General features: G+C 75.0%; 48 protein-coding genes (1 of these 48 running past the window's edge). 30 read left to right on the forward strand and 18 right to left on the reverse strand.

What is annotated here, in order from left to right; translation table 11 throughout:
- Window positions 1-50: 50 nt before the first annotated feature.
- On the reverse strand, window positions 51-896 hold the full coding sequence (locus tag ABZ497_RS13095) for a hypothetical protein (RefSeq protein ID WP_329491436.1): 846 nt from the start codon (window positions 894-896) through the stop codon (window positions 51-53).
- A 341-nt stretch (window positions 897-1,237) separates the two neighbouring features.
- On the opposite strand from ABZ497_RS13095, the gene ABZ497_RS13100 reads away from it, so the two are divergent.
- Window positions 1,238-2,890, forward strand: a complete 1,653-nt coding sequence (locus tag ABZ497_RS13100; protein ID WP_359804765.1) for a phospholipase — start codon at window positions 1,238-1,240, stop codon at window positions 2,888-2,890.
- A gap of 85 nt (window positions 2,891-2,975) precedes the next feature.
- On the opposite strand, the gene ABZ497_RS13105 is transcribed toward ABZ497_RS13100, so the two are convergent.
- Together ABZ497_RS13105 and ABZ497_RS13110 are read right to left on the reverse strand one after the other, a co-directional pair.
- Window positions 2,976-3,272, reverse strand: coding sequence for a hypothetical protein (locus ABZ497_RS13105; RefSeq protein WP_359804767.1), 297 nt, complete (start codon window positions 3,270-3,272; stop codon window positions 2,976-2,978).
- 209 nt (window positions 3,273-3,481) lie between these two features.
- Entirely contained in the window at window positions 3,482-4,384 is a 903-nt protein-coding gene (locus ABZ497_RS13110; protein WP_359804769.1) for a LysR substrate-binding domain-containing protein, read from the reverse strand.
- 115 nt (window positions 4,385-4,499) lie between these two features.
- On the opposite strand from ABZ497_RS13110, the gene ABZ497_RS13115 reads away from it, so the two are divergent.
- The 5 genes from ABZ497_RS13115 (at window position 4,500) to ABZ497_RS13135 (ending at window position 9,633) form a co-directional block, all read left to right on the forward strand.
- Window positions 4,500-5,426 (forward strand): pseudouridine-5'-phosphate glycosidase, encoded by a 927-nt coding sequence (locus ABZ497_RS13115; protein WP_359804771.1) that lies wholly within the window; start codon window positions 4,500-4,502, stop codon window positions 5,424-5,426.
- A gap of 5 nt (window positions 5,427-5,431) precedes the next feature.
- Window positions 5,432-6,319 carry a PfkB family carbohydrate kinase gene (locus tag ABZ497_RS13120; RefSeq protein ID WP_359804773.1) on the forward strand — a complete coding sequence of 296 codons (888 nt, stop codon included), beginning with the start codon at window positions 5,432-5,434 and terminating at the stop codon, window positions 6,317-6,319.
- A gap of 47 nt (window positions 6,320-6,366) precedes the next feature.
- Complete coding sequence (locus ABZ497_RS13125; protein ID WP_329491442.1) at window positions 6,367-6,669, forward strand: hypothetical protein; 303 nt, start codon at window positions 6,367-6,369, stop codon at window positions 6,667-6,669.
- A 150-nt stretch (window positions 6,670-6,819) separates the two neighbouring features.
- On the forward strand, window positions 6,820-7,056 hold the full coding sequence (locus tag ABZ497_RS13130; RefSeq protein WP_359804775.1) for a hypothetical protein: 237 nt from the start codon (window positions 6,820-6,822) through the stop codon (window positions 7,054-7,056).
- 156 nt (window positions 7,057-7,212) lie between these two features.
- Complete coding sequence (locus ABZ497_RS13135; RefSeq protein WP_359804777.1) at window positions 7,213-9,633, forward strand: PKD domain-containing protein; 2,421 nt, start codon at window positions 7,213-7,215, stop codon at window positions 9,631-9,633.
- Window positions 9,634-9,711: 78 nt separating this feature from the next.
- On the opposite strand, the gene ABZ497_RS13140 is transcribed toward ABZ497_RS13135, so the two are convergent.
- Window positions 9,712-10,638 (reverse strand): aldo/keto reductase, encoded by a 927-nt coding sequence (locus ABZ497_RS13140; RefSeq protein ID WP_359804779.1) that lies wholly within the window; start codon window positions 10,636-10,638, stop codon window positions 9,712-9,714.
- A 1-nt stretch (window position 10,639) separates the two neighbouring features.
- Entirely contained in the window at window positions 10,640-11,587 is a 948-nt protein-coding gene (locus tag ABZ497_RS13145) for an NAD-dependent epimerase/dehydratase family protein (RefSeq protein ID WP_359804781.1), read from the reverse strand.
- Window positions 11,588-11,674: 87 nt separating this feature from the next.
- Here ABZ497_RS13145 and ABZ497_RS13150 point away from each other — a divergent pair, with 87 nt between their 5' ends.
- Complete coding sequence (locus ABZ497_RS13150) at window positions 11,675-12,595, forward strand: LysR family transcriptional regulator (RefSeq protein WP_359804783.1); 921 nt, start codon at window positions 11,675-11,677, stop codon at window positions 12,593-12,595.
- A gap of 236 nt (window positions 12,596-12,831) precedes the next feature.
- Window positions 12,832-13,224, forward strand: coding sequence for a ribonuclease (locus tag ABZ497_RS13155; protein WP_329491448.1), 393 nt, complete (start codon window positions 12,832-12,834; stop codon window positions 13,222-13,224).
- A 356-nt stretch (window positions 13,225-13,580) separates the two neighbouring features.
- Here the strand turns inward: ABZ497_RS13155 and ABZ497_RS13160 are convergent, their stop codons facing one another.
- Genes ABZ497_RS13160 through ABZ497_RS13170 form a run of 3 tightly spaced genes read right to left on the reverse strand, consistent with a single transcriptional unit; the run spans window position 13,581 to window position 18,287 of the window.
- Window positions 13,581-15,650, reverse strand: coding sequence for a prolyl oligopeptidase family serine peptidase (locus tag ABZ497_RS13160; RefSeq protein WP_359804785.1), 2,070 nt, complete (start codon window positions 15,648-15,650; stop codon window positions 13,581-13,583).
- The gene (locus tag ABZ497_RS13165; protein WP_359804787.1) at window positions 15,643-17,085 is read right to left on the reverse strand and encodes an MFS transporter; all 1,443 of its coding nucleotides are present in this window, start codon (window positions 17,083-17,085) and stop codon (window positions 15,643-15,645) included. Before ABZ497_RS13165 ends, ABZ497_RS13160 begins: the two co-directional genes overlap by 8 nt.
- A 17-nt stretch (window positions 17,086-17,102) precedes the next feature.
- The gene (locus tag ABZ497_RS13170; RefSeq protein ID WP_359804789.1) at window positions 17,103-18,287 is read right to left on the reverse strand and encodes a radical SAM protein; all 1,185 of its coding nucleotides are present in this window, start codon (window positions 18,285-18,287) and stop codon (window positions 17,103-17,105) included.
- 274 nt (window positions 18,288-18,561) lie between these two features.
- On the opposite strand from ABZ497_RS13170, the gene ABZ497_RS13175 reads away from it, so the two are divergent.
- From ABZ497_RS13175 to ABZ497_RS13190, 4 genes are read left to right on the forward strand one after another with little or no spacing between them, the layout of a single operon-like run.
- On the forward strand, window positions 18,562-18,750 hold the full coding sequence (locus ABZ497_RS13175) for a hypothetical protein (protein WP_359804791.1): 189 nt from the start codon (window positions 18,562-18,564) through the stop codon (window positions 18,748-18,750).
- 16 nt (window positions 18,751-18,766) lie between these two features.
- On the forward strand, window positions 18,767-21,931 hold the full coding sequence (locus ABZ497_RS13180; protein ID WP_359804793.1) for an adenylate/guanylate cyclase domain-containing protein: 3,165 nt from the start codon (window positions 18,767-18,769) through the stop codon (window positions 21,929-21,931).
- Window positions 21,928-22,854 (forward strand): S8 family serine peptidase, encoded by a 927-nt coding sequence (locus tag ABZ497_RS13185; protein WP_359804795.1) that lies wholly within the window; start codon window positions 21,928-21,930, stop codon window positions 22,852-22,854. The genes ABZ497_RS13180 and ABZ497_RS13185 overlap by 4 nt, the downstream gene beginning before the upstream one ends.
- Window positions 22,855-22,886: 32 nt before the next feature.
- Window positions 22,887-23,522 (forward strand): GAF domain-containing protein, encoded by a 636-nt coding sequence (locus ABZ497_RS13190; RefSeq protein WP_329492380.1) that lies wholly within the window; start codon window positions 22,887-22,889, stop codon window positions 23,520-23,522.
- Between the two features lie 100 nt (window positions 23,523-23,622).
- Here the strand turns inward: ABZ497_RS13190 and ABZ497_RS13195 are convergent, their stop codons facing one another.
- Window positions 23,623-25,440, reverse strand: a complete 1,818-nt coding sequence (locus tag ABZ497_RS13195) for a BTAD domain-containing putative transcriptional regulator (protein WP_359804797.1) — start codon at window positions 25,438-25,440, stop codon at window positions 23,623-23,625.
- A 275-nt stretch (window positions 25,441-25,715) separates the two neighbouring features.
- Between ABZ497_RS13195 and ABZ497_RS13200 the strand changes: the two genes are divergently transcribed.
- Together ABZ497_RS13200 and ABZ497_RS13205 are read left to right on the forward strand one after the other, a co-directional pair.
- Window positions 25,716-25,907 (forward strand): hypothetical protein, encoded by a 192-nt coding sequence (locus ABZ497_RS13200; protein ID WP_329491456.1) that lies wholly within the window; start codon window positions 25,716-25,718, stop codon window positions 25,905-25,907.
- Between the two features lie 140 nt (window positions 25,908-26,047).
- Window positions 26,048-27,007, forward strand: a complete 960-nt coding sequence (locus tag ABZ497_RS13205) for a cupin domain-containing protein (RefSeq protein WP_359804799.1) — start codon at window positions 26,048-26,050, stop codon at window positions 27,005-27,007.
- Between the two features lie 141 nt (window positions 27,008-27,148).
- Here ABZ497_RS13205 and ABZ497_RS13210 read toward each other — a convergent pair whose 3' ends face one another.
- On the reverse strand, window positions 27,149-27,703 hold the full coding sequence (locus tag ABZ497_RS13210; protein ID WP_329491459.1) for a TetR/AcrR family transcriptional regulator: 555 nt from the start codon (window positions 27,701-27,703) through the stop codon (window positions 27,149-27,151).
- The gene (locus ABZ497_RS13215) at window positions 27,700-28,062 is read right to left on the reverse strand and encodes a DUF1304 domain-containing protein (protein WP_359804801.1); all 363 of its coding nucleotides are present in this window, start codon (window positions 28,060-28,062) and stop codon (window positions 27,700-27,702) included. Before ABZ497_RS13215 ends, ABZ497_RS13210 begins: the two co-directional genes overlap by 4 nt.
- A gap of 220 nt (window positions 28,063-28,282) precedes the next feature.
- Here ABZ497_RS13215 and ABZ497_RS13220 point away from each other — a divergent pair, with 220 nt between their 5' ends.
- The 8 genes from ABZ497_RS13220 to ABZ497_RS13255 all read left to right on the forward strand — a co-directional run bounded on the left by ABZ497_RS13220 (window position 28,283) and on the right by ABZ497_RS13255 (window position 38,622).
- Window positions 28,283-29,821 (forward strand): glycoside hydrolase family 64 protein, encoded by a 1,539-nt coding sequence (locus ABZ497_RS13220; protein WP_359804803.1) that lies wholly within the window; start codon window positions 28,283-28,285, stop codon window positions 29,819-29,821.
- A gap of 92 nt (window positions 29,822-29,913) precedes the next feature.
- A complete protein-coding gene (locus ABZ497_RS13225; RefSeq protein WP_359804805.1) occupies window positions 29,914-31,356 on the forward strand; it encodes a glycoside hydrolase family 16 protein in 1,443 nt (480 codons plus the stop codon).
- A gap of 145 nt (window positions 31,357-31,501) precedes the next feature.
- Window positions 31,502-32,596 (forward strand): LacI family DNA-binding transcriptional regulator, encoded by a 1,095-nt coding sequence (locus ABZ497_RS13230; RefSeq protein ID WP_359804807.1) that lies wholly within the window; start codon window positions 31,502-31,504, stop codon window positions 32,594-32,596.
- A 344-nt stretch (window positions 32,597-32,940) separates the two neighbouring features.
- Entirely contained in the window at window positions 32,941-34,227 is a 1,287-nt protein-coding gene (locus ABZ497_RS13235) for an extracellular solute-binding protein (RefSeq protein WP_359804809.1), read from the forward strand.
- 23 nt (window positions 34,228-34,250) lie between these two features.
- Window positions 34,251-35,192 carry a sugar ABC transporter permease gene (locus tag ABZ497_RS13240; RefSeq protein ID WP_359804811.1) on the forward strand — a complete coding sequence of 314 codons (942 nt, stop codon included), beginning with the start codon at window positions 34,251-34,253 and terminating at the stop codon, window positions 35,190-35,192.
- Between the two features lie 5 nt (window positions 35,193-35,197).
- Window positions 35,198-36,034, forward strand: coding sequence for a carbohydrate ABC transporter permease (locus tag ABZ497_RS13245; protein WP_359804813.1), 837 nt, complete (start codon window positions 35,198-35,200; stop codon window positions 36,032-36,034).
- A 27-nt stretch (window positions 36,035-36,061) separates the two neighbouring features.
- Window positions 36,062-37,513: a GH1 family beta-glucosidase gene (locus tag ABZ497_RS13250; RefSeq protein WP_359804815.1), complete on the forward strand. Its 1,452-nt coding sequence runs from the start codon at window positions 36,062-36,064 to the stop codon at window positions 37,511-37,513.
- 101 nt (window positions 37,514-37,614) lie between these two features.
- Window positions 37,615-38,622: an LLM class flavin-dependent oxidoreductase gene (locus ABZ497_RS13255; protein ID WP_329491468.1), complete on the forward strand. Its 1,008-nt coding sequence runs from the start codon at window positions 37,615-37,617 to the stop codon at window positions 38,620-38,622.
- A 39-nt stretch (window positions 38,623-38,661) separates the two neighbouring features.
- Here the strand turns inward: ABZ497_RS13255 and ABZ497_RS13260 are convergent, their stop codons facing one another.
- Entirely contained in the window at window positions 38,662-39,498 is an 837-nt protein-coding gene (locus ABZ497_RS13260) for a DUF1963 domain-containing protein (RefSeq protein ID WP_359804817.1), read from the reverse strand.
- Window positions 39,499-39,609: 111 nt separating this feature from the next.
- On the opposite strand from ABZ497_RS13260, the gene ABZ497_RS13265 reads away from it, so the two are divergent.
- Together ABZ497_RS13265 and ABZ497_RS13270 are read left to right on the forward strand one after the other, a co-directional pair.
- Window positions 39,610-40,521 (forward strand): glutaminase, encoded by a 912-nt coding sequence (locus ABZ497_RS13265; protein ID WP_359804889.1) that lies wholly within the window; start codon window positions 39,610-39,612, stop codon window positions 40,519-40,521.
- Window positions 40,522-40,714: 193 nt separating this feature from the next.
- Entirely contained in the window at window positions 40,715-42,112 is a 1,398-nt protein-coding gene (locus ABZ497_RS13270; protein WP_359804819.1) for a M20/M25/M40 family metallo-hydrolase, read from the forward strand.
- Between the two features lie 22 nt (window positions 42,113-42,134).
- Here the strand turns inward: ABZ497_RS13270 and ABZ497_RS13275 are convergent, their stop codons facing one another.
- Together ABZ497_RS13275 and ABZ497_RS13280 are read right to left on the reverse strand one after the other, a co-directional pair.
- Window positions 42,135-43,022 carry an NAD-dependent protein deacetylase gene (locus ABZ497_RS13275; RefSeq protein WP_359804821.1) on the reverse strand — a complete coding sequence of 296 codons (888 nt, stop codon included), beginning with the start codon at window positions 43,020-43,022 and terminating at the stop codon, window positions 42,135-42,137.
- A 68-nt stretch (window positions 43,023-43,090) separates the two neighbouring features.
- A complete protein-coding gene (locus ABZ497_RS13280) occupies window positions 43,091-44,254 on the reverse strand; it encodes an N-acetylmuramoyl-L-alanine amidase (RefSeq protein WP_359804823.1) in 1,164 nt (387 codons plus the stop codon).
- A 405-nt stretch (window positions 44,255-44,659) separates the two neighbouring features.
- Here ABZ497_RS13280 and ABZ497_RS13285 point away from each other — a divergent pair, with 405 nt between their 5' ends.
- The 3 genes from ABZ497_RS13285 to ABZ497_RS13295 all read left to right on the forward strand — a co-directional run bounded on the left by ABZ497_RS13285 (window position 44,660) and on the right by ABZ497_RS13295 (window position 47,214).
- Window positions 44,660-46,312, forward strand: coding sequence for an AMP-binding protein (locus tag ABZ497_RS13285; protein WP_359804825.1), 1,653 nt, complete (start codon window positions 44,660-44,662; stop codon window positions 46,310-46,312).
- A gap of 127 nt (window positions 46,313-46,439) precedes the next feature.
- Window positions 46,440-46,811: a PRC-barrel domain containing protein gene (locus ABZ497_RS13290; protein ID WP_329491474.1), complete on the forward strand. Its 372-nt coding sequence runs from the start codon at window positions 46,440-46,442 to the stop codon at window positions 46,809-46,811.
- 112 nt (window positions 46,812-46,923) lie between these two features.
- Window positions 46,924-47,214 carry a WhiB family transcriptional regulator gene (locus tag ABZ497_RS13295; RefSeq protein ID WP_359804827.1) on the forward strand — a complete coding sequence of 97 codons (291 nt, stop codon included), beginning with the start codon at window positions 46,924-46,926 and terminating at the stop codon, window positions 47,212-47,214.
- Here ABZ497_RS13295 and ABZ497_RS13300 read toward each other — a convergent pair.
- On the reverse strand, window positions 47,190-48,146 hold the full coding sequence (locus ABZ497_RS13300; protein ID WP_329491476.1) for a helix-turn-helix domain-containing protein: 957 nt from the start codon (window positions 48,144-48,146) through the stop codon (window positions 47,190-47,192). The two genes, ABZ497_RS13295 and ABZ497_RS13300, sit on opposite strands and share 25 nt — an antisense overlap.
- An 80-nt stretch (window positions 48,147-48,226) precedes the next feature.
- Between ABZ497_RS13300 and ABZ497_RS13305 the strand changes: the two genes are divergently transcribed.
- Together ABZ497_RS13305 and ABZ497_RS13310 are read left to right on the forward strand one after the other, a co-directional pair.
- Window positions 48,227-49,162, forward strand: a complete 936-nt coding sequence (locus ABZ497_RS13305; protein WP_359804891.1) for an NADP-dependent oxidoreductase — start codon at window positions 48,227-48,229, stop codon at window positions 49,160-49,162.
- 129 nt (window positions 49,163-49,291) lie between these two features.
- Window positions 49,292-50,275, forward strand: a complete 984-nt coding sequence (locus tag ABZ497_RS13310) for an aldo/keto reductase (RefSeq protein ID WP_359804829.1) — start codon at window positions 49,292-49,294, stop codon at window positions 50,273-50,275.
- Window positions 50,276-50,335: 60 nt separating this feature from the next.
- On the opposite strand, the gene ABZ497_RS13315 is transcribed toward ABZ497_RS13310, so the two are convergent.
- Window positions 50,336-52,702 carry an ATP-binding domain-containing protein gene (locus ABZ497_RS13315; RefSeq protein ID WP_359804831.1) on the reverse strand — a complete coding sequence of 789 codons (2,367 nt, stop codon included), beginning with the start codon at window positions 52,700-52,702 and terminating at the stop codon, window positions 50,336-50,338.
- Window positions 52,703-53,400: 698 nt separating this feature from the next.
- Here ABZ497_RS13315 and ABZ497_RS13320 point away from each other — a divergent pair.
- A complete protein-coding gene (locus tag ABZ497_RS13320) occupies window positions 53,401-54,765 on the forward strand; it encodes an FAD-dependent oxidoreductase (protein ID WP_359804833.1) in 1,365 nt (454 codons plus the stop codon).
- A 157-nt stretch (window positions 54,766-54,922) separates the two neighbouring features.
- Here ABZ497_RS13320 and ABZ497_RS13325 read toward each other — a convergent pair whose 3' ends face one another.
- A complete protein-coding gene (locus ABZ497_RS13325; RefSeq protein ID WP_359804835.1) occupies window positions 54,923-55,852 on the reverse strand; it encodes a hypothetical protein in 930 nt (309 codons plus the stop codon).
- Window positions 55,853-55,965: 113 nt separating this feature from the next.
- A protein-coding gene (locus ABZ497_RS13330) for a hypothetical protein (protein WP_359804837.1) crosses the window boundary here: on the reverse strand, window positions 55,966-56,140 show its 3' portion. Its footprint extends 2 nt past the window's final position; 175 of the gene's 177 nt are visible here — the last part of the coding sequence; the start codon is cut by the window's right edge — 1 of its three bases falls inside, at window position 56,140; the stop codon is at window positions 55,966-55,968.

Here is a 56,140-nt window from a genome sequence, read left to right on the forward strand (position 1 = left end):
GGCGCCGGGCCCCGGCCCGGCGCCGCGGGGAGCCGGCGGCCGTCCGGGGCTCAGGGCCCGGCGGTGGCGGGTTGCTCGGCGTCACCGAAGCGCGCCAGGGTCAGCGCGCCCAGGACCGCGGCGGCGAACCCGGCGACGGCGAGCGGCGTGGCGTCGTGACGGGTGTGGTCGCCGAGCAGCAGCACCCCGACGATCGCGGGGCCCAGGGTCTCGCCGAGCACCATCGCCGCCGTCGCGGCGGTGACCGACCCGCTCTGCATGGCCCAGGTGAGCGCGGTGAAGCCGCCCAGCCCGGCGACGGCGATCGCGTACGCCGAGGGTTCGCCGAACAGCTCCGGCAGCCGTGCCCCCGGCAGGACCCGGACCGCGACGCCCACCACCCCGAACTGCAGGCCGGCCACCAGGCCGAGCAGCGGGGCGCGCCGCGCCCCGGCCAGGTGGACCACCGCCCACCCCACGGCCGTCAGGGCGACCGAGACGAGCAGCACGCCCAGGCGCAGCGGCTGGTCGCCGGATCCGCGGCCGTCGTGTCCGGCGGTGAGCGCGAGGACGCAGAGCCCGGCGCAGACCGAGGCCACCCCGATCCACTCGCTGCGCCGCAGCCGGATCCGCAGCACCCGGGACGCCCCCACGGCGGTGACGGCGAGGGCGGAGGCCAGGGCGGCCTCGACCTCGTAGAGCGGCAGCCGCTCCAGCGCGACCAGCTCGGCGGCGAATCCGAGCATGTCCATTCCGACACCCACCAGGAACGGCCACTGGCGGAACGCCCCGGCGAGCGCGGCGGCCTCGCCCGCGTGGTGGCCCACCGCGGCGCGGCGCGCGCCCACCGCCTGGAGGACGGTGGCCGAGCCGGTGAGGAGGGCGGCCAGGAGCGCCGCCAGCAGGCCGAGGAGCATGGGCCGACGCTACGGATCCGGGGCCGGGCGGGCGCCCGGCTCGCCGGTCGCGGGGGCCGGATCGCCGCCGCCGTCACCCGCCCGGACGTGCCCCGGTGTGACCGGGACGGACGGTCGGCCCGCCGCGTCCCGCGAGCGCGTCCCGCCGCGTGACACCGCTGATCGACGTACCGTCACACCGGCGCCTGACGATGTGTCGGCCGATCGGCGGGGGTCGACCGGCGGGTCTGTTTCCGGCCCGGTGACTGGTTGTCATGCGCAGATTCGACAGCAAGTTACTTTTCGGTAATCTCAGGGTGTCCCACGGGTGAACCACCCGCCGCTCCCTGAAGGAACCTCACGTGCGCCTCCCCTGGTCCCGCCGGTCCGGCCGCCTCGTCCGCTCGGCCCTGGCCGTCGCCGCAGCCACCACCCTGTTCGCCGCCGTCCCGCCCCCGTCGGCCCTCGCGGCCCCCGCCGAGGGTGCCGCCGCCGACGGGGGGACGGCCCACCTCGACGCCGTCGAGCGCGCGCTGCGCGAGGTGTCGCCCGGTCTGGAGGGCTCGGTCTGGGAGCGCACCGAGGGCAACGCGCTGGCCGGCACCGCCGACGATCCGGCCGGCTGGCTGCTCCAGACGCCCGGCTGCTGGGGTGACGCCGGCTGCGCCGACCGCCGGGGCACCCGTGCGCTGCTGGCCAGGATGCAGGCGGACGTCGCCTCGGCCACCCGGACGGTCGACGTCTCCACCCTCGCGCCGTTCCCCAACGGCGGCTTCCAGGACGCGCTGGTGGCGGGGCTCAAGGCCTCGGTCGCGGCCGGCCACCGCCCCCAGGTGCGGATCCTGGTGGGCGCGGCACCGCTCTACAACGCCAACGTCCTCCCCTCCCGCTACCGCGACGAGCTGCTGGCCAGGCTCGGCCCCGCGGCCGGCTCGGTGACGCTGAACGTCGCCTCGATGACCACCTCCCGCACGGCGTTCTCCTGGAACCACTCCAAGCTGCTGGTGGTCGACGGCCGGAGCGTGATCGCCGGTGGCATCAACGGGTGGAAGGACGACTACCTGGACACCGCGCACCCCGTCTCGGACGTCGACCTCGCCCTGACCGGCCCGGCCGCCACCTCGGCCGCGCGCTACCTGGACACCCTGTGGGCGTGGACCTGCGGCCGCACCGGCCTGTTCGACAACGCGTGGTTCGCCTCCTCCGACGGCGGTGCCTGCCGGCCCTCGATGGAGCGGGACACCAACCCCGCCGCGCCCGCCACCGGCAGCGTTCCGGTGATCGCCGTCGGCGGCCTGGGTGTCGGCGTCAAGGCCGCGGACCCCGCCTCGGCCTACCGGCCCGCCCCGGTCGCCGGGGTCTCCGAGACCCAGTGCGGTCCGCTGGCCCTGCACGACAACACCAACGCCGATCGCGACTACGAGACGGTCAATCCCGAGGAGAACGCCCTGCGCGCGCTCGTCGGCAGTGCGAGCAGCCACATCGAGATCTCCCAGCAGGACATGAACGGCACCTGCCCGCCGCTGCCGCGCTACGACGCCCGGCTCTACGACCTGCTGGCCGCCAAGCTGGTGGCCGGGGTCAAGGTGCGGATCGTGGTCAGCGACCCGGCGAACCGGGGCACGGTCGGCAGCGGGGGCTACTCGCAGATCAAGTCGCTCTCCGAGGTCTCCGACGTGCTGCGGGCCCGGCTGACCCGGCTGACCGGCGACCCGGCGAAGGCGGGCGCCGCGCTCTGCGGCAACCTCCAGCTCGCGTCCTTCCGCGCCGCGCCGACCGCCACCTGGGCGGACGGGCACCCGTACGCGCTGCACCACAAGCTGGTCGCGGTCGACGGCTCGGCCTTCTACACCGGGTCGAAGAACCTCTACCCGGCCTGGCTGCAGGACTTCGGCTACGTGGTCGAGGACAAGGTCGCGGCGGCCCAGCTGGACCGCGACCTGCTGGCGCCGGAGTGGACGTACTCGCAGGCCGCCGCGACCGTCGACTGGACGACCGGGCTCTGCCGGGCTTGATCCTCGGGCCCCGGGACCACACCTGACGGTCGGTTCGCGCCCGCCCGCCCCCGCCCCGCCGGCGGGTGGCCCCGGCCCCGGGCGGTCAGCCGGCGTCCCGGTGCCCGGGCGCGCCCTCGGTCCACCGGTCCTGGACGGGCTCCCGGCCGCGGCAGGGGAGGTGCCGGTTCAGCGCGTCGCCGCAGTTGGCGGCCACCGCGCGGCGCAGTAGGGCGGTCAGCCGGGCGGTGACCGGGCGGACCAGCCCGAGCAGCAGGGCGATGGCCCGGCGGTCGAGGCGTTCGACGGCCGCGGCCAGGGCTCGGCCCCCGTGTACCAGAGCGGTACAGGTCAGGGCGGTGCGGTGGGCGGCATGGTGCGAGAGTCTGCGGAACCGGTTCACGTGGATGCAACATTCCGGCCACCCGGCCGGTTCTGGCCGGTTTCCCCTCCCTGGTGGCGAACGATTCGGCACGCGCCTCCCCCGTACCCGGCCCGCCGTGGCGCACGCGGTGGCGCGCGCGCTGGCGCGACGGTGGCGCGAGCGGCGGCCGGCGGCTCGCATCCGCCGTCCTGGAGGTCAACCGCCCTGGAGCTCAGCCGTCCTGGAGATCAGTCGCCCTGGAGCGTGCCCGCCTCCTGGCGGATCAGCTCGCGCAGCGCCGCCAGCCGGGGCCGGCCGTCGTCGAGCCGCCACTGCATCTCCAGCGGCAGGGTGGCCCGGCCGGCGAGCGGGACGGTGACCACCTCCTCGGTGAGGTGACCGGTCATCGAGCGGGGGACGAGCGAGAACGCCCGGTTCTGGGAGAGCAGGTAGAGCCGTGAGCCGACGATGCGCGGCGGGCTCACCAGGACCGGCGGCTCCACGCCGTGCTCGGAGCAGAGTCCGAGGACGTGGTCGTAGTAGCGCGGGTGCTGCTCGCGGGGCCAGAGCAGCAGCGGGAGGTCCCGCAGCTCGGACAGCCGGACGGCGTCGCGCCCGGCCAGCGGGTGGTCGCGGCCCAGCGCGACCCGGACGGGCTCGTCGGCGAGGGTCTCCCGCCGGTAGCCGGGCACCTCGTCGAGGAAGCGGCCCAGGCCGATGTCGGCCAGCTCGGCGGCCAGCGTCGAGGAGACGCGGCCGGTGTCGACGGCGAGCTCCGCGGTGTCCAGCGCGGGCAGTTCGCGCTCGGCCCGGCTGACCACGGCGGGCAGCAGCCGGTTCATCACGCTGGGGGAGGCGACGATCCGGGCGGTGCCCGTCCGCGCCTCCTCGTGCAGCCGGACCCGGGCGAGCAGGGCGGCGGCCTGGCCGAGGAGCCGGGCGCTCTCGTCGGCCATCACCTCGCCCGCCGGGGTGAGGACGACGGCCCGGCGGCTGCGGTCGAAGAGCTCGACGCCGACCGCCCGCTCCAGCCGGGCGACCTCCTGACTGACCGTCGGCTGCGAGATGTGCAGGCGCTCGGCGGCGCGGCCGAAGTGCAGACCGTCGGCGACCGCGAGGAAGACTTCGAGCTGACGCAAGGTGAATCCCATAGTCGAAACCCTATGGGAAGGCCCGGTACTCCTTCTGGATCCCGATGCGAACCGTCCCTAGGCTGACCGGAACTGCCACAGCGTGGTGGCACCCCAGAGAGAGTTCGTGCCTCCCATGAGCGGACTGCCCATCCGGATCTCCGACGACGTCGCCCGGGCCGTCGCCGACGGCGCGCCCGTCGTCGCCCTGGAGTCGACCATCTTCACGCACGGCCTTCCGCGGCCCCGCAACCTGGAGGTCGCGCTGGAGGCGGAGGAGCGGTTGCGAGCCGCCGGGGTCGTCCCGGCGACGATCGGCGTCTTCGCCGGGGTGCCCACCGTGGGACTCGGCCCGGACCAGATCAAGGAACTGTCCGAGTCGGACGACCTGGACAAGGCGAGCCTGCGCGACCTGCCGGTGGTCGCCGCGCTGGGCCGGCACGGCGGGACGACCGTCGCGGCCACCGCCTTCCTCGCCCACCGGGCGGGGATCCGGGTCTTCTCCACCGGCGGGCTGGGTGGCGTGCACTTCGGCGCGGCCGAGAGCTTCGACGAGTCCGCCGACCTCACCACGCTGGCCGCCACGCCCGTCACCGTGATCAGCGCGGGCGTGAAGTCGATCCTGGACATCCGGGCCACCCTGGAGCGCTTCGAGACGCTCAACATCCCCGTCATCGGCTACCGGACGCGCCGGTACCCCGGCTTCTACGTCACCGACTCCGGGCACGAGATCGCCTACCGGGTGGACTCCCCGGAGGAGGCCGCGCGGATCATCGCGGCCCGGGACGGCCTGGAGCTGCCCCAGGCCGTGCTGATCGCCAACCCGGTGGACCCGGCCGAGCAGTTGCCGCCCCAGGAGCTCGACGCGCTGCTGACCAGGGCCTGGGCCGAGGCCGAGCGCCGGGGCATCACCGGCAACGCCTCGACGCCGTTCCTGCTCGACTTCATCCAGCGCGACACGCAGGGCCGCAGCCTGGACGTCAACGTCGCGGTCTACCGGGGCAACGTCCGCCTCGGCGGCCGGATCGCCACCGCGCTGGCGGCGCTGCGGGGCGGGGAGTAGCGCCGGTGATCGAGGTACTCGGGGTACTCGGCGACCTCGTCGAGGACGTCGTCGTCTGGGTCGACGGGCCGCTGCGGCACGGCACCGACTCCACGGCCAGGGTCTTCCGGCGGCGCGGCGGCAGCGCGGCGAACGTCGCGGGATTCGCCGCCGGGCAGTGGCCCGCACGGTTCCTCGGCTGCGTCGGCGACGACCCGGCGGGGGACGCTCTGGTCGCCGAACTGACGGGCCACGGCGTCGACGTACGGGTCGTCAGGCGGGGGCAGACGGGCAGCATCGTCGTCCTCGTCGACGACGCCGGGGAGCGGACGATGCTCCCCGACCGGGGCGCGGCCACCCTGCTGGACACCGTGCCGGACGAGTGGCTCGCCGGTCTGACCCACCTGCACGTGCCCGCCTACTCCTTCGACGGGGAGCCGGTCGGGAGCGCGGCGGCCGACGCCCTGCGGCGGGTGCGCCGGGCGGGCGGCACCACCTCGATCGACGCCTCCTCGACCGGCATGCTCGCCGGCTTCGGCCGAGAGCGCTTCCTCGCCCTGGCCGCCGGGTTGACGCCCACCCTGCTGTTCGCCAACCAGGAGGAGGCCGCCTTCCTCGGGCTTCTGGTGGAGGGCCGGCCCGGCCCGGAGCGGGCCCGGCTGGCGGGCACCACGGTGGTCACCAAGGCCGGCGCGGCGGCGACCACCGTGGACGCGCCCGGACGGGCCCCCTTCGCGGTGCCCGTCCCGCCGGTCGGCGAGGTCCGCGACCTCACCGGCGCCGGCGACGCGTTCGCCGCGGGCTTCCTGGCCGGCTTCCTGGCCGAGGTCGGCCTGCGCGAGGCCACCGCGCGCGGCCACCGCTGCGCCGCCAGGGTGCTGGCCTCGCCCGGGGCGTCCTTCGGCCCCCGCTGACCCGCCCGCCGCCGGTCGGCGGGGGCGGCCCGGATACCATTCCCCCCGTGTCGGTCAACATAGAACTCGCCCTCTTCGTCGACGGTCTCACCGGCCGGGAGCAGGCGTGGGAGGTGGTGCACGCACTCGCCGCCGTGCTGCGGGACGAGCGGATCGACGACGAGGTGCGGATCGGCGTGGGCGAGCTGGACGGGGAGTTCATCGTCTCGGGCGAGAGCGAGTACCCGCTGGTCATCACCCGCTTCTACGCCTGGCGGCCGGCGTTCGAGCGCGCCGTCACCGAGGCCGTCGGGAAGGTCGCGCCGCACGCCCGCCCGGCCGTCGAGTGGGGCTACCCGGACGAGCGCTGAGCGGACGGGCACGGGCTGACACGCCCACGGACGGCGCAGAGTCCGGCGCCGCGCACGGCCGGTCCGATAGGGATGGCTCGTCCATCGCCGATCCGCGATGGCTCGTCCCCCGCCGATCCGAAAGGCCGACCCATGCTCCCGCTCAGCCCGATGCCGAAGCCGCTCCGCCACGCCGTCCGCGCGGCCGGTGCCGTCCTGCTGCTCGCCGCTCCGCTGCTGGCCGCCCACCCGGCGGCCGCCGAAGGCCCGAAGACGCCCCAGGAGGCCGCCGTCTGCCGCGGCGTGGTGGGCACCCTGGTCGGCGGATCCCTGCTGTTCGGCCCGGGCGGCGTCAACGCGGTCTGCGCCGTCCAGCCCGAGAAGACCCCGGCCGACGACCTGTCCTGACCCCCGGCCCGGGGCCCGCCGCCGCAGCTCCGATACCGGGGTGCGGAGCTGCGGCGACGTCGTGGATACTGATCGCCGCGCAGGAGGGACGCCCTGGGTCTCTCGGCGTCCCCTGGACCGGCGCGCCACCAGAACGTCACCCCAGGGGGATCAACTTTGTCGTTCCACCGTCGCGTTGGCATAGCCATCGCCGTCGCCTGCTCGGCCGGCGCGGGAACCGCGCTGCCTTCGGTCGCGCAGGCCGAGACCGCCGTGCTCTACGTGGACAACAGCACCACCGCGCACTGCTCGGACGCCGGGGCCGGCACCCAGGCCCAGCCGTACTGCGGGATCCAGGCCGCCGCGGACGCGGCCCAGCCGGGGCAGACCGTCCAGATCGCCCCGAACCGCACCTACCAGGGCATGATCACGGTCAGGCGCTCGGGCCTGCCCGGCAAGCCGATCGTCTTCAAGGCCGACATCCCCTACCAGGTCCCGGCGACGAGCGTCGAGGTCGGTCAGCAGGACGGGCCGGGCGTCCCCGGCTACGGCTTCCTGATCTCGGGCGTGCACGACGTCACCGTGACGGGCCTGCAGATCATGGCCCCGCAGGAGGGCGTGCTCGTCAAGGACTCCGAGCGGATCGTCCTGGACCGCACCATCGTGGGCGGGGGCAGCGGCGGCGCGGCCCAGCCGGGTCCGGCCGTCCGGATCACCGGCCACAGCGCCGGCGTCACGGTGAGCCGCAGCCAGATCGCCTCGGCCGGCCCGATCGGCGTGGCGGTCGAGGCCGGGGTGACGGGCACCGTCCTCACCACCAACCTGGTGACCGAGACCGAGGGGCGGGGCGTGCTGGTCACCGACGCCCCCGGCACCGTCGTGGTCGGCAACACCTTCGGGCGGAACTGCCTGAGCGACATCGAGTTCGCGGGCGGCTCCTCCGGCGCGACCGTCGAGAACAACGTGCTGGCGAAGCGTCCGGCGGACCGGTGCGGCGGAGTACCGGTCTCCTCGCCCGCGCTGACGGTGTCGGCAGGCTCGACCCAGGGCACCAAAATCGATTACAACAGCGTCCAGCCCGCGCCGGGCGCGGCCGCCTACGCGTGGGGCGGCACCTCCTACGCGACGCCGGAGGCCTTCCGCGCCACCGGCCAGGGCGCCCACGACAACGGGGCCGATCCGGCCTTCTCCCCGTGGGCCACGGACTACCGGCCGGTCGCGGTCGAGGGCCTGACGGACGCCGCCGACGCCTCGGCGCCCGGCACCCTGGACACCGACCTCTACGGAGACCCGCGCGCCGACCACCCGAAGATCGCCAACACCGGTACCGGCAACGGCTACCAGGACCGCGGCGCCGTGGAGCTGCAGGACACCATGTTCGTCATGGTGTCGGCGCTGCCCTACTCGACCACCGGGCACCCGCTGAACGCCCGGGCCACGGTCTGGTACACCCCCGGCTGGGCACCGGTCGGCGCCACCCTGGACTTCGGTGACGGCACCGCGCCGGTCCCGGTGACCTCAAGCAACATCACCGTCGACCACGACTACCCGGAGGGCGGCAGTTACACGCTGACGCTCACCGCGACCAGCGAGACCGGCCTGGTCCGCACCTCCACCGGGACGGTGAAGCTGGCCCCGGTGGGCGAGCTCCGCCCGTCCTTCGGGGTGTACCAGCCCGATCGCACCGTCGCCCGGGTCACCGTCACGGACCGGACCGTCAGCCCCTGGCCGGTGGCCCGCTACGTCATCGACTTCGGTGACGGCACGGCCCCGGCCGTCAGCGAGGGACCGACCCCGCCGAGCGGTGTCACCCACGACTACGGCGTGGCCGGCACGTACACCGTCACCGAGACCGTCGTCGACGACCACGGCCGGACCGCGAGCACCGGGACCCAGCAGAACGTCGCCGGTCCGCAGGCCGGCGTGCCGTTCGCCGGCTACTTCGGCGGCCCCACCAGCCACGTCGGGCTCTTCGACAAGGGCCGTTGGGCGCTCTCCTACCAGAAGGCCTCCGGCCAGGCGAACCTGGTCTGGAGCCTCGGGGACCCGGGTGACCTTCCGGTGGTCGGCGCCTGGGACAACACCTGCCGGTGCCAGTCCGGCATCTACCGTCCGAGCACCGGCACCTTCGCCCTGCAGCACTCCGACAAGTCCGTCTCCACGGTCCAGTTCGGGGAGCCGGGCGACCTCCCGGTCGTCGGTGCCTGGGACCGCGACAACCACGACCAGCTGGCCATCTTCCGTCCGAGCACCAGCACCCTCGCGGTGCGGCACGACAACGGCAGCGTCTCCACCATGGGCTTCGGCGACCAGGGCGACCTTCCGGTGGTGGGTGACTGGGACGGCGTGCACCACGCCCAGTTCGGCGTCTTCCGCCCCGGGCGGAACGAGGGCGACCCGAACCTGTTCATCCTGCGGCACGACGACGGCAGCGTCTCCACCGCCGCCTACGGCGTCAAGGGTGACCTTCCGGTGGTCGGCGACTGGCTGGGCCGGGGCCGGACGACCTTCGGGATCTTCCGTCCGAGCAGCCACGTCTTCGCCCTGAGCAACGCCTACGGCGGGCAGGGCGACTCGGTGTTCACGATCTACGGCTGATCCGGGCAGTGCCGGCGGAGGGCCGGGGCGCGCAGCGACTGCGTGCCCCGGCCCTCCGCCGTTTCGACGGCCGGCGCCTCACCCGGTGGGCCCGGGCTGCGCCGGGCCGAACGGTGTGGCGAGTGAGCTGAGTTCGGAGAGCTCGGTGAGTTCGGCCGGAGTGAGGGTGAGGTCGGCGGCCGCGGCGGAGTCGCGGATGCTGGCGGACCGGCGGGCGCCCGGGATCGGGACGACGGCGGGGGACAGTGCGAGCAGCCAGGCCAGGCCGATCCGCTGGGGCGAGACGCCCCGCTCGGCGGCGATCCGGTGGAACGCGCCGGACGTGACGGCGACGTCGTCGGGGCCGTCGAGGACACTGCGCGACAGCCCGCCGAGCGGACTCCACGGTAGGAAGGCCAGCCCCAGGCGCTCGCAGAGCCGCAGCTCCGGCTCGGCGGAGCGGACGGCGGGGGAGAAGCGGTTCTGCACCGAGACCAGGCCGGCGCCCAGGATGTCCCGCGCGACCAGGATCTGCCCCTCGTCGACGTTGGAGATCCCCGCGGCCCGGATCTTCCCGGCATCCAGCAGCTCGCGCAGGGCGCCCACCGACTCGGCCCACGGCACCCGGGGGTCGGGCTTGTGCAGCTGGTAGAGGTCGATCGCCGCCACGCCCAGGCGCCGCAGCGAGCCCTCGCAGGCCTGCCGCAGCCGGCCCGGGCGGCCGTCGACCGTCCAGGAGCCGTCACCGGGCCGGCCGCGCCCGCCCTTGGTGGCGACCAGCACGGCGGCGCGGTCGGCGGCGGTCCGGCTCGCCAGCGCGCGGGCCACCAGCCGTTCGTTGTGGCCGAGTTCGCCGGCGTGCCAGTGGTAGGAGTCGGCGGTGTCGATCAGGGTGACCCCGGCGTCGAGCGCGCTGTGCAGGGTGGCCAGGGCGGAGGCCTCGTCCGGGCGGCCCTCGACGGAGAGCGGCATCGCGCCCAGCCCGATCGCGCCGACGGCCGCGGCGCCGATGGTGCGCTGTCGCACGTCACACCTCCCGCGGGGAGAGGGCGGCGGCCTCCGCCACGGCGCCCGGCAGCCAGTCGGCCAGCGGGGAGAACCGCAGGCCGAGCGCGACGGCGCGCCGGTCGTCCATCGGGTACCAGCGGTCGAAGGAGAACGGCGAGGCGTCCTCGCCGGCCGTCACCCGGTAGCGGGCGGTGGTCCCCAGCCGGTCGGCGACCAGCTCGCAGAGCCGGACCACGTCGAGCGCGTCCGGCGAGCACGCGTTCACCGGACCGGCGTCGTCGGAGGCCGCCGACCGCACCAGCGCGGCGGCGATCTCCTCGTGGTGGACGAAGGACGTGGGCCGCGGCCTCGCGTGCACCGCGACCGGCCGCCCGGCCGCGATCAGCTCCGTGTAGTGCGCCAGCCGGCCGGTGAAGTCCCGCGCCCCGCCGCCCAGGACGTGGGCGCTGCGCACGCTCGCCCAGGAGAACGGCGGATCCTGCGCGAGCACCGCCTCGGCCTGCCGCTTCCCCTCGGCGTACCCGGTCGCCTCGTCGGTGCGCCGGGCGAGCGCCGCCGGATCGTGCCACGGCAGCTCCGGCGGGACGGCCCGGAGCGGGTCGACGGCGGACTCGGGCACCGGAACACCCTCGGTGGTGCGCACCAGCGGCGAGGTGGCCGGGTCGTACACCTCCATCGTCGAGGTCATCACGTACCGGCCGGTGCGGCCGGCGAACACCCGGCGGGCGACGGCCGCCTGGACGGGGGTGTAGAGCACCTGGTCGATCACCGCGTCGAAGTCGCGGCCGCCGAGCGCGGCGGCCAGCCCGGTCTCGTCGGACCGGTCGGCGCGGACGTGGTCGACCCCGGGCGGCGGCGGGGTCGAGCCGCGGTTGACGAGGGTGACGCGGGTACCGGAGTCCCGCAGCAGGGTGACCAGGTGCAGGCCGAAGTACCGGCTTCCGCCGATGACGCAGACGTTTCGCATGCCCCCACTCTGCTGCCGTACCGTCATCAGCGGAACTACCGACCTGCTGAACGAGTCATCAGCAGAACTGTCGACCGAGGGAGCGCGATGATCGACGTACGGAGGCTCGGCGTACTGCGGGCGGTCGCCGAGCACGGGAGCTTCAACCGGGCGGCCACCGCCCTGCGGCTCACGCCGTCCGCGGTGTCCCAGCAGGTCGCCGCGCTGGAGCGGGGCCTGGGCACGGCGGTCGTGGAGCGTTCCACCCGGGGTGTGCGGCTCACCGAGGCCGGACAGCTGCTGGTGGAGGCGGCCACCGCGGTCGCCGCCGAACTGCGCCACGCGCAGGAGCAGATCGGCCGGCTGGGCGCGGCCCGGCCCCGGCTCACCCTCGCCACCTTCACCAGCGGCGGGCGGCACCTCCTGCCGGCGGCGCTGACCCGGTTCACCGCCGACCACCCGGAGGTCGAACTGCGCATCCTGGAACGGGAGCCCGAGGACAGCCTGCCGATGGTGCGCGAGGGGGTGGCCGACCTCGCGCTCGCCTACCACTTCGACGGCCCCCTGCCGGTGCTCCCCGGAGACCGCTCCGGCCTCGACTGGACCCCGCTGATGGACGATCCGCTCTCGGTGGTGCTGCCCGACGGGCACCGGCTGGCCGGTCGCGAGGCCCTGGACCTCGCCGAACTCGCCGAGGAACGCTGGGTGCTGGGCTGCCTGAAGACCGAGACCTTCCTGCGCCGGTACGCGGCCGTGGCCGGCTTCGAACTGTGCGTGGCGGGTTCCACGACCGACTACTTCTTCGCCCGCACCCTGGTCGCGGCCGGGGTCGGCGTCTCGCTGGTCCCGTCCGTCGCGCTCGACCCGGTGCTGCCCGGCACCCGGGTGGTGCCGGTGGTGGCGCCCCGCCCCGCCCGGCACTTCGGGATCGCCGTCGCCCGGGGCCGGCGCCCGTCGCCGTACGCCGAGTCACTGGCCGCGCTGCTCCGGGAGGGGGCCGCGGCGGGCGGGCGCGGGGCCCGGGGCTGACCGACCGGATGGGGCTGACAGGGCTGGCCGGGGCTGGGCGGGGCCGACCGGGCCGACCGGGCCGTTCGGAGCTGTCCGGACGGCCCGGGCGCACGTTCGGCGCGCGGGCGTTCGTGCGCCGGGTTTCCGGCCGCCCGAGTACGGTTCAAGTCGCGCGTCCGTCCGGCGACTTACCCGCAGGTGAAGAGTTGGATCAGGCCTTCCGGTGCCGCTCCGCGCCTGGTCACACTGTTGTCATGACCCGCACTCTACGCGCGTGGAAGACGCGCGCCGCCGCCGTCACCGTCGTCGCCCTGCTGACCCTCGCCCCCGCCGTGACCGCCACCGAGGCCCACGCCACCGTGAGCGGCTCGGTGTGCCTCTCCGCGCTGCCGGCCGAGGCCGACCACACCCTCGACCTCATCGCGAGCAACGGCCCGTTCCCGTACTCCCAGGACGGCGTCGTCTTCCAGAACCGCGAGCGCGTCCTGCCGAGCAGGTCCACCGGCTACTACCACGAGTACACCGTGGTGACCCCCGGCTCGCCCACCCGCGGCGCCCGGCGCATCGTCACCGGCCAGGCGTACCGGGAGGACTACTACACCGGCGACCACTACGCGACCTTCCGGCTGATCAAGTTCACCTGCTGACCTGCTCACCCTGCTGACCGGCCCCCGACCCCGCTCCGCCCGCCCTGCCCGGCCCCCGACGGACCGTCGGGGGCCGGCCGGGTAACTGCGCCCGGCCACCCGCCGCGCTCCCGCACACGCCGGCCGCCGGCCCGGTTGTCGGCGATGATCCGCCGGAACACCGCCCCGAGGGCGGGCTCGTCGAACTCCTCGCCCTCGCGGACGGCGACCGTACGCGCGGTCGTGTCGTCGTGGCCGCCGGTGGTGGTCCCGCGCGGATCGGTCCCGTAGCCGGCCGTGGCGAAGCTCCTGCTGCCGCGGACGGGCCCGTCGTCGCGGGAGTGACGCCCGGGGTGAGCCGCGCTGCGGCCCCCGGGTCAGAAGCCCGCCGGAAGGCCGAGGCGGTCGGCGAAGAAGGCGAGGAGGTCGGCGAAGAGCGCGGTGCGGCGGGAGGCGGCGCGGGCGCCGTGGCCCGCGCCGCGTTCCAGACGGAACAGGACCGGCTGCCCGCTGCCGGTCGCGGCCTGGAGGGCGGCCGTCATCTTGCGGGCGTGCAGCGGGTCCACCCGGCTGTCGCCGTCGAAGACGGCGAACAGGACGGCGGGGTAGCGGGTGCCGGCGCGGACGTGGTGGTACGGGGAGTAGGAGAGCAGCCGGGCGAGCTGCGCCGGATCGGCGGCCGTGCCGTACTCGCCCGTCCAGCTCGGCCCGAGTCCGGAGAGTTCGTAGCGCGCCATGTCGAGCAGGGGGGCCATGCAGACCACCGCCCCGAAGCTCGCGGGCCGCTGGGTCAGGGCGGCGCCCACCAGCAGGCCGCCGTTGGAGGCGCCCCAGATGCCGAGCTGTCCGGGGGTGGTCCAGCCGGCTGTCACCAGGTGGTCGGCGGCGGCGTGGAAGTCGTCGAAGGTGTTCTGCTTCCGGTCGAGCATCCCGTCGCGGTGCCACCGCTCGCCCTCCTCGCCGCCGCCGCGCACGTTGGCGACGGCGTAGACCCCGCCGGCCCGGACCCAGGCGAGGGCCTCCGGCGCGTACCCGGGCGTCAGCGACTGGCCGAAGCCGCCGTAGCCGGTGAGGATCGCCGGCCGGGGGCGGTCCGGGCCGCCGCGCCGGGCGAGCAGGAACATCCGGACGGTGGTGCCGTCCCGGGAGGTGAAGGCGAGTCGGCGGGTTTCGAGGCCGTCGGCCGGGTCGACGGCGGGCTCGGCCACGGCGGCCCCGGGGACGGGCCAGGGCGTCACCGCACCGGTGCGGGTGTCGTAGCAGAGCACGGCCGGGGGAGTGGCGAAGTCGGTGTGGACGAACCAGGCCCGGTGGGCGTCGGTGGCGGCGACCCGGACCTTGCCGACGGTGCCCAGCGGGGGGACGGGCACCGGGCCGAGCGGCCGGCCGTCGGCCAGGTCGTGCAGGGTGACCTCGCCGACGGCGTGCCGGGTGCGGACCACCAGGGCGAGCGGGCGGTCCGGATCGGGACCGTCGAGGATCGCGAAGTCCTCCAGGACGGCCTGCGGGTCCTCCGGGATCAGTTCGGTCCAGGTGTCCGGCGTGGGGGCGCCCGGGGTGGTGACCACGACCCGGCCCCGGGGCGCGTGCAGGTCGGTGGTGAGCCAGCAGCGGCCGTCCGGCGCGGTGCCGGGGCGCAGGTGCGGCTGGGACCGCGCGTCGAGGCCCTCCTGGAGCGGGCGCAGCCGGGGCCGGTCCGGCCGGTCCTCGGTCAGGTCGGCGATCCAGAGGTCCCGGCGGGGCACCGCGCCGGCGGCGGCGCCGACGACCAGCCAGCGGCCGTCCGCACTGATCCGCACGGTGTAGTGCTGGGTCTTCGCCCGGCCGGTGCCGAAGACCACCGCGTCCTGTTCGGGGTCGGCGCCGATCAGGTGCAGCTGGACCCGGCGGTGGTACTGGCCCTCGCCCGGGTGGAGCGCGGGGTGCAGCCGGCGGACGTAGTAGAAGCCGTCGGCGTCGGGCAGCCAGGCGACGGTGCTGCGGCGGACCCGGTCGATCGGGCCGTCCAGGACGCGGCCGGTGTCGACGTCCAGGACGAAGAGGGCGGCGTTCTCGGTGCCGCCGGACGCCACCTGGTAGGCGAGCCGGCGGCCGTCCCAGGACGGCTCCCACTCCTCCAGGGTGGTGCCTCCGGTCGGGTCGAGCAGCGCCGGATCCACCAGGACCCGGACGGCGCCGGAGGGTTCGACGACGACCAGCTCGGGGTGTTCGGCGCCGGGGAGCGAGCGGATGAGGAACAGCCGCGCGCCGGCCGGGCGGGGGGCGGAGCGGGCACCGAGGCGTTCGGACAGCTCGGTGAGCCGGGCCTCGGCACTCGCGCGCGCCCGCCAGCCGTCGGCGGCGGCGCGGTAGCGGGCGTCCTGCTTCTCCGTCCACTCCTGGACGGCCGGGTCGTCGGCGTCCTCCAGCCAGCGGTACGGGTCGGGCGGCGGCGGGCCGTCAGTCATCCGAGCTCCTCCCGGGGTCGGTGCCGGCCGGGGCGGCGGTGGGTCCGGTGCCGGGCGCGGGGGCGCGGCCGGGGACGGGCGGGGCGGCGTGCGCGACGACGGCGGGTTCCGCCGGCTGCTCCGGGTCCGCCTCCGGGGCCGGAGCCGTCCGGGTGCCCGGGGCCGGTCCGGCCTGCGCGTCCAGGTCCGGGGTGGCCGGTGGCCCGGCCGCCGGCTGCGCGTCCCCGTCGGCCGCCGGCCCGGCGGCGAGCCGTTGGGTGGTCCGCAGCGGAATCCAGCCGCCCGCGGTGACCGCGGCCGTCAGCACCGCCATCACCGCCCAGGTGCCCGCCCCGCCGAGGCCCTGCAGCAGCGCGCCGGCCGCGACCGGGCCCAGCGCGGCCAGCCCGCTGAGCAGCAGGCCGGTGGCGGCGCTGACCCGGCCGATCAGGTGCCGGGGGGTCTGCCCGAACAGGGCGTGCCCGACCACCACGCCGGCGGCCGGCGAGAGCATCATCAGCAGCGTCAGCAGGGCGGCGACCACCCCGGGCGCGAAGGTCAGCGTGAACACCGCCAGCACCGCCGTCCAGCCCGCCCCGATGCCGAGCAGGATGGTCGGCACGCTCAGCCGCTTGACGAACCACGGCGCCAGCAGGGAGCCGACGATCCCGCCGACGCCCGCGCAGGACAGCACGGGCCCGATCACCCAGCCGGAGGCCCCGTTCGCCCGCAACTCCAGGATGACGATCACATCGATGGCGGCCGCGACCAGGTTGATGACGGCCGCGTAGACCAGGATGACGAACAGCTCGCGCCGGCGGACCAGCCAGCGGATGCCCGCCGTCAGCCCGCGGTCCTCGGCCCGTGGCTCCGCGGCCGTGGGGCGGACGGTGATCCGCCAGATCAGGGCGGCCGACACGGCGTAGGAGAGCGCGTCCACGGCGAACGGCAGCATCCGGTCGGCGGCGTAGAGGACGCCGCCCAGCGCCGGACCGGCCAGGCTGACGGCGGCTTGGAGGGCCTGGCCCATGCCCAGCGCGTCGGCGAGGTCCTCCTTGGCGACGACGTCCCGGGTGAGCACGGTGTTGGCGGGCCCGAACATCGCGGTGGCGATGCCCTCCACCGCGGCCACCAGCAGCAGTTGGGCGTAGGACGGGGAGCCCCAGAGGGCGACCAGCGGGATGGTGGCCACCGCCACCAGACGCACCAGGTCGGTCGTCAGCATGACCCGGCGCCGGTTCCACCGGTCCACCAGGCCGCCCGCCGGGAGGCGGAAGCCGAGCCTGGTCACCAGGGCGACGGTGGCGACCGCCCCGGCCTGCGCCGCGTTGCCGCCCAGGCTCAGCACCAGCAGCGGGTAGGCGATCGTCGACATCGCCGAGCCCAGGTTCGACGTGAGGTCGGCGAGGAAGGACCGCCGGAAGTCGCGGTTGGTGCGCAGCACGCCAGCCAGCATGGCCGCCCCCTCCCCGGCTACAGCCGGCCGGTGGCGTGCAGGTGGTCGAGGATCCGCGCGTCGACGTTGTCCTGGAAGCGCGTCATGACCTTGGTGTCGGCCTGCTCGTACTCGTAGCCGCAGGTCACCCAGCGGTCGGCCACCGCGCCGGTCTCCAGGTAGCCGTGGTCGACGTGTCCGACCTCGAAGCCCGGCTTGCCGGCCGACTGCCAGCTGCTGAACAGCGTGCCGTCCGCGTTGATCACGGCGCCCTCGCGGCCGCCGGGCTCGGAGCAGATCTGGCAGGTGGTCCGCATGCTCGGCTTGGCGAAGCGGTAGCCGCGTTCGAGCGCCTCGACCGCCCACTCGACGAAGCGGTCCTCCACCTGCCGGGCCCGCGCGAGGTCGTTGCGGTACCCGATCCCGGAGTCGCCGACCCAGGCGTAGGTGAACGTGCACCGGCTCGGGTCGACCTTGCCGTCGAGCTGGCCGAAGAGCGCGCCGATCCGGTCCACGTTGTGGTGGGAGACGTTCACCCGGAAGTTCCAGGAGAGCCGGGTGGCCTCGGTGGCCGCCGCCACGTTGGCGACGATGGTGTCGAAGGTGCCCCCGCCGGCGTGCGTGACCCGGGTCGCGTCGTGGTCCTCCCGGCTGCCGTCGAAGGTGATCTGTACCGCGCGCAGCCCGGCGGCGCCGAGCTGGACGGCCCGCCGCCCGGTCAGCAGCACGCCGTTGGTGGTCATGGCGGCGGTGGCGAGCCCCAGGGGCGTGCAGCGCTCCAGCAACTCCACACAGCCGCGCGGGTTGAGCAGCGGCTCGCCGCCGAACAGCAGCAGGTAGAGCCGGTCCAGGCCGGCCTGCGCCATCCGCTCGGCGGTGAAGTCCACGATCCGGTCGATGGTCCGGGTGTTCAGCCGGCGGAGGTTGATCCGGGGCGGGCGGTGGCCGCCCTTCGGGTCCTGGCCGGTGTTCTGGAAGCAGTAGCCGCAGCCGAGGTTGCAGGCCGTGCTGGTCAGTACCGTCAGCGCGAAGGACTTCGCGGTCCGCTCCCGGTACGCGCCCGCGTCGCGCAGGAACTCGTCGATGTCCGGCCGCACCCGGCCGTCGGCCGCGACGTGCTCCGGTTTGAGCAGGGTCCACGTCCGGTTGCCGATGAACCACCAGCCGCGGTCGCTCCTGATCAGGCGGGGCGCGTCCACCTCGTCCAGCCGGGTGCCGATCATTGCTCTCCCTGGGGTCGGCGGGAAACGGCCGCCGTCGGCGGGCCCTGACAGCGCGAGGCTAGGCAGCCGTGGTTTGCCGCCGGTATGCGACAGGTTGACGGGCAGCTTCCGGCCGGGCCGGACGGCCGGCGCGTCCACCGTCCGGCCCGGGTCGGGCGGCCGGGGCGCCGACGGGGGCATACCGGACGTAAACCGAACCCCAACTGGCCGCTCCTAGGCTCATGGCGACGACCAGAACGCCTGACCTCGACGTCATGGAAGAGGGCTGATCGACGTGCCCGAGCCGACCCCCGCCGACCTGCCCCCCGACCCTTCGGACGACCTGCTCGACGACCTGTCGGACCTGCCCGACACCCTCCCGGGCGCCGCGCCGGCCGACGACGAACCGGAGGTCGTCCTGCACTCCGCGGACGGGGACGACGGCGAAGCCCCTTGGTGCATAGGCAACATGACGGCGTACTGACCGGAGGGCCCCACCGATGAGCTGCCCGTCCTGCGCCACGGAACTCCCCGCGGACGCGCGATTCTGCGCCCGGTGCGGCACCCCGGTCACCCCCCCGACCCCGGCGGCCGAGGAACGCCGGGTCGTCACCGTGCTGTTCTGCGACCTCGTCGGATCGACCGAGCTGTCCGGCAAGCTCGACGTCGAGGTGCTCCGGTCGATCCTGCTGCGCTACTACGAACTGATGGAACATCAGATCGATTCCCGTGGCGGGATCGTGGAGAAGTTCATCGGCGACGCCGTGATGGCCGTCTTCGGCCTCACCGCGACGCAGGAGGACGACGCGCGCCGGGCGCTGGAGACGGCGGCGGACATGCTGACCGCCCTCGACGGCCTCAACACCCAGCTGGAGCGCGACCACCGGGTCCGGCTCGGGGTCAGGATCGGCGTGCACACCGGTGAGGTGGTCACCACGGCCGATCCGGCCAGGCGGCAGGCGCTGGTCTCCGGCGAGGTGGTCAACGTCGCCGCCCGGCTGGAGCAGGCCGCCGGCCCCGGCGAGATCCTGCTCAGCGCGCAGACCTGGCGGGCCTGCGGCTCCGGGCTGACCGTCGCCGAGGTCGGCCCGGTCGAGCTGAAGGGCGTGGCCGGGCCGATCGAGGCCGGCCGCCTGCTGGGCCTCTCCGAGCCCGAGCGCGCGCCCCGCTCCGACGTGCCCTTCGTCGGCCGCGAACGCTACCTCAGCGAACTCGACCTGGCCTGGCGGCGGGTGGCCGAGGAGAGCGACGTCCACGTCCTCACCCTGCTCGGGGAGGCGGGCATCGGGAAGACCCGCCTGGTCGACGAATGGCTGCGCCGCTCGGCCCCCGCCGCGGAGGCGGTCGGCACCGGCCGCTGCCGGGCGGCCGGCACCGGCGGCTCGCTGCACGCGCTCGCCGAGTGCGTCGCCCCGCTGGCCGAGGAGGCCGGGCGGCACGCGCTCGACGGCTCGGCCACCGCCGCCGCGCTGGCCCTGCTGCGCACCGGGCTGCTGCTGGACGGCACCCCGGCCCCCTCCGAGGACGACACCTGCGCGGCGGTCGCCCACGTGCTCACGGTGCGCACCGGCGACCACCCGATGCTGCTCGTCGTCGACGACCTGCACTGGGCCGACCAGCCCTTCCTCGCCCTGCTCGACCGGCTGGTGGAGGACCTGCGCCGGCTGCCCATCCTGGTGCTCTGCCTGGCCCGCCCCGAGCTGATGGACTCCTGCCCCGGCTGGGGAACGGGCCGGGCGAACTCGACCACGGTGACCGTCACCGGCCTCTCCCCGGCGGACTCCGCCGTCCTCGCCGCCCACCTGGTCGATCTCGCCCTGCACAGCCCGGCGGCCACCGAGCAGATCGTGGCCCAGGCCGACGGCAACCCGCTCTACCTGGAACAGCTCGCCGCGACGGTCGAGGAGGCGGGCGGCACCGAGGGCCTGCCGCCCAACCTGCACGCGCTGCTCGCCGCCCGGATCGACCGGCTGGACGAGGCGGACCGGACCGTGCTGCGCCAGGCCTCGGTGGTGGGGCGCGAGTTCGACGCCGAGGACCTCGGCGCCCTGGCCGGCGAGCCCGGGCTGCCGGCCGTGAGCACGGCGGTGCTGCGCACCCTGACCCGGCGCGGCCTGGTGAAGCCGATGCGCCGGCCGTTCGGTGCCGGCGCCGCCTACTGCTTCGTCAACGGCGTGACCCAGCGGGTCGCCTACGAGGGGCTCACCAAGGTCCGGCGCGGCGAACTCCACGAGCGCTACGCCGAGTACCTGCTGCGCGCCGGGCGCCCGGACGCGCTGGTCGGCACCCATCTGGAGCAGGCCTACCGGTACCGCAGCGCGGTCGGCCGCCGCACCGAGCGCAATCCGCTGCTGCGCCGGCGGGCGCTGCGCCACCTGGCCCGGGCCGGCGTCGGCGCGCTCGGCCGGGTCGACCTGCCGTGGGCGCTCACCCTCCTCCAGCGGGCCGCCGACCTCGCCGACCCGGGCGACCAGGGCCGGCCCGAGGTGCTGCAACGGCTGGGCGAGGTGCTGCTGGCACTCGGCCGCTCCGACGAGGCGCGCGAGGTGCTGGTCCGCGCCGTGGCGGAGGCCGGCGAGCACGGCGCGGCGGGAACGGCCGCCCACGCCCGGCTGCACCTCGCCGCGTGCGAACACGACGACGCCGCGCTGGAACGGGCGGCGGTCGACGGCCTGACGGTCTTCCGGGCCTGCGGCGACGAACTCGGCATGGCCCGCAGCCGCCTGGTGCTCGCCGGGTCCTGCCAGCGGCGCGGGCAGCACGGCGAGGCGGTGGCGGCGCTCGGCCACGCCCTCACCCACTCGCTCGCCGCGGCGGCCGACCGGGAGCTCGCCAACACCCTGGGCGCGACCGGGCTCTCGCTCTGGCACGGCCCGGAGCCGGCGCCGTCCGCCGCCGCCCGGTGCGAGGACCTGCTGGCCACCCACGGCGCCGACCGGCTGGCCGTGCAGGTCACGCTCGGGTTCCCGCTCACCGTGCTGCACGCCCTCCAGGGCCGGTCCGACCGGGCCGCCGAGTGCCTGGCCGACGTCCGGCGCGCGATGGCGGCGCTCGCCTACGGCGAGGGCGCGGTGTTCGGGCCGCTGCTCGACGGCACGCTCGCCGCGCTGGCGGACCGGCCGGAGCAGGCGCAGGCGGCCCTGCGCGAGGCGCTGGACGCGGCCCGGGCCCTCAACGCGGGCGGCCTGGTCCGCACCACCGCGCTCGAACTGGCCCGCGCCCAGCTCGCGGCGGGCCAGTGGCGCCGGGCCGCCGAGCTGGTGGAGGACCTGACGGTCGCCGACGCGCACCCGGTGGTGCAGGCCAACCGGTACGGCGTCCAGGCCAGGATCCGGGCGCTCGGCGGCGAGCATCCGCAGGCCCTCGCGCTGGCCCGGCGGGCCGTGCTGCTCGCCCACCGCACCGACTCGCCCGCCGACCAGGCGACCGCCTGCCTCGACCTCGCGTACACCCGTGCCCTGGTCGGCCGGCCGAAGCAGGCCCGGGCGGCGCTGCTGGCCGCGCGGCGCCGCTTCGAGGCGAAGGGGCACCTGGTCGGCGCGGCCCGGACCGGGCTGCTGGCGGAGGAGCTCGGCCTGGCCCGGGAACCCGGCCGGGAGCAGGACCGCGGGCCGGGCGGGGCGGACGGGCCGGACGGGCCGGCGAGAGAGGGGAGTAGCCGATGACCGCCACCGGGACCGGTTCCGCCCCGGGCACCGCCGACCGGACCGCCGCCACCGGCCGGACCGGTACCGTCACCGACCGGACCGGTAGCGCCGACCGGACCAACACCGTCACCCGGGCCACCACGCTGACCTGGAACCTGCTCGACCGCCGCCCCGCCGACATCCCCGTCGCCACCTCCGAGACCGTGCCCGTCACGCCCGACTGGGCGTACGGCGGCGCGGACGGCAGCGGCGTCCGGGTCTGCGTCGTCGACAGCGGCGTCGAGGCGGGCCATCCGCTGGTCGGCGAGGTGGCCGCCTCGCACGCCGTGGTCGGGCGCGACGGCGGCCTGACGGTGGAACGGGTGGAGCCGATGGACACCTGCGGCCACGGCACGGCCTGCGCCAGCATCGTCCGGCGGGTGGCCCCCGGTTGCGAACTGCACAGCGTCCGGATCCTCGGCGAGAACGGCGGCGGGACGGGGGCCGCCCTGCTCGCCGGGCTGAGCTGGGCCATCGAGCAGCGCTTCGACGTGATCAACCTGAGCCTGTCGACCTCGCGCCCGCAGTTCAGCCAGGTGCTGCGGGAGATGGCCGACGACGCCTACTTCAACCGCTCGGTGATCGTCGCCTCGGCGCACAACTCCCGGATCGAGAGCTTTCCCTGGCGGTTCTCCTCGGTGATCTCGGTCGGCAGCCACGCCGAGGACGACTCGGACCTCGTGCTCTACAACCCGGACCCGCCGGTGGAGTTCTTCGCCCGGGGGCAGGCGGTGCAGGTCGCCGGGCCGAACGGCAGCACCACCCGCAACACCGGCAACAGCTTCGCGGCGCCGCACGTCACCGGACTGAGCGCGCTCATCCTCGGCAAGCACCCTCGTCTGACGAGCTTCGAGCTGAAGACGATCCTCTACCTGACGGCAGCCAACGTGCGGGGAGTGTGAGATCCATGGACCAGTCGGCGGACTCCACGGCGATGATCGCGGCGATCTCGGGCGCCCTGGCCGATCCCGGCCCGGACGACCGCGAACTGCTGTCCTCCATCGTGCGGGTGGCACGTTCGATCTTCGGCGCCGCCGCCAGCTCGATCTTCCTGTTCGACCGGGAGGAGGACCAGCTGGTCTTCGAGGCCGTCTCCGGGGAGGGCGAGGACTTCCTGGTCGGCACCAGGTTCCCGGCGCACCGGGGGATCGCCGGCTGGGTCGCCGACACCGGGGAGCCGGTGACGGTCGACGACCTGCGCGGCAGCGCGATCTTCGCCCAGGACCTCGCGGAGCGGACCCGCTACGTGCCGGACGCGATCATGGCGGCCCCGGTCGTCCACCGGGACGAGATCCTCGGCGTGATCCAGGTGCTCGACCCGCACCCGCAGTCCCGCTCCAGCCTGGCCGACCTGGACCTGCTGGTGGCCTTCGCGGGCCAGGCCGGGCTCGCCCTGCACGGCCTGGTCCGCAGCCGGGCGGCCCGCAGCGCGCTGGCCCTCGGCGGTGCGGAGTTCGAGCGGCTGGCCGGCATCGTTCAGGTCCTCGGCGCGCTGGCGCCCGAGCAGCGGGCCAGCGGGCTGCGGCTGGTCGAGTCCCTGCACGAGGTGCTCGCCGCGATGGCGCGCTGACCGGGCGGCGGGGTCGCGGGGCGGCGGGGCAGCGAGCTGACCGGGCGGCGAGGCCGTCCCGGTCATCGGCACCGGCCCGCCACCCGGTCTCGTCCAGGTGTCAGCAGCCGCCCGGCAGCGGACCCGGGCCGCGGTGCAGGGCGGCGGCGTACCGGTGGGCCAGCCTCGGCATGCGGTAGCGGACGGCGTGCGCCCGCACCTCGTCGTCCTCGGCCACCGTGACCAGATGGGCCTCGATGAGCTCCTCCACGATCCGCTCGGCCGGCTCCGCGAGGCCGCCCAGCGCCGCCAGCAGCACTGCCTGGTCGAAGGCCGGCCCCGGCAGGGCGCCGAGCGCGCCGAGCGCCGCCCGCTGCTGCGGATCCAGCCCCCGGTGGAACCGGCGGTAGCCGTCCTGGACGGAGCAGCCCCCGACCGAGAGCTCGTGGGGTCCGGCGGGCAGCCGGCCCAGCTGCTCCGCGTACTCGGACAGCGAGAGGTGCCGCAGCGTGGTGAGCTTGGCGGCCAGCGCGCGGACGACCAGCGGGGAGAGCCCGTACACCTCTTGAAGGCGGCGCAGCGTCCGGTCCGCGTCCACGAGCCGCCGCTCGTCGAGCACGCGCGCCAGGAGCTCGCGGGCCTCGCCGGGGGTGAACTCGTCGAGTTCGATGCGGTGGACGCACTCCAGGCCGCTGAGCCGGCGGGCCGAGGTGACCAGCGTGCGGGTCGGCCCGCGGCCCGGCAGCAGGCGGCGGACCTGGGACTCGCCGGTCGCGCCGTCGAGGACGAGGAGGACCTGCCGGTCGGCGATCCAGGACCGCCACAGGGCCAGCGCCGCGGTCTCCTCCCGGGGCGGGGTGAGGTCGAGACCGGTGCTCCGCAGCAGCTCGGTCAGTACCTCGTGCCAGTCGCGCGGGGTTCCGTCGGGGTGTCCCAGCGGGACGAAGACCTGGCCGTCCGCGAAGCGGTCGGCGATCCGGTGGCCGACGTGGACGGCCAGCGCCGTGGTGCCGACCCCCGGCGGGCCCGACACCGCCGTGACGTCGGTACATCGGGCCCCGCCGGTGAGGGCCGCCACCGCCGCCTCGACCTCGTCCCGGCGGCCGACGAAGTCCGCCAGGTCGCGGGGGAGTTGGGAGGGCCTGGCGTGCTCGCGCGGCCGGTCGCGGCTCGGCCGGGCCGATCCCCCGCCGGCCAGGATCGCCCGGTACGTCTGCTGCAGCACGGGGCTGGGGTCGAGGCCCAGCTCCCGGGCGATGTACTGCCGGTGCTGCTCGAAGCAGGCGAGCGCCTGCCGCCGCCCGCCGACCTGGTCGAGCGCCGTCATGTGCAGCACGATCAGCCGCTCGCGGAACGGATGCCGGGCGGTCAACTCGGCCAGCCGGTCCAGCAGTCCGAGCGCCCGGCCGGCCTCCACCTCCAGCTCGGCCCAGTCCTCGTACACCGCGAGGAAGCGGTCGGCGAGCCGCTCCGACTCGCGGGCCGCGAACGAGCTGCCGAGCAGGTCGACCAGGGGCCGGTCCTGCCAGAGCCGTACCGCCTCGCCGAACAGCGCCGACGCGCCGGCCGGGTGGCCCGCCCGCTGCGCCTGCCGCCCGGCCGCCGCGAGTTCGTCGAACCGCAGCAGGTCCGACTCCTCGGAGGTCACCGTCAGGGTGTAGCCGTACGGCACGTGGCCGATCCGGTCCCGCAGGACCTTGCGCAGGGCGGAGACGTACACCTGGAGGTTCTTGCGCGCCGTCCGGGGCTGGTCGCCGTCCCAGAGCGCGTCGATGAGCTGGTCGACCGACAGCACGGTGTTCGCCCGGCACAGCAGCGCGGCCAGGAGTAATCGCTGTTTGTACGGGCCGAGTTCGAGCAGGTCGTCGCCGGACCGGACCTGTAGCGGCCCGAGCATCGTGAAACGCAGCGTTCTTTCCGCACCGGTGTTCCCGGTCATATGGCCCCTCCCCCAGAGCGCGCCACGCGATGGGCACAGGTCGGGCCGGCCCGATCGGGGCCGGTCGCCCTCGTCTGTACTCCGACGGGTAGCTTCGCCGAGAAGAGGATGTCTGGCAAGGACGCGGTGAGCGATTGGTGAACAGCGGTGCCCGGGGGTCGAGAGGGACAGGACAAGCTGCCAGGAAGCCACGCACATACCGGAGTTCAACCGCCCGCTCCTAGCGTCGCACTGTGACGTCGGCCGACGTCCGAGCGCGAGCGAGAGGAGTTCCGATGTCCGACGAGGTGCAGGCACACAGCGTGGGCGGCGACGACGAGGACCTGGCGGGCTGCGGGATCCAGTTCAACGCCAGTGCCGTGGACGACGAGGTCCAGGCCCACAGCGTGGGCGAGGACGACGAGGACCTGGCGGGCTGCGGGATCCAGTTCAACGCCAGCGCCGCGGACGGCCCCGCCGGCGTCTAGCCCGACGCTTCGTCATCGGCCGACTCGCCGCCGGGCCGGACCACCCCGGCGGGACGAGGCCGGGCCGGTCTGTGCGGGTGCAACCGCGCAGGCCGGCCGTCGCCTTCCCGCCCGGCACCCGACCACCCTGTGAGGCCTCCGTGGACAGTCTGCTCCGGCTCGTGGACGACCTGCCGACGCTCGAAACCGCTTGGGAGTGCGAGCCGTTCGTCAGCACCGGGCTGGGCGACCTCGGTGACGTGTTCTCCCTGGAGACCGCCGAGCGGCTGATCCACAGCAGCCTGCCGATGAGCGCGGTACGGCTCTTCCGTGACGGCAAGCTGGTGCCACCGGAGCTCGTCCTGCGCAACCGGGGGAGCAACCCGCGGAGCCGCGAGAAGCTCGCCGACGGCACCAAGGTCGCCGAGCAGGTGGCCGGCGGCGCGACCCTGACTCTGGAGGAGCTCCAGAACCACAGCCCGGAGGTGGCGCGCTTCGCCGCCGAGGTGGCCCGCGAGACCGGCTACGAGGCCGACTGCACCGCCTTCCTGACGCCGCCTCGGGCCCGGGGCGCGGCGCCGCACTTCGACCTGGTGGGCATCTTCCTTCGGCAGCTCCACGGCTCCAAGCGCTGGCGGGTGAGCGCCCCCGTGCGGCGGCTGCCGAGCCGGGCCCGCCCGGTGGCCCCGTCCGAGGTCGGCGAACCGGTGCTCGACGTCGTCCTCAAGGAGGGCGAGTGCCTCTACCTGCCGCGCGGCTTCGTGCACGTCGGCGACACCACGGACGAGCCGTCGCTGCACCTGTCGATCGGCCTGCGCGGCGTCACCTGGGAGCGGGTCCTGCGCAGCCTGCTGGCCGGGGCGGGGGAGCGGTTCGAGCCGCTGCGCGAGGTGCTGCCGCCGGCCTTCTCGGACCTCGACCGGGAGGCCCTGTACCGCGAGCGCGTCGAGCTGCTGGCGAAGCACCTGGCGGACGCCGACTGGTCCCGGATCTCGCTGGAGGGCCTGCGGGCCGAGCAGCCCCCGGCCGCGCCCGCCCCGGGCAGTCTGGCGGCCTCGCTGCGCCGGCCCGCCGCCGCGGAGCCGGCGCCCGGGGCCGCCGAGCCCCCGCCGGTCGCCTGACCGGCGCCCGCACCGCCCGCCGGCCACCTGGCCGGCGCCCGGATTGCCCGCTGGCCTCGGCCCGCCGCTGCGGAGCCGGCACCCGAGGCCGCCGAGCCCCCGCCGCCCGCCTGACCGGCGCCCGCACCGCCCGCCGGCCGGTCAGCCGAACGGGGTGCGGTGCAGCGAGATCAGCAGGCGCCAGCTGTGCGCGGCGAGTTCGTCGGCGGTGGCGGGCACCAGGGCGTGCAGCCAGTCCGCGAGCAGCGCCGTGAAGGTCGCCGCGACGGCGGTGGCGACCAGCTCGGCGTACGGCGCGCCGGCCAGCTCCCGCTCGGTGCGGCTGCGCTCCCGGAGTTCGCGGTGGAGCAGCTCGCCCAGCGGTCCGGCGCCGCCGGGCAGCAGCAGCGAGCGGTAGACCGCCGCGTGCCGCTCGACCTCCGTGAGGAACGCGCCGAGGGCGGGCGGCGGTGCGGCCGGGTCCGGGATGCCGCGCCAGGCGTGCAGGGCGTCCACGGCGTCCCGGACGACCTCCGCGCAGGCGTCCACCGCGAGCGCCCGCAGGTCCTCGTAGTGGAGGTAGAAGGTCGCCCGGCCGACGCCCGCGCGCCGGACCACGGCGGCCACGCCGACCTCGGCCAGCGGGCGCTCGGCGCACTCGGCGAGCAGGGCCTCGCGCAGCCGGGCGCGGGTGCGGTCGGCCCGTGCGTCGGTCATCCGGCGACCAGCACCGCGGCCAGCGCGAGCGCGCCGGGCAGGGCCTGGGCGAACAGGATCCGGCGGTTGGCGGTCGCCGCCCCGTACAGGCCCGCGACCACCACGCAGGACAGGAAGAAGACCTGGACGCGGAAGCCGGTCGGGTCCGCCGCGACCAGGCCCCAGACCAGGCCGGCGGCCAGGAAGCCGTTGTAGAGGCCCTGGTTGGCGGCCAGCGGCGCGGTGGCCCGGGCCATCTCCGGGTCGAAGCCGGAGAGCTTCCGCCCGGGAGCCCGCTCCCAGAGGAACATCTCCAGCACCAGGATGTATCCGTGCAGTGCGGCCACCAGGCCCACCAGTGTGCTCGCGACGATGCCCATGACGGGGCCCCTTTCTGGACTGTTGTCCAGCAATCATAGACACATGTCCAGGAATTTGCCGCAGGCCTTCCGTTCACAAAGTGAAGTCACAAAGCCCACAAGGAAGTTCCACCGCTTCGTCTCTTGACCGCCGTCCGGCGGGGCGAGACAGTGTGTCGACGCTTGAGAGCGCTCTCACGCGGTTCCGCCGCCTTGCCACCGCCGAGGGAAAGGCATCCCCATGACGGCCACCCCACCCCTGCCCGGCCCCGCCCGCGGAGCCGCGCCCCGCCATCGAGCGCCCCGCCACCGCGGCCCCGTCGCGGTCCTCACCGTGCTCGCCCTGCTGCTCGCCGGTCTGTGGACGGCGGCCGGCGCGCGGGCGGCCACCGACTACACCCAGTCGGCGGCCACGGTCGCCCCCGGCTCGGTCCTCTTCGCCTTCACCCCGGTCACGCCCGCCGCCCTGGTCGACGTCCACTACCGGCCCGCCGCCGACGGCCAGCAGAACGTCCGGATGACGGCGGGCGCGAGCCGGTGGGAGACGACCGCCACCGGCCTGGCGGCCGGGACCGTCCTGGAGTACTGGTTCACCTACGAGAAGGCCGGACCGCTCTACGACACCCCGCACTTCACGGTGACCGTCGGCGCGGGCGGCTCGACCGGCGGCGGGGCGACGGGCAGCTTCCCGCTCACCTTCGTGAACAACACCCGGGGAGCCTTCAGTGACGCCCAGGTCTACGTGACCGTGCTCGGCATGGTCACCCCCGGCCAGTGGTCCTACCTGCGGCCCGACGGCACGACGGCGCACATCGACCACCGCGCCGCGCAGGCCCCGGGGCACCTGACCAAGAACGGCGTCGACTACCCGAACATGTCCTTCACGCTCGACCGCGCCGCCACCGTCCCCTCCCCGGCCGCCATCCGCGGCGGCCGCGTCTACATCTCGCTCGGCTCGCCGCTGTACATCCCCGTCTCGCCCGACGACCAGGGCTGGGGCGGGCCGGACCCGCGCAACCCCGCCGACCCGAACAACGACGTCTACTACGACTGGTACGAGTACACCTACGTCCACGGCGAGGTCCCGTTCGGCGGCAACACCACCCAGGTGGACGGGTTCGGCTTCCCGATGACCGCCCGGCTGCGGCAGACCGCCAGCGGCTACGACTCCACCGAGGGCATCACCCGCACCCGCGCCGAGGTGATGGCAGGCTACGCGGCGGCCGTCGGGCCCGCCTTCCGCGCGCTGCAGGGCACCTACCGCATCACCGCCCCGCGGTCGTCCGCCCTGTTCCAGGCGGGCGGCGCGCAGCAGGGCTACCTCCAGCCGGCCATCGACCGGTTCTGGTCGGCCTTCAGCGCACGGCAGTTCACCCTCACCCGGCTCGGCGAGACGTTCACCGGGCGGGTCACCGGCGACACCCTGACCTTCACCAAGAACGGGGCCGGACCGTTCCACCTGGCCAAGCCCGCCTCGCCGGACGTGATGGCCTGCGCGGGCCCGCTCGCCGCGGGCGACGACACCGAGAAGCAGCTCGGCGCGGAGCTGTGCGCGGCCCTCCAGCGCGGCGTGGCGCTCACTCCGGCCGACTGGTACCGGCCCGCGGCCTACTACCGCGGCGCCGACGCCGGGAACGACTACGCGAGGTACCTGCACGGCATCAGCCTCGGCGGCCGCTCCTACGCCTTCCCCTACGACGACATCAACGACCAGTCGTCCGTCCAGATCCTCGGCAACGCGGCTCCGCCCACCGGGCTGACCCTCGGTATCGGCTGGTAGTCCGGGCCGGCGGGCGGGGCCGCGCGGCCCCGCCCCGGCGCTCCCACCGCACCGTCACCCCCACGACCGTCCCCCCACGGAGGTGCACCACCGTGTCCGGAACGAACACCCCACCCGCGACCACCGCCACCCGCAGACGGCGCCCGCGCCGCGCACTGACCACCGTGCTGACCGCCGCCGGCGCGGCCACCGCGCTCTGCGCGGCGCTGCTCGGCACCGCCACGGCCGCCGTCCCGCCCGCGCCCGCCGGCTGGACCACCGTCTGGAGCGACGACTTCGGCGGCGCCGCGGACACCCTGCCGGCGGCCGCCGACTGGATCGTCGACACCGGCACCAGCTACCCGGGCGGCGCCGCCAACTGGGGCACCGGCGAGGTCCAGAGCTACACCGCGAACACCGCCAACCTCCGCCAGGACGGCGCCGGGAACCTGCGCATCACCCCGATCCGGGACGCCGCCGGCAACTGGACCTCCGGCCGGATCGAGACCAGGCGCAGCGACTTCGAACCGCCCGCCGGCGGGAAGCTGCGGATCGAGTCCCGGATCCAGATGCCGAACGTGACCGGCCCGGCCGCCGACGGCTACTGGCCGGCCTTCTGGACGCTGGGCGCGCCGTACCGCGGCAACTACTGGAACTGGCCGACCATCGGCGAGTTCGACCTGATGGAGAACGTCAACGGCGTCAACCAGGTCTGGGGGACCCTGCACTGCGGCGGCAACCCGGGCGGCCCGTGCAACGAGACCACCGGCCTCGGCGCCGTGCACGCCTGCCCGGGCTCGGCCTGCCAGGGCAACTTCCACACCTACGCGCTGGAATGGGACCGCAGTGTCAGCCCGCAGCAGCTGCGCTGGTACGTCGACGGCGTGCAGTTCCACTCCGTCACCTCGGCCCAGATGGACGCCGCCACCTGGGACGCGGCCACCGCGCACGGGCACTTCATCCTGCTGAACGTCGCGATGGGCGGGGCCTTCCCCGACCCGGTGGCGGGTCACCGGACGCCCACCGCCGCGACCGCCTCCGGCGTGCCGATGCTGGTCGACTACGTCGCGGTCTACCGCTCGGGCGGCGGCACCACGCCGCCGACCACCACGCCGCCGACCACGCCGCCCCCCGGCGGTACCGGGAGCGCGTACGGCACCATCCAGGCCGAGGCCTACGGCGGGCAGTCGGGGACGGCCCGGGAGGCCACCACCGACAGCGGCGGCGGCCAGAACCTCGCCGCGCTCGCCAACGGCGACTGGGCGCTGTACCCGGGCGTCGACTTCGGGACGGCCCCGGCCCGGCAGTTCAAGGCGCGGGTGGCCTCGGGTGCGGCGGGCGGCGTCAGCGGACTGGTCGAGGTCCGCCTCGACAGCCGGACCGCCGCGCCGATCGGCTCCTTCGCCGTGGCCAACACGGGTGGCTGGCAGAGCTGGACGACCGTCCCGGCGAACATCGCCGCGACCACCGGCAGGCACGACGTCTACCTGACCTTCACCAGCGGGCAGCCGGCCGACTTCGTCAACGTCAACTGGTTCACGTTCAGCACCACCTGACCCGGGGTGCCGGGCGGTGGCGGACGGCAGTCGCCCGCCACCGCTCCGGCGTGCCCGCCCGGGTGTTCTGGGAGCGCTCTCAGCGACGGGCGACCGACCCGCTAGGCTCTGGGGACGAAGCGTTCACGCGCGAGAGGAGCCCACGGTGCCGGAGCAGTCGCCGCGTCCGACGCTGGAGTCGGTCGCCGAACGGGCCGGGGTCTCCCGGGCCACGGCGTCGCGGGTGGTGAACGGCGGGGAGGGCGTCCGCGAGGCCCTGCGGGAGAAGGTCCGACGGGCCGTCGACGAGCTCGGCTACGTCCCGAACCCGGCCGCCCGGACGCTGGTCACCCGGCACAACCGGGCGGTCGCCGTGGTGGTGGCCGAGCCCGGCAGCCGGCTCTTCTCCGACCCGTTCTTCGCCCAGCAGCTGCGCGGCATCGGCCGCGAGCTGTCGGCCGCCGACCACCAGATGGTCCTGATGATGGTCGAGGACCAGCACGACTACGAGCGGGTCGGCCGCTACCTGGCCGGCGGGCACGTGGACGGTGCGCTGCTGTTCTCGCTGCACCAGCCGGACCCGCTGCCCGACATGGCGCGCAAGGTCGGGCTGCCCTTCGTGGTGGGCGGCCGGCCGGGCTGGCCGGGCGCCGATTCCGACCACGACCTGGTCTACGTGGACAGCGACAACCGGGGCGGCGCCCGACTGGCGGTCGGCCACCTGCGGGCCCTGGGGCGCACGGCCATCGCCACCGTCACCGGCCCGCTCGACCAGACCTCCTCGATGGACCGGCTGGACGGCTACCGGGACGTGCTGCCCGACGGCGACCCGGCGCTGATCGCCGAGGGGGACTTCACCCCCGACGGCGGCGGCCGGGCGATGGCCGAACTGCTGGCCCGCCGACCCGACCTGGACGCGGTGTTCGCGGCCTCCGACGCGATGGCCTCGGGCGCGCTGCGGGTGCTGCGCGAGGCCGGCCGCCGGGTGCCGGAGGACGTCGCCGTGGTGGGCTTCGACGACGTCGAGTCGATCGCGGCCTGGACGGAGCCGCCGCTGACGACGGTGCGCCAGGACATCGAGGAGATGGGCCGCTTGATGGCCGGGCTGCTGCTGCGCCGGCTCGCCGGTGCCGGTGCCGGTGCCGGTGCGCGGCCCGGGGCGGCCGGCGGAGCGGCGGGCGGCCTCCCGTCGGGTCTGCGCCCCGGGGGCCCCACCTCCGTGATCACCCCCACCCGGCTGGTCCTGCGCGCCTCGGCCTGACCGGCCTCGGCCGGACGGGCTGGACCCGACCGGCGGGCACCTGACCGGCCGGGGCCTGGGCGGTCGGGCGCTTCGCCGTCCCGCCGGAGTAACCCTTTCCACCCCCGCGTTCAAGGCCTGAACGCCGGTCGACGATATCCCGGAGATTACGTTCGGGTTTCGGCCTCTTGACCATCGCGCCGCCCGCACGGCACTCTCCTCTCAACGCACTGAGAGCGCTCTCAAGAGCGCTCTCAGAACCCGTTCGACGCACCGCCCCGCGCCCCTCGTCCGCGCACCCCCACACCCCCGCTCGCCCCGCGCCGCCCGAACCGCACCCCACCCGCCCCCGCCAGGGAGTCCTCATGCGCCGCTCCGCCGCCGTGCTCGCCAGTACCGCCCTCGCCGCCACCCTCCTGCTCACCGCCTGCGGCACCTCCGCCGGATCGGCCGACGCCGCCGACGGCAAAGTGACCATCACCGTCGACCTCTTCGGCACCTTCGGCTTCAAGGAGAGCGGCCTCTACGAGGAGTACATGAAGCTGCACCCCAACGTCACGGTCAAGCAGACCGACACCCAGGACGAGGGCCAGTACTGGCAGGCTCTGCAGACCAAGCTCGCGGGCGGCGGCGGACTGGCCGACATCCAGGGGCTGGAGGTCGGCCGGGTGGCGAGCGTGCTGCAGAAGCAGGCCGACAAGTTCACCGACCTGAAGACCCTCGGGCTCGGCTCGGTCAACGACGAACTGGTGCCCTGGAAGGGCGCCGCGGTGAAGACCGCCGACGGCCGGGTCCTCGGGGCCGGTACCGACATCGGCCCGGAGGCGATCTGCTACCGCACCGACCTGTTCAAGGCGGCCGGCCTGCCCACCGACCGCACCGAGCTGGCCCAGCGCTGGTCGACCTGGCAGGGCTACCTGGACCTCGGCAAGCAGTACGTGGCCACGGCCGGCGCCGGCAACACCTGGACGGACAGTGCGGCCGGGCTCTTCACCGCCGAGGTCGGCCAGCAGAAGGTGCGCTACGCCGACGAGAGCGGCAAGCCGGTCTTCGACAGCAGCCAGGCCGTGCGGACCGCCTGGGCCGACGCCGGCCGGCTGGTCGCGGACGGGCTGAGCGCGAAGCTCCCGCAGTGGACCCCGGAGTGGAACAAGGCCTTCAGCACCGGGAAGTTCGCCACCCTGAGCTGCCCCGCCTGGATGCTCGGCTACATCAAGGGCCAGGCGGGCGAGGCCGGTTCGGGCAGCTGGGACGTCGCCCCCGGCCCCGGCCGGACGGGCAACTGGGGCGGCTCCTACCTCGCCGTGCCCAGGACGGCCAAGCACCCCAAGGAGGCCGCCGCGCTGATCGCCTGGCTGACCGCCAAGGAGCAGCAGACCACCCTCTTCACGAAGCAGGGCTCCTTCCCGTCGTCCACCGGCGCGCAGGCCGCCATCAAGGACGTGACCGACCCGTACTTCAACAACGCGCCGATCGGCCGGATCTTCAGCGAGTCGGCGGCCGCCATGCCGGCCCAGGTGCTCGGCGTGGACGACGGCGTGATCGGCAAGGCCTTCACCGACGCCCTGGGCGAGGTCGAGCGGACCGGCACCGCCCCGGACACGGCCTGGAAGCACGCGATGGACAACATCGCCAAGGCCAACGGAAACTGACGGGGTATCGGCAGAACACCACGATGGCCATCACCTCCGCCGCCCGCCTGCCCGCGGCCGACCCGGCGAAGCCCCGGGCCCGCCGGGCCGGCCGGCTCGCGCCCTACGGCTTCCTCGCCCCGTTCTTCGTCCTGTTCGCCGCCTTCGGGCTCTTCCCGCTGCTCTACACCGCCTACGTCTCGCTCCACCGGGTCGAGTTGCAGACCACCGACCGGATGGACTGGGTCGGCGCGCAGAACTACACCCGCCTGCTGGCGGACCCGTTCTTCTGGAACGCGCTGCGCAACACCTTCACCATCGGGGTGCTCTCCACCGTGCCCCAGCTGCTGATGGCACTGGGCCTGGCCCACCTGCTCAACTACCGGCTGCGCGGCCGGTCCTTCTACCGGGTCGCGATGCTGCTGCCGTACGCGACCTCGGTGGCGGCCGCCACGCTGGTCTTCGCCCAGCTCTTCGGGCGGGACTACGGCCTGATCAACTGGGTGCTGGGCCAGGCCGGCCTGAGCCCGGTGGACTGGCAGGCGGGCACCTGGGCCTCGCAGTTCGGCGTCTCCGCGATCGTCACCTGGCGGTGGACGGGGTACAACGCGCTGATCTACCTGGCCGGCATGCAGGCGATCCCCGGCGAGCTCTACGAGTCGGCGGCGGTCGACGGGGCCTCCCGGTGGCAGCAGTTCCGCCACGTCACCGTCCCCGGCCTGCGCCCCACCATCGTCTTCACCGTGGTGGTGTCGACCATCGGCGCCACCCAGCTGTTCGGCGAACCGCTGCTCTACGAGGGAAACGCCGGCGGCGGGATCTCCCACCAGTACCAGACCCTCGGCCTCTACCTCTACGAGCAGGGCTGGAGCTTCTTCCACCTCGGGCGCGCGGCCGCGGTGGCCTGGGTGATGTTCCTGCTGATCGTCGTCCTCGCCCTGCTGAACGCGGCGATCGCCGCCCGGCGCAACCGTACGGACCGGTGACCCGCATGCGACCGAACCCGCGCTCCCCGCTGCACGGCGGCCCGCTCGTCCACGTGGTGCTGATCACCGCCACCCTGGCGTTCGCCTTCCCCTTCTACTGGACGCTGGTGGCCGCCAGCCGCTCCAACGCCGAACTCAGCTCGGCCTCACCGGCACTGACCCCCGGACCGAACCTGCTGCACAACATCGGCGCGGCGCTGGAGCAGGCGGCGATCGGCGACGCGCTGCTGAACTCGCTGATCGTCGCGGCCACCGTCACGGCCGGGGTGGTGCTCTCCTCGACGCTGGCCGGCTTCGCCTTCGCCAAACTGCGCTTCCGCGGCCGCGGCCTGCTGCTGGCGGTCACCGTCGCCACCATGATGATCCCGCCGCAGCTCGGCGTGATCCCGCTGTTCATGGTGATCGTCCGGCTCGACCTGCAGAACACCCTGCCGTCGGTGATCCTGCCCTCGCTGGTCTCGGCCTTCGGGGTGTTCTTCATGCGGCAGTACCTGGTCCAGGCGCTGCCGGACGAACTGGTCGAGGCCGGCCGCGTCGACGGCGCCTCGCTGCTGCGGATCTTCCGTTCGATCGTGCTCCCGGCCGCCCGCCCGGGCATGGCGGTGCTGGGCATGCTGACCTTCATGGCCACCTGGAACGACTTCTTCTGGCCGGTCGTCGCCCTCAGCTCGCAGAACCCCACCGTGCAGGTCGCGTTGAAGTCCCTGGGGCAGGGGTACGTTCCCGACCAGTCGATCGTCATGGCCGGCACCCTGATCGGCACGCTCCCCGTCCTGCTGGTCTTCGGCGTCCTCGGCCGGCAGATCGTCGGCGGCATCATGCAGGGCGCCGTCAAGGGCTGACCCCGACCCACACCACCGGAAGGTGACATGACCGACCACGCCCGACCCCTCGTGTTCCCCGCCGACTTCCTCTGGGGCGCGGCCACCGCCGCCTACCAGATCGAGGGCGCCGCCGGGGAGGACGGCCGCACCCCGTCCATCTGGGACACCTTCAGCCGGACGCCCGGCAAGGTCCGCAACGGCGACACCGGTGACATCGCGACCGACCACTACCACCGGTTCCGCGAGGACATCGCGCTGATGGCCGAACTCGGCCTGCCCGCCTACCGCTTCTCGATCGCCTGGCCGCGCGTCCAGCCCGGCGGCAGCGGCCCGGTCAACAAGGCCGGGCTCGACTTCTACGACCGGCTGGTCGACGGGCTGCTGGAGCACGGCATCACCCCGGTGGCCACGCTCTACCACTGGGACCTGCCGCAGGAGCTGGAGACCCCGGCCGGTGGCGGCCCCGCCGCGGGCGGCGGCTGGACCGACCGGTCGACCGCCCGGCGCTTCGCCGAGTACGCGGCCCTGGCCGCCGCCCGGCTGGGCGACCGCGTCGACTCCTGGACCACCCTGAACGAGCCGTGGTGCAGCGCCTTCCTCGGCTACGGCAGCGGCGTCCACGCCCCCGGCCGCACCGACCCGGCCGCCGCCCTCACCGCCCACCACCACCTGCTGCTCGCCCACGGCCTCGCCGTCGGCGCGCTGCGCGCCGAACTCCCGGCCACGGCCCGGGTCTCGCTCACCCTCAACCTGGCGGCCGTGCGCCCGCACCGCGACGACCCGGCCGACCGCGAGGCCGCCCGGCGGATCGACGGGCTGGCCAACCGGATCTTCCTCGACCCGGTGTTCCACGGCCGCTACCCGGCCGACGTGCTCGCCGACACCGCCGGCGTCACCGACTGGTCCTTCGTCCGCGACGGCGACCTCGCCGAGATCTCCCGCCCCCTCGACGCGCTCGGCATCAACTACTACACCCCGACGGTGGTCGCCGCCGACGACCCGGCCGACCCGGCCCCGCGCCAGGACGGCCACGGCGGCGAGCGCTCCCCGTGGCCCGCCGACCACGGCATCCGCTTCCTGCCGGCCGAGGGCGAGCGCACCGCGATGGGGTGGCCGGTCGACGCCGAGGGCCTGTACGAGCTGCTCACCCGGCTCCGCGACGAGCTGCCCGGCCTGCCCCTGCTGATCACCGAGAACGGCGCCGCCTACGACGACTACGGCGACCCCTCGGGCGCGGTGCGCGACCCCGAGCGGATCGCCTACCTGCGGTCCCACCTGGCCGCCGTCCACCGCGCGATCGCCGCCGGCGCGCCCGTGCGCGGCTACTTCCTCTGGTCCCTGCTGGACAACTTCGAGTGGGCGTACGGCTACGGCAAGCGGTTCGGCATCGTCCACGTGGACTTCCCCTCCCAGCGCCGCACGCCCAAGGACAGCGCCCGCTGGTACGCGGAGGTGGTCCGCACCGGCGAGCTCCGCGCGGCCGGCCCGCCGGCCTGAGCCCCGCCCGCCGTCCTGGGTCCGCGCCGTGACCCGGCGCCGGTGACCCCGGCGCCGGCGCGCCGGGAATGCGGTCCCGGACGGTGGTGGTTGCCGCTGAGGTGACTACTGCCGCGCCTGCGATCCGCCTCTCGGTGCTCGACCGTTCCCGGACGAGACGGGGGGAGGAGCCCGCGCGGGCGCTGCGGGACACGGTGGCGTTCGCCCGGCACGCCGAGCGGCTCGGCTACCACCGGTTCTGGGTGTCGGAGCACCACGGCGTCCCCGGCGTGGCCGGGTCGGCGCCCACCGTGCTCGCCGCGGCGGTGGCCTCGGCCACCGACCGGATCCGGGTCGGCACGGGCGGCGTGATGCTCCCCAACCACCAGCCGCTGGTCGTGGCCGAGCAGTTCGGGGTGCTCGCCGCGCTCTTCCCCGGCCGGATCGACATGGGGCTGGGCCGCTCGGTCGCCTTCACCGACGGCGTCCGGCGGGCGCTCGGCCGGGACAAGGACGCCGCGGACCGCTTCGGCGAGCAACTGGCCGAGCTGCTCGGCTACTTCGACGGGTCGGGGCGCACCCACCGGGACGTCCACGCCCGCCCCGCCGAGGGCCTGGACGTCCCGGCCTTCGTCCTGGCCACCGGCGCGGGCGCGGACATCGCCGCCGAGGCCGGGCTGCCGCTGGTCATCGGGGCCGTCCGCGGCGAGGACCGGATGCTCGCCGCGATCGACCGCTACCGCGCCCGGTTCCGCCCCTCCGCACAGGCGGCCCGGCCGTACGTGGTGGTCTCCGGCACGGTGGCGGTCGCCGGAACGGCCGAAGAGGCCGAGCGGCTGCTGGTCGCCGAGGCCTGGGCGAGCGCCCACGCCCGGACCCACGGCGAGTTCCCGCCGCTGGCCCCCGCCGAGGAGGTGCTCGGCCGGGAGATGGGCCCGCGCGAGCGTGCGGCCTACCAGCAGTCGCTGCGCGGCCACATCGCCGGGACCCCGCCGCAGGCCGCCGCCGAGCTCGCCGCGCTGGTGGCCCGCACCGGGGCCGACGAGTTCCTCGTCACCACCAGCACGTACGACCGCGCGGCGCTGTTCGACTCCTACCGCCTGCTCGCCGAGGCGGTCCGCCCGCGCTGACCGGCGCTCCGCCGGGGAGGCGGCCTCACCCCGGACCGGTCAGTGCTGGACGGTGACGGCCTCGACCCGGCTGAAGTCGGCGGCGGCCAGGTCCTCGTCGCGGATGACGTAGTAGAGCGGGCACCCGGTGAACTCCGGGCGGCCCGCCGCGAGCAGGATGCGCTCCGGACCGCGGCCGCGCGGCGGCACCACGTACTGGTCCGTCTCCGGATCGGGGCCGAGCAGCACCATCCAGGCACCGTGCCGCGGCGCGACGTCCAGGGCGGCGGACGGCAGCGCGGTCAGCCGGTCCACCGCCTCCTCCGGGAGGTCGACCGGGGGATCGTCGTGGAACCGCACGGCCTGCGCCAGCATGGCCTTGCCGGCGGCGTACAGCGGCGCGGGCGGCCCGGTGAACTCCCACGGCGGGGCGCCCCAGCCCGCCTCGGGATCGGCGAACGCCGGATCGGACGCCACGTCGTAGGGCGCGGTGCCGTCGGCGGTGGCGTCCGGGAAGTGCAGCACGGTGACGGCGTCCCGGCCGCCGAAGCCGTCGTGGCCGGGGAAGAAGAAGTAGAGCAGGCCGCGGGGCGGCAGCAGGTGGTTGGCGTCCGCCGGCGCGACCTCCGCCAGGTCGATCTGGGCGACGAAGCAGTCCGGCAGCGCGTCCGGCCCCGGCTCCGCCCCCGGCCAGACGAAGCCGGGCGGCACGGCCGGTACGCCGCCGCACCGGGAGAACGGCTCCGGCCCCCGGTGGCCGGCGGGGCGCGGGCCCAGGGCGATGCCGTGCTCGGCCAGCCCCATCAGCTCACCCTCCCAGGGTCCGAGGCCGGCGTCGCCGATCAGCCGTCGAAGCGTCCGGCCGTCGTCGGCGGTCACAGGATTGGGGCGCGTCATGGCGCCACTCTAGAAGCAGCCGCCGACAGCCGGGGTCGGGGCCCGGCCCCGACTCCGGGGGCCGGGTCGGCCCAGGCCGGCGGGGTGGCCGACAATGGCAGCGTGAACGACATGGACTACCAGCTGCTCCTCCAGGAGGCGATGGAGGCGGCCCGGCGGGCGCCCGCCCGGGGGCGGGTCGCCGACTACATCCCGGCCCTCGCCCAGGCCGACCCGACGGCCTTCGGGATGGCCATCGCCACCGTGGACGGCGCGGTGTTCGGGGCCGGGGACTGGGAGCACCCGTTCTCGATCCAGTCGGTGTCGAAGCTGTTCACCCTGGCCCTGGCGCTGGCGGACGGCGGCGACGAGCTGTGGCGCGGGGTCGGCCGCGAGCCGTCCGGCAACCCGTTCAACTCGCTGGTCCAGCTGGAGTCCGAGAACGGCATCCCGCGCAACCCCTTCATCAACGCCGGCGCGCTGGTCGTCACCGACCGGCTGCTGAAGCTGACCGGCGACGCCGTCGGCGCGGTCCGGGACTTCCTGCGCGTGGAGTCCGGCAACCCGGCCGTCGCGGTGGACGACTCGGTGGCGTCCTCCGAGGCCCAGCACGGCCACCGCAACGCCGCGATGGCACACTTCATGGCCAGCTACGGCAACCTGCGCAACCCGGTCGACAGCGTGCTCGCGCACTACTACGCGCACTGCGCGATCGAGGCGAGCTGCCGGGACCTCGCGCTGGCCGGGCTCTTCCTCGCCCGGCACGGGACCCGCGCCGACGGCTCGCGGCTGCTGTCGCGCAGCGAGGCCAAGCGGATCAATGCGGTGCTGCTCACCTGCGGCACCTACGACGCGGCAGGGGAGTTCGCCTACCGGGTGGGGCTGCCGGGCAAGAGCGGGGTCGGCGGCGGTGTGCTGGCGGTGCTGCCGGGCCGGGGCACGGTCTGCGTCTGGGGCCCGGGTCTGGACGCGGCCGGGAACTCGGTGCTGGGGGTCGCGGCCCTGGACGCGCTGACGACGGCCACGGGCTGGTCCGTCTTCTGACGCCGGGCACGCCGGGCGCGCCGGATCCGGTCGCACCGCCGGATCCCGCCGTGGCGCCGGATCCGTTCGCGTCGGCGGCCGGAGTGAACGATCGGCCCCCGGGAGCGCCCGGTCCTGTGGTACTGATCGACGGGTACCGGTCACCGGGGGAGCGGCCGCCCGCTCGCCCGCCCAGCAGGGAGGAAGCCCCAGCATGGCGCCGCGCACCACCTCGCCCTCCCCGCCGCCCGCCCACGGCGCGCCTGACGGCCCGCCCGCGAACGCCCCGATCTGCCCCGGCGGTTCGTCGCCGCGGCCGTGGGACGAGGTGGTCGCCCTGGCGAGCGACCTGATCAGGTTCGACACCACCAACACCGCGGACGCGGGCGGGGTGGGCACCGAACGCCCGGCGGCCGAGTACGTGGCGGCCAAGCTGGCCGAGGTCGGCTACGACGTCACCTACGTCGAGGCCGGCGCCCCGGGCCGGGGCAACGTCGTCGTCCGGCTGCCCGGGGCGGACCGGGAGCGCGGCGCCCTGCTGATCCACGGCCACCTGGACGTCGTCCCGGCGGACCCGGCCGAATGGCGCGTGCACCCGTTCTCGGGGGAGGTCGCCGACGGCTACCTGTGGGGCCGTGGCGCGGTCGACATGAAGGGCATGGTGGCCATGATGCTGGCCGTGGCCCGCGGTCACCGGCGCGACGGCGTCCTGCCGCCGCGCGACCTGGTCTTCGCCTTCGTCTCCGACGAGGAGGCGGGCGGCTTCCAGGGCGCCCGGTGGCTGGTCGACCACCGGCCGGAACTCTTCGAGGGCGTGACCGAGGCGGTCGGCGAGGTCGGCGGATTCTCCGTCAGCTTCGGTGACGCCACCCGGGCCTACCTGATCGGGACGGCGGAGAAGGGGGCGGTCTGGCTGCGCCTCAAGGCGCGGGGCACGGCCGGCCACGCCTCGCTGCTGCACGACGACAACCCGATCGCCAGGCTCGCCGCCGCCGTCACCCGGCTGGAGTCGCACCGGTTCCCCGTCGTCCTCACCCCCGCGGTGCGCGAACTGCTCGAAGGGGCCGCGGAGATCACCGGGGTGCCGTTCGACGAGAGCGACCCCGAGGCGGCGCTGGCCCGGTTCGGGCACGCGGCCCGGCTGATCGGGGCCAGCCTGCGCGACACCGCCAACACCACCCGCTTCGATGCCGGCCACAAGGCCAACGTGGTGCCCTCCACCGCCCACGCGGAAATCGACGCGCGGGTGATCCCGGGCCGGGAGGAGGCTTTCCGGGCCGAGGTCGCCGCGCTCCTGGGGCCCGGCATCGAGCAGGAGTGGAACAGCCTGCCGGCCGTCGAGACCGCCTTCGAGGGCCAACTGGTCGACGCCATGGCGCTGTCGCTGGCGGCCGAGGACCCGGGCTCCCGGGTGCTGCCCTACATGCTGTCCGCCGCCACCGACGCCAAGTCGTTCCAGCGCCTGGGCATCCGCACCTTCGGCTTCGCCCCGCTCCGGCTGCCCCCGGGACTGGACTTCGCCGCGCTGTTCCACGGGGTCGACGAACGGGTCCCGGTGGAGGCCCTAGAGTTCGGCACGCGCGTCCTGGACCGCTTCCTGCGCCACTGCTGACGCCGGGCGCCCGGGCGGTCCCTCAGGCCGGCGGCGCGGCGGCGAGCCGCTCGGTCAGCGCCGTCAGGGCCGGTCCGAGCGGGAGGTCGACCAGGATGTCGGCGCGGTCGTCGCCGCGCGTCGGGCCCTGGTTCACGATCGCGACGGGCTTCCCGGCCCGGGCGGCGTGCCGCACGAAGCGCAGACCGGACATGACCGCCAGCGACGAGCCGAGGACGAGCAGCCCGCGCGCCCCGTCGACCAGGTCGAAACAGTGCCGGACGCGCGGCGTGGGCACGCTCTCGCCGAAGAAGACCACATCGGGCTTGAGGATCCCGCCGCACGCCCCGCAGGCCACCACCCGGAAGGACGCCACCAGGGCGTCGGGCAGCTCGACGTCCCCGTCGGCGTTGCGCAGGGCGCCGTCCTCCGGGAAGGCGCCGTTCAGGGCGCGCAGGCGCCGGTCGAGGTCCTCCCGCGCGCTGCCCCGCCCGCAGCCGAGGCAGACCACCCGGTCGAGCCCGCCGTGCAGTTCCACCGCGTCCACGGTGCCGGCCGCCCGGTGCAGGCCGTCCACGTTCTGGGTGATCACCGCCGACACCAGGCCGCGGCGGCGCAGCTCCTCGACGGCCAGGTGCCCGGCGTTGGGGCGGGCCCCGGCGATCGAGCGCCACCCGGCGTGGCTGCGCGCCCAGTAGCGGCGCCGGGCCTCGGGACTCCCGACGAACTCCTGGTAGGTCATCGGCGTCCGGCGGCGCAGGCTACCGGTGGGGCCCCGGTAGTCGGGGATGCCCGACTCGGTGGACAGCCCCGCGCCGGTCAGCACCGCCACGCTCCGGCCGGCCAGTAGCCGGGCGACCTCGCCCAGGGTGTCGTCCGTCGGGTCGGCCGCGCCGACCGCCGGCGGCTCGGGCAGCGGATCCAGGGGCATGCCCACAGCCTAGCGACGCGGCCGGGGCGGTGCGGGGGGACACCACCGCACCGCCCCGGCCGGCCGGGTCAGTGTCCGGGGGTGGGGACGGCCGCCACGTCGGCGCGCAGCGCCGGCAGGTCCGCGTACATCGTGCCGCCGGGGCAGTCGGTGGCCAGCCAGTCGCGGTGGCCGCTGATCATCTCGACCGGCTTGGTCACGCCGTTGACCGGGTTCACGAAGGTGACGTGCGCCTGGGGGTCCAGGTTGTGCGCGCGGGTCAGCACGGCGAGCAGCGCGGCCAGCGACGCGCGGGCGGGGGCGGTCGGCGCCTGGCTGCTGAGGGTGCCCAGCAGGGCGATGCCGATGTTGCCCGAGTTGAAGCCGGCGGTGTGGAAGGCCGTCACGGCGTTCCCGGCCGCGTCGTGCGCAGGGATGCCGTCGTCGCCCGACCAGCGGCCCTCGTAGATCCGTCCGGCCTCGTCGATCAGGAAGTGGTAGCCGATGTCGCCCCAGTCGTTGGTGATCGCGTGGTACTCGTAGATCGCCCGCACGGTGGCCGCCGGGTCCGGGTCGGCGTTGGCGGTGTCCGTGTGGTGCACCGTCAGGGTCTGCAGCGGGTAGTACTTCGCGGGGGAGTTCTCCACGCCGTTCTTGAAGCGCTTGGACTCGTCGGCGCCCCAGGCCGCGCGGGAGAGGTACTCGACCCCGCAGAAGGTGACGGGCGTCGTCGGGGCGAGCGAGACCGTGCGGGCCGGGCCGTGCACGGTGTCGATGGCGGCGGAGCGGACGTTGGCGGCCCCGTCGGGCAGGCGCAGGTCGTAGCCGGGCGCGCCGTCGGCGGCGATCAGCGCGGTGGCGGTCCCGACCGTGCGGTCGGCGCCGTCCGGGCCGCCCGCGCAGCCGGCGGGCAGCGGCTGCCACGCCCCGCGGGTCGCGTCGTCGCGGTGCAGCCGGATGGCGGCGCCGCGGGCGGGGCCGTCCCAGCTGACGCCGACGTAGCGGATCGGGAAGTCCGCCCGCACGGTGGTGGCCTCGCGGCCCACCGCGGACAGCGCCCGGGTCTCGGGGACGCGGGCCGTCCGGGCAGCGAGCGGCTGGGCCCCACCCGCGCCGGTGCCCGCGGCGTTGCCGGCGCCGGTGCCGCTGCCGGCGGCGGCCGACGCGGCGGGGGTGACGGCGAGCGCGGCGGCGGTGGCACCGATCGCCGTGACGAGGGTGCGCCGGGTGACGGCGGGCTTCGGGTGGGGCATGGGCGGTCCTGTCTCGGGCGTGTGCGGGAACGGAGGGCCCGAGGATCGGCCCCGGATGCAGCGCCCCCCGCTGACAGAAGTTCAGTCAATGCCGAATGTACACAATTGACCGTGTCCATCCTGACGATCGGGGGTGATCTTTGCCCGAAAGTGCACGTCGGACCGGGGATCGGCGGCCGGGGGCAGCCGCGCCGACCGCCGATCCCCGGCCCGTTCCCCGTGCCGTCGAGGCGGCCCCGGCCCGCTCGACCGCGGCGTCGAACCGACCTGTCATGAGGTCCCCTCCGACGGGCCGCACGGGTGACGTCCCGTCACCGTCACGGCCGGGAAGGCGCGATGACGCCGGACGCGGCCTTGCATAGACTCGGTCGCCATTCGTCCGGGCGAGTCCAGGAGAGTCAGCGCATGACCAACCCGTCCCCCAGTTCCGCCGTCGGCACCTCGGCCACGCCCCTGCTGGACGACACCATCGGCGCGAGCCTCGACCGCGCGGTCCGCGCCTTTCCCGGCCGGGAGGCCCTGGTCGACCTGCCGTCCGGCCGTCGGTGGACGTACCGGGAGCTGGCCGAGGAGGTGGACCGGGTTGCGCTGGGGCTGCTGACGCTCGGCGTCGGCCGGGGCGACCGGGTCGGGATCTGGGCGCCGAACTGCGCGGAGTGGGTGTTCACCCAGTACGCCACCGCGCGGATCGGCGCCGTCCTGGTGACCGTCAACCCCGGCTACCGGGCGCACGAACTGGAGTACGTCCTACGGCAGTCGGGCATCCGCACGATCGTGGCCGCGGCCGCCTTCAAGACCTCCGACTACGCGGCCATGCTGGCCGAGACCGCCCCGCGCTGCCCCGCGCTGAAGGACGTCCTGCTGATCGGCTCGCCGGCCTGGAGCGACCTGCTCGCCCGGGCCGAGCACGCCGACCGCGGCCCGCTGCACGCCGCCGCCGCGGCGCTGGGCCCGGACGACCCGATCAACATCCAGTACACCTCGGGCACCACGGGCTTCCCGAAGGGCGCGACCCTGTCGCACCGCAACATCCTCAACAACGGCTTCTTCGTGGGCGAGTTGTGCGGTTACTCGGAACACGACCGGATCTGCGTACCGGTGCCGTTCTACCACTGCTTCGGGATGGTGATGGGAAACCTCGCGGCGCTCTCGCACGGCGCCTGCGTGGTGATCCCGGCCGCCGGGTTCGAGCCCGCGACCACCCTGCGCGCGGTGGCCGCCGAGCGCTGCACCTCGCTCTACGGCGTCCCGACCATGTTCATCGCCGAACTCAACGACCCGTCCTTCGCCGAGCACGACCTCTCCAGCCTGCGCACCGGGATCATGGCCGGGTCGCCGTGCCCCACCGAGGTGATGAAGCAGGTCGTCGAGCGGATGGGCATGCGCGACGTGTCGATCTGCTACGGCATGACCGAGACCTCCCCGGTGTCCGTCCAGACCCGGACGGAGGACCCGCTGGAGCGCCGGGTCTCCACCGTCGGACGGGTCGGCCCGCACCTCGAGGTGAAGGTCGTCGACCCGCGGACCGGCCGCACCGTGCCCCGCGGCACCCCCGGCGAACTGTGCACCCGCGGCTACTCGGTGATGATCGGCTACTGGGAGCAGCCCGACCGGACCGCCGAAGTCCTGGACGCCGACGGCTGGATGCACAGCGGCGACCTCGCGGTGATGGACGAGGAGGGCTACCTCACCATCACCGGGCGGATCAAGGACATGGTCATCCGCGGCGGCGAGAACATCTACCCGCGGGAGGTCGAGGAGTTCCTGCACACCCACCCGGACGTCCTGGACGCCCAGGTCATCGGCGTCCCCGACGCCACGTACGGGGAGGAGCTGATGGCCTGGATCCGGCTGCGCCCCGGCGCCCCCGAGCTGACCGCCGAGGGGCTGCGCGCCTTCTGCGCCGGCCGGATCGCGCACTACAAGATCCCGCGCTACGTGCACCTCGTCGACGAGTTCCCGATGACCGTCACCGGAAAGATCCGGAAGGTCGAGATGCGCGAGCAGGCCGTCGTCCTGCTGAACCTCGCCGCGGCGGCCGCCGAGGGGCACGCCTGACGGACCCTCGGCCCGGATCGGACGGATGTCCGCCACAGGGGTGTGGAGCGGCGCGTCCGGGGCAGCCGGGGTGCGAGGACGCGCCGCCCGGGACGGTCCGGGCGGCACCGAGCGGAAGGAATCCGGCATGAGCGACACGAGCGACATCGACATCTGGGCGTTCCGGTCGACCTCCGGCCACGTCGCCGACGGCGATCTGGTCGGCTTTCACGTGGAGGCGACCGACGGGCCGATCGGCAAGGTCGACCGGCACTCGCCGGAGGCCGGCTCGCAGTACCTCGTCGTCGACACCGGCCCGTGGATCTTCGGCCGCCAGGTCCTGCTGCCGGCGGGCACGGTGCTGCGCGTCGAGCAGGACGAGAAGAAGGTCTACGTCGACCGGACGAAGGACGAGATCAAGAACGGCCCGACGTTCGAGCCGATCGGGTACGACGAGGACATCGCCTACCTGGAGACCTTCGGCGCCTACTACGGCCCGTACTACGGCGGGCGGTACTGAGCGCTCCACCGCGCCGCACGCCCACCCGTCGCCATCCCGGACGAACCGCACGACACGTCTCGGTACCACCCGACACCACCCGACAACACTCCGAAGGGACGGAGTCAGCGCCATGACGAACATCGCACGTCTGCCCGGGGCCCTCGACCACCGGTGGGACTGGCAGCGGCACGGTGCCTGCCGGTCCGCCGACAGCGGTCTCTTCTTCCACCCGGTCGGCGAACGCGGCGAGGCCCACGACTCGCGTGAGAGCGCCGCGAAGGAGGTCTGTGCCGGCTGCCCCGTACGGCGCGAGTGCCTGCGCTACGCCCTGGAGGCGCACGAGCGGTACGGGGTCTGGGGCGGCCTCGGCGAGGGCGATCGCCTGCGCCTGCGGCGTCAGGCCCGGAAGGTGCGCCGGTAGGCGCCCGGCGGCACGCCGATCGCGGAGTGCAGGTGCTGGCGCAGGGACGCGCCGGTGCCGAAGCCCACCCGCTCGGCGATCCGGTTGACCGGTAGGTCGCTGCTCTCCAGCAGGTGCCTGGCCAGGTCGACGCGCTGCTGGGTGAGCCACTGGCCCGGGCTCAGTCCGACCTCGGCCCGGAAGCGCCGGGTGAAGGTGCGCCGGCTCATGCCCGCGTGGCCGGCGAGGTCGGTCAGCTGGAGCGGCTCGTGCAGCCGGTCGAGGGCCCACGCCCGGGTGGCGGACGTCCCGGCGTCCGTGCTCTCCGGGACGGGCCGTTGCACGTACTGGGCCTGGCCTCCCTCGCGCTGCGGCGGGACGACGCAGCACCGGGCGACCAGATTGGCGACGGCGCTGCCGTGGTCGGAGCGGATCAGGTGCAGGATCAGGTCGATGCCGGCCGCGGCGCCGGCCGAGGTGAGGATCCGCCCGGTGTCGACGAACAGGACGTCGGGGGCGAGGTCGACCTCCGGGTAGAACCGCCGGAACCGGTCGGCGTGCCGCCAGTGGGTGGCGGCGGCCCGGCCGTCGAGCAGACCGGCCGCGGCGAGCACGAAGGTGGCGATGCAGATCCCGGCGATCCGTGCGTCGGGGCGCAGCAGCGCCAGTGCCTCGGCGACGCGCGGCGGCAGGGAGTCCCGGTCGACGATGCCGGCGAACTCCTCGGAGGCCGGGATCACCAGCGTGTCGGCGCCGGCGAGCGCGCTGCGGTCGTGTTCGACGCTGATGGAGAAGTCGGCGGAGGTACGGACGGGCCGGCCGTCGAGCGAGCAGGTGACCACCTCGTAGAGGGGCCGGCCCTCGGTGTCCGTGGCGGCTCCGAAGAGCCGGGAGGCGAGGCTCAGCTCGAACGGGATGACTCCGTCCAGGGCCAGGACGACGATGCGGTGCATGGCCCGATTCTTGCACAGCATGACCTTCGGGCCGCTATCCGCGCTGGTCGGGGCCGGAGCATCCTGGATGCATGAGCACCATGAAAGCCATCACCCAGTACACCTACGGCGGCAGTGACGTCCTGCGCGAGGTCGAGACCGAGCGCCCGGAGCCCGGTCCGTCGGAGGTCCTCGTCCGCGTCCGGGCCGCGGGCATGAACCCCACCGACTGGAAGCACCGCCAGAACCCCGGTTTCCTCGACCGCCTCCCGCTGGTCCTCGGCTGGGACGTCTCCGGCGTCGTCGAGGCGGTCGGCCCGGGCGTGACGATCCACCGCCCCGGCGACGAGGTCTTCGGGATGCTGCCCTACCCCTACGGCGTCGGCGCGTTCGCCGAGTACGCGGTGGCCCCGGCCCGCGCGCTGGTCCGCAAGCCGGCCGGGGTCGACCACGTCCAGGCGGGCGCGATCCCGCTGGCGGCGCTGACCGCCTGGCAGGTGCTGGTCGACGCGGCGGGCGTCCGGCCCGGCGAGCGCGTCCTGATCCATGCGGCGGCGGGCGGCGTCGGCCACCTCGCCGTGCAGATCGCCAAGACCCGCGGCGCGTACGTGATCGGCACGGCCAGCGCCCCCAAGCACGCGCTGCTGCGCGAACTGGGCGCCGACGAGCTGATCGACTACCGCACGGAGGACTTCACCCGGATCGCCCCGGTCGACCTCGTCCTGGACACCATCGGCGGCGACACCGCGATCCGCTCGCTGGACACCCTGAAGCCGGGCGGCCGGATGATCAGCATCGCGCTCGGAGCGCTGCCCGCCGACCTCGCCGAGCAGGCCGCGGCCCGGGGCGTCGAGGCCGTCCCGCTGCTGGTCGAGGCCGACCAGGCCGGTATGCGGGCGATCGCCGGGCTGGTCGAGGCGGGTGAGCTGCGGGCCGTCGTGGAGGCCGTCTTCCCGCTCGCCGACGCCGCCAAGGGGCACGACCTGGGTGACACCGGCCGGGTCACCGGGAAGGTCGTGCTGACCGTCGGCGAGTAGCGCCCGTACGCACCGCCGGCCGTACGCACCGCCGCCCGGCCCGGCCCGCCCCGACACTCGGGGCGGGCCGGGCGGGCGGCATCGCGCCGCCTCGCCGCCGGTGAGGCGCCCCTGTGAGAGGCTCGCCCCATGGAACAGCGTGTACTCGGCCGCACCGGCCGACCCGTCTCCGTCGTGGGGCTCGGTACCTGGCAGCTCGGCGCGGACTGGGGTGACGTCCGCGAGGAGGACGCGCTCGACGTCCTGGACACCTCCGTCGAGGCCGGCGTCACCCTCTTCGACACCGCCGACGTCTACGGCGACGGCCGCAGCGAGCAGCTGATCGGCCGCTACCTGAAGGGCCGCCCGGACGCCGGGGTCTTCGTCGCCACCAAGTTCGGCCGCCGGGCCGAGCAGCGCCCGGAGCACTACAACTTCGCCAACTTCCGTTCCTGGTCCGACCGTTCCCGCTCCAACCTGGGTGTGGACCGGCTCGACCTGGTGCAGCTGCACTGCCCGCCGACGCCGGTCTACTCCGACGACGAGGTGTACGACGCCCTGGACACCCTGGTCGCCGAGGAGCGGATCGCCGCCTACGGCGTCAGCGTGGAGACCTGCGCGCAGGCCCTGACCGCGATCGCCCGGCCCGGTGTCGCCAGCGTCCAGATCATCCTGAACGCCTTCCGGCTGAAGCCGCTGGAGCTGGTCCTGCCCGCCGCCGCGGCCGCCGGGGTGGGCATCCTGGCCCGCGTGCCGCTCGCCTCGGGGCTGCTCTCCGGCCGCTACACCGCGCGGACCGCGTTCGCCGCGGACGACCACCGCACCTACAACCGGCACGGCGAGGCCTTCGACCAGGGGGAGACCTTCTCCGGCGTCGACTTCGCGACCGGCGTCGAGGCGGCGGCGGAGTTCGCCGCACTCGCGCCCGGGGAGGCGACCCCGGCGCAGACCGCACTGCGCTGGATCATCCAGCAGCCGGGCGTCACGACGGTGATCCCCGGTGCGCGCAACCCCGAGCAGGCCCGGGCGAACGCCGCCGCGGCCGACCTCCCGCCGCTGCCCGGGGCGACCCTCGCCGCCGTCCGGGACCTCTACGACCGCCGGATCCGCGCCCAGGTCCACGAGCGCTGGTGACCTCCCGCGCAGGGGTGTGCCACCCGACCGGGCGGCACACGCCTGCGCGGGAGCCGCGCCTCAGCGGGCCTCCAGGCCCTCCAGCATCGCTGGCAGCTCCCGGCTGTGCACGACCCCGAGGCTCTTCGTCGCGCGGGTGAGGGCGACATAGAGGTCGTTCCCGCCGCGGGAGTGCGCCGCGAGGATCTCGTCGGGCTCCACGACGAGGACGGCGTCGAACTCCAGCCCCTTGGACTGCGCCGCCGTGATCAGGACGACCGGCGAGTCCAGCGACGCCGGGCCGTCGGCACGCGCCACACCGGCCAGCCCGGCCAGCTCGTCGACCAGCTCGACCGGGAAGCCGGGGGCGTGCAGGATCGCCATCCGGCGGCCGTCCAGCTCCGCGATCTCCCGCTCGACGACGGTGCGCAGGGCCGCGCCCCGGTTCTCCTCGGGGATCCGCAGGCTCCACGGAACGGTCCCGCCGCCGCGTACCGCGGTCGGCGCGGTGAGCGCCGGGTCGACCGCCCGCAGGACGCCCTCGGTGACCCGCATGATCTCGGCCGGGGTCCGGTAGTTGATGGTGAGTTCCACCGTGCGCCAGCGCCCGGCGGTGTACTCGTCGAGCGCCTCGCCCCAGGAGTTCAGCCCGGCCGGGGCGCCGGTCTGGGCGAGGTCGCCCACGATCGTCATGGACCGGCCGGGGCAGCGGCGGGTCAGCAGCCGCCAGGCCATCGGGGAGAGCTCCTGCGCCTCGTCCACGATGATGTGCCCGAAGCCCCAGGTCCGGTCCTCGGCCGCGCGCTCGGAGAGCGGCCGGAACTCGCCCTCGCCCTGGTACTGGCGCGTCAGCAGCTCCGCGTCGATCTCGGCCAGCCCCGCGCCGAAGTCCTCCAGGACGACCTTGGCGAACTCCAGCCGCTCGGCCTCGGCGGCGGCGTCGGCCCGGCGGGTGACGGCGCTGCCCGGCAGCGGGCCGAGGAGTTCGGCGGCCTCGTCGAGCAGCGGCACGTCGTCGGTGGTCCAGGGAGCGGCCGACTCGTCCGGACCGGGCCGCTCGCGCAGCAGGGCGGCGCGCTCGGCCTCGGAGAAGTCCGGCATGGCGTCCGCGAGCAGTTGCGGGGAGGCGAACAGCGCGGTGAGCAGTTGCTCCGGACCGAGCAGCGGCCACAGCTTCTCGGCCAGGGCCTGGAAGTCGCGCTCGACGACGAGCGCGTCGGCGAGGTCCACCACGTCGTCCAGCGCCATCTCACCGCCCCGGTCCCTGGCGATCCGCAGGGCCAGCTCGGAGGAGAGCCGCTCCACCAGGGCGGCCCGGGCCGCGTTGTGGGGCTCGCCGGTCCGGTGCGCGGCGGCGTGCGCCCGCTCGCAGAGCGCCCGGCCGATCACGAGCTCCTCCTGGTGCGGCGAGCTGCGGCCGACGGTGATGGTCCAGGGCTCCTCCTCCTCCGGGAGCTGCCGCAGGCCCTCCAGCGCGGTGGCGAGCACCCGCGCCATCCGGGCGTCGCCCTTCACGGCGGCGGCCTCCGGCGTCTCGGTGTCCGTCCCGGTCACGCCCGGGTAGAGGGCGCCGATGCTGCTCAGCACGACCTCGCTCTCGCCGAGCGCGGGGAGCACCTGGTCGATGTAGCGCAGGAACGTCCTGTTCGGCCCGATGACCAGCACACCGCGCTTGGCCAGGCGGTCGCGGTGGGTGTAGAGGAGGTACGCGGCGCGGTGCAGGGCGACCACGGTCTTGCCTGTGCCCGGGCCGCCCTGGACGACCAGCACGCCGCTCAGCTCGGAGCGGATCACCCGGTCCTGCTCGGCCTGGATGGTCGAGACGATGTCCCCCATCCGGCCGGTCCGGGCCGCGGTCAGCGAGGCGAGCAGGGCGCTCTCCCCGCTGAGGCCGGAGCCGTCCCGGCCCTCCAGGGCGCCCATGGCGAAGGCGTCGTCGTCGAAGTCGACGACGGTCCGCCCCTTGGTCCGCAGGTGCCGTCGCCCCGTCACCCCGCCGGGCGCGGCCGGCGTCGCGCGGTAGAACGGCTCCGCGGCCGACGCCCGCCAGTCGGTGAGCAGCGGCTCGTGGTCGTCGTCCGCGAGGGCGATCCGGCCGATGTACTGCCGCTCGCCGTCGGCGGTGTCGAGCCGGCCGAAGCAGAGCCCGTACTCCGCGGCGTACAGCTCCGCCAGCCGGCGGGTGTGGTGGAGCTCCATGGTGTCGCGCTCCAGGCGGGACTGGAGCGTGCCGCCCTGCTCCTGGCGGTGGACCGCGCGCAGCCGGGCCGTCGCGAGTTCGCGCCGGCTCTCCAGGCGGTCGTAGAGCCGGCCGACGTAGGCGTTCTCCGCCCGCAGCTCCCGGGCCCGCCAGTCGTCGGAGGGCAGGGCGGCGCGGCCCGCCCCGGTCCCGGCTCCGGCATCGACACCGGCGGGACGTTCGGACGAGGACGACGACGTGGGGACCATGGCCAGCTCCATTGACTCAGGGGTCCTCGACCGACCGGGCGACCGAGGGTGGCGGTGCGAGGACCGCCGTGTGCGACACGGGAAGGCCCGGGGCCGGGGCCTGCGCTCGGCCGGCGGCCCGGGACGGGGACACTCAGGATAATGATCTTGGGAAACGGCGGACCCGGAAGCCGGTGCCGCCGAGCGCCGCGGGGGCGCGAATCCGGGCCGCTGCGCCTCCATATCCGCAGGTCCCGGCCTCGGCGGACAATTCTGCGGTACGACGGGGGCCTTGCCGCAAGCCCCCCGGTGCGCTATACGTTGGGAGTGGAAAGGAGTGGGTCGACCTCCTTCCCGTTCATCGTCCGCAGTGGTCGGACACCCCCGTACGAAGCGCGGTGAGCCCGCGTCCGCCCGTGCCGTCCGTTGCCGCCGCGCCGGTGCCGCGCCCGTTCGGACGGGTCGGCCGGGGGCATGCCGGAGTCCCCGGAGCCTCTCACACTCCGCGGCGCGGGTGGGCGGCCCCGGCCTGCCGCCGGGCACCGCGGGTGGCCCCGGGATGCCGCCGGTGCGGCGGAGCCCGGTACCAGAGGCCTCCGCGCCCCGCCCATAGGTTGGCTCTATGAGGTCATAGCTCCGGACCCCCTACAGCAGTGCAGACTGCAGAGGTTTGCTACGAACGTCCGTCTGCCGCTCGCCCGTCCGGAGGAACGCCCGCCATGTCCCGCCCGATCCGCATCGCGATCGTCGGAGCCGGCCCCGCCGGCATCTACGCCGCAGACGCCCTGCTCAAGTCCGACGCCGCCCAGGCCCCGGGCGTCTCCATCGACCTGTTCGAGCGGATGCCCGCGCCGTTCGGCCTGATCCGCTACGGCGTCGCCCCCGACCACCCCCGGATCAAGGGCATCGTCACCGCGCTGCACCAGGTCCTGGAGAAGCCCGGCATACGCCTGTTCGGCAACGTCGACTACCCGAACGACCTCACCCTGGACGACCTGCACCGCTTCTACGACGCGGCGGTCTTCGCCACCGGTGCGACGGCCGACCGGGCACTCGACATCCCCGGCGTCGGCCTGGACGGCTCCTACGGCGCCGCCGACTTCGTCTCCTGGTACGACGGGCACCCCGACGTCCCCCGGACGTGGCCGCTGGAGGCCCGCAAGGTCGCCGTGCTCGGCGCGGGCAACGTGGCGCTCGACGTGGCCCGCATCCTCGCCAAGACCGCCGACGAACTGCTCTCCACCGAGATCCCGCCGAACGTCCACGCCGGCCTGACGGCCAACCAGGCGCTGGAGGTGCACGTCTTCGGCCGACGCGGCCCGGCCCAGGCCAAGTTCAGCCCCATGGAGCTGCGGGAGCTCGACCACTCCCCGACCATCGAGGTCGTCGTGGACCCCGAGGACATCGAGTACGACGACGGCTCGATCGCCGAGCGCCGCGCCAGCAAGCACGCCGACATGGTCGCCTCCACCCTCGAGAACTGGGCCATCCGTGATGTCGGCGACCGCCCGCACCGCGTCCACCTGCACTTCTTCGAGTCGCCCGTCGAGGTGATCGGCGAGGACGGCCGGGTGAGCGGCCTGCGCACCGAGCGCACCGAACTCGACGGCACCGGCAACGTCCGGGGCACCGGCCGGTTCACCGACTGGGACGTCCAGGCCGTCTACCGCGCCATCGGCTACTACTCCGACGAGCTGCCGAAGGTGCCCTTCGACCCGATCAGCGGCACCGTCCCCAACGAGGCCGGCCGCGTCCTGACCGCCGACGGCTCCCACCTCACCGCCACCTACGTGACCGGCTGGATCAAGCGCGGCCCCGTCGGTCTGATCGGCCACACCAAGGGCGACGCCAACGAGACCGTCGCCTGCCTGCTGGCCGACCACGCCGCCGGCCGCCTCCCCGGCGCCGTCGCGCCCGAGCCCGACGCGGTGGTGGCCCACCTGCGCGGCCAGGGCGTCCGCTTCACCACCTGGGACGGCTGGAAGGAACTTGACGCGCACGAGCGCGCCCTCGGCGCGGCCGAGGGCCGCGACCGCGTCAAGGTCGTCGACCGCGAGGAGATGCTCCGCCAGAGCGGCGCCTGACGCCCCGCCCGGGGCCGGCATGCCGGGGGTGCCGGCCCCGGCGCACATGTTCCTGGCCCCGGCGGACCGCCGGACTCGACGGCGGCGGGACCGCGGGCGGGTGCGGCGCCGCGCAAGCGTCGGCCTTCGGACCGGGCGGCGGGACCCGGCATCCGGGTCAGCCGGTCGGGGTGGCGAGCGCGGCCGTGAAATGGGCGGGCAGGCTGCCGGCGGTGAGGGCGGCGGCCAGGTCCTTGGCCTCGTCCTCGGTGAAGGTGCCGCTGATCACGGCCGATCCACCGGTGATCGCCTCGGCGACGTAGGGGGCCGAGAGGACCGTGCCGTCCACCGTGACGGCCATCTGGTTGGCGGGCTCCGGCTGCGGGGCGATCCTGCCGGTGAGGGCGGCGAAGGCGGTGCCGCCCTGCGGGGTGAAGTCCACCTGGACCTGCCAGCGGCCCACGGTCTGGCTGTCGAGCACTGCCGAGGCCTTCGCGACGTCGCTGCCCTGGAGGGCGGCCGGGGCCAGCGCGTACTTCATCACCACCGGGGCCGCCTTGGTGGCGGTGCCGCAGATCGCCACGGTGGCGCCCGGATCGACGGTGGCGGGGAGGGCGGCGGCCGGTGCGCCGCAGCTCAGCGCGGCGAACCCGGCGGCGAGTTCGGGCGGCACCGTGCCGGTCGGGGCGACCTCCGCCGCGCCGGGGGACGGGGTACCGGCTACCGCCACGGCCAGGACCGGGCGGAAGTCCAGCGCGGCCCGGCGGCCGAGCGCCGCGAGGCGGTCCCCGGCGACCTGTCCGGCGACCGAGAGCCGCAGCGCGGCGGCCGCCGGCTCGACCCGGGCGTCCGGCAGGCCGCGCGCCTCGGCGCGCTTGCGCAGCAGTTCGGCCGCCTGCTTCAGCTGCCCCTCGTCCAACGGGTGGTCGGGGGTGTAGACGGCGACGGTCCGGCCGGTGGGTGTGGCGGTCGACGGGGCGGGCGGCGGACCGGGCCGGGAGTCGCCGCCGGAGGAACACGCGGTGACGGCCGCCCCGGCGAGCAGGAGCGCGGCCGCCGAGAGGAACGCGCGGGAGCGGTGCCGGACCGTCGCGGAGGTGGTTGCCATGGCGTCAGTCTGCCAGCACGGCTGACGCGCCGGGGGCGAACGGCCGGGCGGGCAAAAGGCGTTCCGCTCCGCCGTGCCCGACCGCCGGTCGCGCCGGACCCGTCCTGTCCCGGTCAGCCCGTGCGGTAGGAGAGCACGAAGTCGTCGAAGGCGTGCCGGCCGGGGCGGGCGGCCGCCTCGTCGAGGGCGCGCCGGATGTCGTGGAGCTGGGCGACCGTCATCTGCAGCGGGGGCTCGTCGGGTTGGTAGGTGTACCGGATCGGGTAGTCCACGCCTGGCCGGTCGGTC

The organism is Kitasatospora sp. NPDC005751 (assembly GCF_040630835.1).
Taxonomy (GTDB): domain Bacteria; phylum Actinomycetota; class Actinomycetes; order Streptomycetales; family Streptomycetaceae; genus Kitasatospora.

Excerpts from the sequence above, each read along its gene's own strand:
- ABZ497_RS13095 (WP_329491436.1), bottom strand. The coding sequence starts at position 896 with ATGCTCCTCGGCCTGCTGGCGGCGCTCCTGGCCGCCCTCCTCACCGGC.
- ABZ497_RS13110 (WP_359804769.1), bottom strand. The coding sequence starts at position 4,384 with ATGGGATTCACCTTGCGTCAGCTCGAAGTCTTCCTCGCGGTCGCCGAC.
- ABZ497_RS13115 (WP_359804771.1), top strand. The coding sequence starts at position 4,500 with ATGAGCGGACTGCCCATCCGGATCTCCGACGACGTCGCCCGGGCCGTC.
- ABZ497_RS13130 (WP_359804775.1), top strand. The coding sequence starts at position 6,820 with ATGCCGAAGCCGCTCCGCCACGCCGTCCGCGCGGCCGGTGCCGTCCTG.
- ABZ497_RS13145 (WP_359804781.1), bottom strand. The coding sequence starts at position 11,587 with ATGCGAAACGTCTGCGTCATCGGCGGAAGCCGGTACTTCGGCCTGCAC.
- ABZ497_RS13150 (WP_359804783.1), top strand. The coding sequence starts at position 11,675 with ATGATCGACGTACGGAGGCTCGGCGTACTGCGGGCGGTCGCCGAGCAC.
- ABZ497_RS13155 (WP_329491448.1), top strand. The coding sequence starts at position 12,832 with ATGACCCGCACTCTACGCGCGTGGAAGACGCGCGCCGCCGCCGTCACC.
- ABZ497_RS13160 (WP_359804785.1), bottom strand. The coding sequence starts at position 15,650 with ATGACTGACGGCCCGCCGCCGCCCGACCCGTACCGCTGGCTGGAGGAC.
- ABZ497_RS13165 (WP_359804787.1), bottom strand. The coding sequence starts at position 17,085 with ATGCTGGCTGGCGTGCTGCGCACCAACCGCGACTTCCGGCGGTCCTTC.
- ABZ497_RS13170 (WP_359804789.1), bottom strand. The coding sequence starts at position 18,287 with ATGATCGGCACCCGGCTGGACGAGGTGGACGCGCCCCGCCTGATCAGG.
- ABZ497_RS13180 (WP_359804793.1), top strand. The coding sequence starts at position 18,767 with ATGAGCTGCCCGTCCTGCGCCACGGAACTCCCCGCGGACGCGCGATTC.
- ABZ497_RS13185 (WP_359804795.1), top strand. The coding sequence starts at position 21,928 with ATGACCGCCACCGGGACCGGTTCCGCCCCGGGCACCGCCGACCGGACC.
- ABZ497_RS13190 (WP_329492380.1), top strand. The coding sequence starts at position 22,887 with ATGATCGCGGCGATCTCGGGCGCCCTGGCCGATCCCGGCCCGGACGAC.
- ABZ497_RS13195 (WP_359804797.1), bottom strand. The coding sequence starts at position 25,440 with ATGACCGGGAACACCGGTGCGGAAAGAACGCTGCGTTTCACGATGCTC.
- ABZ497_RS13200 (WP_329491456.1), top strand. The coding sequence starts at position 25,716 with ATGTCCGACGAGGTGCAGGCACACAGCGTGGGCGGCGACGACGAGGAC.
- ABZ497_RS13210 (WP_329491459.1), bottom strand. The coding sequence starts at position 27,703 with ATGACCGACGCACGGGCCGACCGCACCCGCGCCCGGCTGCGCGAGGCC.
- ABZ497_RS13215 (WP_359804801.1), bottom strand. The coding sequence starts at position 28,062 with ATGGGCATCGTCGCGAGCACACTGGTGGGCCTGGTGGCCGCACTGCAC.
- ABZ497_RS13220 (WP_359804803.1), top strand. The coding sequence starts at position 28,283 with ATGACGGCCACCCCACCCCTGCCCGGCCCCGCCCGCGGAGCCGCGCCC.
- ABZ497_RS13235 (WP_359804809.1), top strand. The coding sequence starts at position 32,941 with ATGCGCCGCTCCGCCGCCGTGCTCGCCAGTACCGCCCTCGCCGCCACC.
- ABZ497_RS13240 (WP_359804811.1), top strand. The coding sequence starts at position 34,251 with ATGGCCATCACCTCCGCCGCCCGCCTGCCCGCGGCCGACCCGGCGAAG.
- ABZ497_RS13245 (WP_359804813.1), top strand. The coding sequence starts at position 35,198 with ATGCGACCGAACCCGCGCTCCCCGCTGCACGGCGGCCCGCTCGTCCAC.
- ABZ497_RS13250 (WP_359804815.1), top strand. The coding sequence starts at position 36,062 with ATGACCGACCACGCCCGACCCCTCGTGTTCCCCGCCGACTTCCTCTGG.
- ABZ497_RS13260 (WP_359804817.1), bottom strand. The coding sequence starts at position 39,498 with ATGACGCGCCCCAATCCTGTGACCGCCGACGACGGCCGGACGCTTCGA.
- ABZ497_RS13265 (WP_359804889.1), top strand. The coding sequence starts at position 39,610 with ATGGACTACCAGCTGCTCCTCCAGGAGGCGATGGAGGCGGCCCGGCGG.
- ABZ497_RS13270 (WP_359804819.1), top strand. The coding sequence starts at position 40,715 with ATGGCGCCGCGCACCACCTCGCCCTCCCCGCCGCCCGCCCACGGCGCG.
- ABZ497_RS13275 (WP_359804821.1), bottom strand. The coding sequence starts at position 43,022 with ATGCCCCTGGATCCGCTGCCCGAGCCGCCGGCGGTCGGCGCGGCCGAC.
- ABZ497_RS13280 (WP_359804823.1), bottom strand. The coding sequence starts at position 44,254 with ATGCCCCACCCGAAGCCCGCCGTCACCCGGCGCACCCTCGTCACGGCG.
- ABZ497_RS13285 (WP_359804825.1), top strand. The coding sequence starts at position 44,660 with ATGACCAACCCGTCCCCCAGTTCCGCCGTCGGCACCTCGGCCACGCCC.
- ABZ497_RS13290 (WP_329491474.1), top strand. The coding sequence starts at position 46,440 with ATGAGCGACACGAGCGACATCGACATCTGGGCGTTCCGGTCGACCTCC.
- ABZ497_RS13295 (WP_359804827.1), top strand. The coding sequence starts at position 46,924 with ATGACGAACATCGCACGTCTGCCCGGGGCCCTCGACCACCGGTGGGAC.
- ABZ497_RS13300 (WP_329491476.1), bottom strand. The coding sequence starts at position 48,146 with ATGCACCGCATCGTCGTCCTGGCCCTGGACGGAGTCATCCCGTTCGAG.
- ABZ497_RS13305 (WP_359804891.1), top strand. The coding sequence starts at position 48,227 with ATGAAAGCCATCACCCAGTACACCTACGGCGGCAGTGACGTCCTGCGC.
- ABZ497_RS13310 (WP_359804829.1), top strand. The coding sequence starts at position 49,292 with ATGGAACAGCGTGTACTCGGCCGCACCGGCCGACCCGTCTCCGTCGTG.
- ABZ497_RS13315 (WP_359804831.1), bottom strand. The coding sequence starts at position 52,702 with ATGGTCCCCACGTCGTCGTCCTCGTCCGAACGTCCCGCCGGTGTCGAT.
- ABZ497_RS13320 (WP_359804833.1), top strand. The coding sequence starts at position 53,401 with ATGTCCCGCCCGATCCGCATCGCGATCGTCGGAGCCGGCCCCGCCGGC.
- ABZ497_RS13325 (WP_359804835.1), bottom strand. The coding sequence starts at position 55,852 with ATGGCAACCACCTCCGCGACGGTCCGGCACCGCTCCCGCGCGTTCCTC.